At 70.5% G+C, this 56,439-nt stretch carries 52 protein-coding genes and 2 tRNA genes (1 of these 54 only partly in view); 11 read left to right on the top strand and 43 right to left on the bottom strand.

Annotated features, from left to right (window positions below; translation table 11 throughout):
- Both D3272_RS07325 and D3272_RS07320 read right to left on the bottom strand, forming a co-directional pair.
- A protein-coding gene (locus D3272_RS07325; RefSeq protein ID WP_129218508.1) for a carnitine 3-dehydrogenase crosses the window boundary here: on the bottom strand, window positions 1-903 show its 5' portion. The gene continues 618 nt to the left of window position 1, outside the view; the window shows 903 of its 1,521 coding nt (coding positions 1-903); its start codon is at window positions 901-903; the stop codon falls past the left edge of the window.
- Window positions 900-1,793 carry a beta-keto acid cleavage family enzyme gene (locus D3272_RS07320; protein WP_129218507.1) on the bottom strand — a complete coding sequence of 298 codons (894 nt, stop codon included), beginning with the start codon at window positions 1,791-1,793 and terminating at the stop codon, window positions 900-902. Before D3272_RS07320 ends, D3272_RS07325 begins: the two co-directional genes overlap by 4 nt.
- Window positions 1,794-1,993: 200 nt before the next feature.
- Here D3272_RS07320 and D3272_RS07315 point away from each other — a divergent pair, with 200 nt between their 5' ends.
- Together D3272_RS07315 and D3272_RS07310 are read left to right on the top strand one after the other, a co-directional pair.
- The gene (locus D3272_RS07315; RefSeq protein ID WP_245496432.1) at window positions 1,994-4,003 is read left to right on the top strand and encodes a CocE/NonD family hydrolase; all 2,010 of its coding nucleotides are present in this window, start codon (window positions 1,994-1,996) and stop codon (window positions 4,001-4,003) included.
- 145 nt (window positions 4,004-4,148) lie between these two features.
- Window positions 4,149-5,012: a DMT family transporter gene (locus D3272_RS07310; RefSeq protein WP_165361265.1), complete on the top strand. Its 864-nt coding sequence runs from the start codon at window positions 4,149-4,151 to the stop codon at window positions 5,010-5,012.
- Window positions 5,013-5,018: 6 nt separating this feature from the next.
- Here the strand turns inward: D3272_RS07310 and D3272_RS27210 are convergent, their stop codons facing one another.
- Window positions 5,019-5,168 carry a hypothetical protein gene (locus D3272_RS27210; RefSeq protein WP_165361264.1) on the bottom strand — a complete coding sequence of 50 codons (150 nt, stop codon included), beginning with the start codon at window positions 5,166-5,168 and terminating at the stop codon, window positions 5,019-5,021.
- Between the two features lie 32 nt (window positions 5,169-5,200).
- On the bottom strand, window positions 5,201-6,046 hold the full coding sequence (locus D3272_RS07305; RefSeq protein ID WP_129218654.1) for a helix-turn-helix transcriptional regulator: 846 nt from the start codon (window positions 6,044-6,046) through the stop codon (window positions 5,201-5,203).
- Window positions 6,047-6,144: 98 nt separating this feature from the next.
- Here D3272_RS07305 and D3272_RS07300 point away from each other — a divergent pair, with 98 nt between their 5' ends.
- Window positions 6,145-7,044: an SDR family oxidoreductase gene (locus D3272_RS07300; RefSeq protein WP_129218504.1), complete on the top strand. Its 900-nt coding sequence runs from the start codon at window positions 6,145-6,147 to the stop codon at window positions 7,042-7,044.
- A gap of 9 nt (window positions 7,045-7,053) precedes the next feature.
- Here D3272_RS07300 and D3272_RS07295 read toward each other — a convergent pair whose 3' ends face one another.
- The 9 genes from D3272_RS07295 to D3272_RS07255 form a co-directional block, all read right to left on the bottom strand.
- Window positions 7,054-7,710, bottom strand: a complete 657-nt coding sequence (locus tag D3272_RS07295) for a peroxiredoxin (protein WP_129218503.1) — start codon at window positions 7,708-7,710, stop codon at window positions 7,054-7,056.
- Window positions 7,711-7,822: 112 nt separating this feature from the next.
- Window positions 7,823-10,378: a type IA DNA topoisomerase gene (locus D3272_RS07290; protein WP_207210156.1), complete on the bottom strand. Its 2,556-nt coding sequence runs from the start codon at window positions 10,376-10,378 to the stop codon at window positions 7,823-7,825.
- 307 nt (window positions 10,379-10,685) lie between these two features.
- A complete protein-coding gene (locus D3272_RS07285; RefSeq protein ID WP_129218502.1) occupies window positions 10,686-11,237 on the bottom strand; it encodes a hypothetical protein in 552 nt (183 codons plus the stop codon).
- A 450-nt stretch (window positions 11,238-11,687) separates the two neighbouring features.
- On the bottom strand, window positions 11,688-13,514 hold the full coding sequence (locus D3272_RS07280) for an ABC transporter ATP-binding protein (RefSeq protein WP_129218501.1): 1,827 nt from the start codon (window positions 13,512-13,514) through the stop codon (window positions 11,688-11,690).
- 10 nt (window positions 13,515-13,524) lie between these two features.
- Window positions 13,525-14,358 (bottom strand): ABC transporter permease, encoded by an 834-nt coding sequence (locus D3272_RS07275; RefSeq protein WP_129218500.1) that lies wholly within the window; start codon window positions 14,356-14,358, stop codon window positions 13,525-13,527.
- Between the two features lie 10 nt (window positions 14,359-14,368).
- Window positions 14,369-15,316 carry an ABC transporter permease gene (locus D3272_RS07270; protein WP_129218499.1) on the bottom strand — a complete coding sequence of 316 codons (948 nt, stop codon included), beginning with the start codon at window positions 15,314-15,316 and terminating at the stop codon, window positions 14,369-14,371.
- A gap of 160 nt (window positions 15,317-15,476) precedes the next feature.
- Complete coding sequence (locus D3272_RS27875; RefSeq protein ID WP_129218498.1) at window positions 15,477-17,045, bottom strand: ABC transporter substrate-binding protein; 1,569 nt, start codon at window positions 17,043-17,045, stop codon at window positions 15,477-15,479.
- Between the two features lie 331 nt (window positions 17,046-17,376).
- Window positions 17,377-18,615, bottom strand: coding sequence for a peptidase T (gene pepT / locus D3272_RS07260; RefSeq protein ID WP_129218497.1), 1,239 nt, complete (start codon window positions 18,613-18,615; stop codon window positions 17,377-17,379).
- A gap of 67 nt (window positions 18,616-18,682) precedes the next feature.
- Window positions 18,683-19,312, bottom strand: a complete 630-nt coding sequence (locus D3272_RS07255) for a flavodoxin family protein (protein WP_129218496.1) — start codon at window positions 19,310-19,312, stop codon at window positions 18,683-18,685.
- A 171-nt stretch (window positions 19,313-19,483) separates the two neighbouring features.
- Here D3272_RS07255 and D3272_RS07250 point away from each other — a divergent pair, with 171 nt between their 5' ends.
- Both D3272_RS07250 and D3272_RS07245 read left to right on the top strand, forming a co-directional pair.
- Window positions 19,484-20,419, top strand: a complete 936-nt coding sequence (locus D3272_RS07250) for a LysR family transcriptional regulator (protein WP_129218495.1) — start codon at window positions 19,484-19,486, stop codon at window positions 20,417-20,419.
- Between the two features lie 114 nt (window positions 20,420-20,533).
- A complete protein-coding gene (locus tag D3272_RS07245; RefSeq protein WP_129218494.1) occupies window positions 20,534-21,457 on the top strand; it encodes a manganese catalase family protein in 924 nt (307 codons plus the stop codon).
- 146 nt (window positions 21,458-21,603) lie between these two features.
- Here the strand turns inward: D3272_RS07245 and yghU are convergent, their stop codons facing one another.
- On the bottom strand, window positions 21,604-22,485 hold the full coding sequence (yghU, locus tag D3272_RS07240) for a glutathione-dependent disulfide-bond oxidoreductase (protein ID WP_129218493.1): 882 nt from the start codon (window positions 22,483-22,485) through the stop codon (window positions 21,604-21,606).
- A 70-nt stretch (window positions 22,486-22,555) separates the two neighbouring features.
- On the bottom strand, window positions 22,556-24,403 hold the full coding sequence (locus tag D3272_RS07235; protein WP_129218492.1) for an ABC transporter ATP-binding protein: 1,848 nt from the start codon (window positions 24,401-24,403) through the stop codon (window positions 22,556-22,558).
- A 142-nt stretch (window positions 24,404-24,545) separates the two neighbouring features.
- Here D3272_RS07235 and D3272_RS07230 point away from each other — a divergent pair, with 142 nt between their 5' ends.
- A complete protein-coding gene (locus tag D3272_RS07230; protein ID WP_129218491.1) occupies window positions 24,546-24,791 on the top strand; it encodes a DUF2188 domain-containing protein in 246 nt (81 codons plus the stop codon).
- A gap of 264 nt (window positions 24,792-25,055) precedes the next feature.
- Here the strand turns inward: D3272_RS07230 and D3272_RS07225 are convergent, their stop codons facing one another.
- Window positions 25,056-25,400 carry a hypothetical protein gene (locus D3272_RS07225; RefSeq protein ID WP_129218490.1) on the bottom strand — a complete coding sequence of 115 codons (345 nt, stop codon included), beginning with the start codon at window positions 25,398-25,400 and terminating at the stop codon, window positions 25,056-25,058.
- A gap of 86 nt (window positions 25,401-25,486) precedes the next feature.
- On the opposite strand from D3272_RS07225, the gene D3272_RS07220 reads away from it, so the two are divergent.
- Window positions 25,487-25,840 (top strand): helix-turn-helix domain-containing protein, encoded by a 354-nt coding sequence (locus D3272_RS07220; RefSeq protein ID WP_129218489.1) that lies wholly within the window; start codon window positions 25,487-25,489, stop codon window positions 25,838-25,840.
- A 180-nt stretch (window positions 25,841-26,020) separates the two neighbouring features.
- Here D3272_RS07220 and D3272_RS07215 read toward each other — a convergent pair.
- From D3272_RS07215 to D3272_RS07205, 3 genes are all read right to left on the bottom strand, one after another.
- Window positions 26,021-26,096, bottom strand: a tRNA-Ala gene (locus tag D3272_RS07215).
- Between the two features lie 121 nt (window positions 26,097-26,217).
- Window positions 26,218-26,293 (bottom strand) — tRNA-Ala (locus D3272_RS07210).
- 204 nt (window positions 26,294-26,497) lie between these two features.
- Entirely contained in the window at window positions 26,498-26,881 is a 384-nt protein-coding gene (locus D3272_RS07205) for a TIGR02300 family protein (RefSeq protein ID WP_129218488.1), read from the bottom strand.
- Between the two features lie 260 nt (window positions 26,882-27,141).
- On the opposite strand from D3272_RS07205, the gene cmk reads away from it, so the two are divergent.
- A complete protein-coding gene (gene cmk / locus D3272_RS07200) occupies window positions 27,142-27,759 on the top strand; it encodes a (d)CMP kinase (RefSeq protein ID WP_165361263.1) in 618 nt (205 codons plus the stop codon).
- Between the two features lie 61 nt (window positions 27,760-27,820).
- Here the strand turns inward: cmk and D3272_RS07195 are convergent, their stop codons facing one another.
- Entirely contained in the window at window positions 27,821-29,086 is a 1,266-nt protein-coding gene (locus D3272_RS07195; RefSeq protein WP_129218486.1) for a GGDEF domain-containing protein, read from the bottom strand.
- 152 nt (window positions 29,087-29,238) lie between these two features.
- Entirely contained in the window at window positions 29,239-30,357 is a 1,119-nt protein-coding gene (gene dnaN, locus D3272_RS07190) for a DNA polymerase III subunit beta (RefSeq protein ID WP_129218485.1), read from the bottom strand.
- A 205-nt stretch (window positions 30,358-30,562) separates the two neighbouring features.
- Between dnaN and D3272_RS07185 the strand changes: the two genes are divergently transcribed.
- Window positions 30,563-31,150 carry a tyrosine phosphatase family protein gene (locus tag D3272_RS07185; protein ID WP_129218484.1) on the top strand — a complete coding sequence of 196 codons (588 nt, stop codon included), beginning with the start codon at window positions 30,563-30,565 and terminating at the stop codon, window positions 31,148-31,150.
- Window positions 31,151-31,161: 11 nt separating this feature from the next.
- Window positions 31,162-31,383, top strand: a complete 222-nt coding sequence (locus tag D3272_RS07180) for a hypothetical protein (protein ID WP_129218483.1) — start codon at window positions 31,162-31,164, stop codon at window positions 31,381-31,383.
- Window positions 31,384-31,485: 102 nt separating this feature from the next.
- Here the strand turns inward: D3272_RS07180 and D3272_RS07175 are convergent, their stop codons facing one another.
- The 5 genes from D3272_RS07175 to ubiE form a co-directional block, all read right to left on the bottom strand.
- Complete coding sequence (locus tag D3272_RS07175; RefSeq protein WP_129218482.1) at window positions 31,486-32,508, bottom strand: sugar-binding transcriptional regulator; 1,023 nt, start codon at window positions 32,506-32,508, stop codon at window positions 31,486-31,488.
- 45 nt (window positions 32,509-32,553) lie between these two features.
- Complete coding sequence (locus tag D3272_RS07170) at window positions 32,554-32,754, bottom strand: hypothetical protein (protein WP_129218481.1); 201 nt, start codon at window positions 32,752-32,754, stop codon at window positions 32,554-32,556.
- Between the two features lie 127 nt (window positions 32,755-32,881).
- A complete protein-coding gene (locus D3272_RS07165) occupies window positions 32,882-33,319 on the bottom strand; it encodes a helix-turn-helix domain-containing protein (RefSeq protein WP_129218480.1) in 438 nt (145 codons plus the stop codon).
- A gap of 159 nt (window positions 33,320-33,478) precedes the next feature.
- Window positions 33,479-35,047, bottom strand: a complete 1,569-nt coding sequence (ubiB, locus tag D3272_RS07160) for a 2-polyprenylphenol 6-hydroxylase (RefSeq protein WP_129218479.1) — start codon at window positions 35,045-35,047, stop codon at window positions 33,479-33,481.
- Window positions 35,048-35,054: 7 nt separating this feature from the next.
- Entirely contained in the window at window positions 35,055-35,843 is a 789-nt protein-coding gene (ubiE, locus tag D3272_RS07155) for a bifunctional demethylmenaquinone methyltransferase/2-methoxy-6-polyprenyl-1,4-benzoquinol methylase UbiE (RefSeq protein WP_129218478.1), read from the bottom strand.
- A gap of 87 nt (window positions 35,844-35,930) precedes the next feature.
- Here ubiE and mutM point away from each other — a divergent pair, with 87 nt between their 5' ends.
- Entirely contained in the window at window positions 35,931-36,848 is a 918-nt protein-coding gene (gene mutM, locus D3272_RS07150; RefSeq protein ID WP_129218477.1) for a bifunctional DNA-formamidopyrimidine glycosylase/DNA-(apurinic or apyrimidinic site) lyase, read from the top strand.
- 54 nt (window positions 36,849-36,902) lie between these two features.
- On the opposite strand, the gene fliQ is transcribed toward mutM, so the two are convergent.
- From fliQ to D3272_RS07065, 17 genes are all read right to left on the bottom strand, one after another.
- Window positions 36,903-37,169, bottom strand: a complete 267-nt coding sequence (gene fliQ, locus D3272_RS07145; protein ID WP_129218476.1) for a flagellar biosynthesis protein FliQ — start codon at window positions 37,167-37,169, stop codon at window positions 36,903-36,905.
- Window positions 37,166-37,615: a flagellar hook assembly protein FlgD gene (gene flgD, locus D3272_RS07140; RefSeq protein ID WP_129218475.1), complete on the bottom strand. Its 450-nt coding sequence runs from the start codon at window positions 37,613-37,615 to the stop codon at window positions 37,166-37,168. Before flgD ends, fliQ begins: the two co-directional genes overlap by 4 nt.
- Window positions 37,616-37,808: 193 nt before the next feature.
- The gene (gene flbT, locus D3272_RS07135; protein ID WP_129218474.1) at window positions 37,809-38,255 is read right to left on the bottom strand and encodes a flagellar biosynthesis repressor FlbT; all 447 of its coding nucleotides are present in this window, start codon (window positions 38,253-38,255) and stop codon (window positions 37,809-37,811) included.
- Window positions 38,256-38,265: 10 nt separating this feature from the next.
- On the bottom strand, window positions 38,266-38,616 hold the full coding sequence (gene flaF, locus D3272_RS07130; protein ID WP_129218473.1) for a flagellar biosynthesis regulator FlaF: 351 nt from the start codon (window positions 38,614-38,616) through the stop codon (window positions 38,266-38,268).
- 111 nt (window positions 38,617-38,727) lie between these two features.
- Window positions 38,728-39,777, bottom strand: a complete 1,050-nt coding sequence (locus D3272_RS07125) for a flagellar hook-associated family protein (RefSeq protein WP_129218472.1) — start codon at window positions 39,775-39,777, stop codon at window positions 38,728-38,730.
- Between the two features lie 28 nt (window positions 39,778-39,805).
- Window positions 39,806-41,284 (bottom strand): flagellar hook-associated protein FlgK, encoded by a 1,479-nt coding sequence (gene flgK, locus D3272_RS07120; protein ID WP_129218471.1) that lies wholly within the window; start codon window positions 41,282-41,284, stop codon window positions 39,806-39,808.
- 37 nt (window positions 41,285-41,321) lie between these two features.
- Window positions 41,322-42,692 (bottom strand): flagellar hook protein FlgE, encoded by a 1,371-nt coding sequence (locus D3272_RS07115; protein WP_129218470.1) that lies wholly within the window; start codon window positions 42,690-42,692, stop codon window positions 41,322-41,324.
- A gap of 164 nt (window positions 42,693-42,856) precedes the next feature.
- Entirely contained in the window at window positions 42,857-43,666 is an 810-nt protein-coding gene (locus tag D3272_RS07110; RefSeq protein WP_129218469.1) for a transglycosylase SLT domain-containing protein, read from the bottom strand.
- Window positions 43,659-45,386: a flagellar hook-length control protein FliK gene (locus D3272_RS07105; RefSeq protein ID WP_129218468.1), complete on the bottom strand. Its 1,728-nt coding sequence runs from the start codon at window positions 45,384-45,386 to the stop codon at window positions 43,659-43,661. The genes D3272_RS07110 and D3272_RS07105 overlap by 8 nt, the downstream gene beginning before the upstream one ends.
- Window positions 45,383-46,714, bottom strand: coding sequence for a chemotaxis protein MotC (locus tag D3272_RS07100; protein WP_129218467.1), 1,332 nt, complete (start codon window positions 46,712-46,714; stop codon window positions 45,383-45,385). The genes D3272_RS07105 and D3272_RS07100 overlap by 4 nt, the downstream gene beginning before the upstream one ends.
- Entirely contained in the window at window positions 46,711-47,940 is a 1,230-nt protein-coding gene (locus tag D3272_RS07095; protein ID WP_129218466.1) for a flagellar motor protein MotB, read from the bottom strand. Before D3272_RS07095 ends, D3272_RS07100 begins: the two co-directional genes overlap by 4 nt.
- On the bottom strand, window positions 47,940-48,608 hold the full coding sequence (locus D3272_RS07090; protein WP_129218465.1) for a hypothetical protein: 669 nt from the start codon (window positions 48,606-48,608) through the stop codon (window positions 47,940-47,942). The genes D3272_RS07095 and D3272_RS07090 overlap by 1 nt, the downstream gene beginning before the upstream one ends.
- Window positions 48,608-50,323: a flagellar basal-body MS-ring/collar protein FliF gene (fliF, locus tag D3272_RS07085; RefSeq protein ID WP_129218464.1), complete on the bottom strand. Its 1,716-nt coding sequence runs from the start codon at window positions 50,321-50,323 to the stop codon at window positions 48,608-48,610. Before fliF ends, D3272_RS07090 begins: the two co-directional genes overlap by 1 nt.
- Window positions 50,324-50,959: 636 nt before the next feature.
- Window positions 50,960-52,042 carry a glycosyltransferase family 2 protein gene (locus D3272_RS07080; protein ID WP_129218463.1) on the bottom strand — a complete coding sequence of 361 codons (1,083 nt, stop codon included), beginning with the start codon at window positions 52,040-52,042 and terminating at the stop codon, window positions 50,960-50,962.
- A gap of 69 nt (window positions 52,043-52,111) precedes the next feature.
- Window positions 52,112-53,323 carry a glycosyltransferase gene (locus D3272_RS07075; protein WP_129218462.1) on the bottom strand — a complete coding sequence of 404 codons (1,212 nt, stop codon included), beginning with the start codon at window positions 53,321-53,323 and terminating at the stop codon, window positions 52,112-52,114.
- Between the two features lie 91 nt (window positions 53,324-53,414).
- The gene (locus D3272_RS07070; RefSeq protein WP_129218461.1) at window positions 53,415-56,000 is read right to left on the bottom strand and encodes a tetratricopeptide repeat protein; all 2,586 of its coding nucleotides are present in this window, start codon (window positions 55,998-56,000) and stop codon (window positions 53,415-53,417) included.
- A 33-nt stretch (window positions 56,001-56,033) separates the two neighbouring features.
- Window positions 56,034-56,439 (bottom strand): flagellin (locus D3272_RS07065; RefSeq protein ID WP_281010663.1); only part of this gene is annotated, 406 nt, incomplete at its 5' end.

Genomic DNA, 56,439 nt, shown 5'->3' with positions numbered 1-56,439 from the left:
GTCGCGCCTGCGCTCGAGGTCGCGGATCGCGGCGCCGGCCGCCTGCGCGTCGGATTGTTCGGAGACGCGATCCACCAGCGCATCCGTCAGCTCGGGCGCCACCAGCCTGGTCCAGGGCAGTTTCAGCGCGGGGCCGAACTGCGCCAGGAAGTGGCGCATCCCCGCCTCGCCCCCCGCCAGCCGGTAGATCAGGAAGGTTCCCATGAAGCTCCAGCGCAGGCCGGCGCCGTAGCGGATGGCGTCGTCGATCTCCTCCGTCGTGGCGACCCCGTCGGCGACCAGCCACAGCGCCTCGCGCCACAGGGCCTCGAGCAGCCGGTCGGCCACGAAGCCGTCGACCTCCTTGCGCACCCGCAGCACCCGCATGCCGATCCGCCCGTAGAGGGCGGCGGCGCGGTCCAGCGCGGCGGGGTCGGTCCGCGCGCCGCCGCAGACCTCGACCAGCGGCAACAGGTAGACGGGGTTGAACGGGTGGCCGACGACGAGGCGCTCCGGATGCGCCATGCCGGCGGCGAGGCGGCTCGGCAGCAGGCCCGACGTCGAGGTGGCGACGACCGCCTCGGGCCGGGCGGCGCGGTCGATCTCGCCGAGCACCCGCACCTTCAGCGCTTCGACCTCGGGCAGGCTTTCGACGATGAAGTCGGCGTCCGCCACGGCCTCGGCCAGCGTGGCGGCGATCCGCAGCCGTCCTTCCGGCACCGCCACCCCCGGCATGAGCTTCGCCTGCGCCCGGCGGGCATGGTCCAGAACGGCCTCGAGCTTGCGGGCGAGGTCGGGATCGGGGTCGAAGACCGCGCAATCATGGCCGTTCAGCAGGAACCGCGCCGCCCAGCCGGCGCCGATGACGCCGCCGCCGACGAGGCCGACGGTTTCGCGCGGGCCCATGGTGTCGTCGGCCATCATGCCGGGCTCCGCAGCTTCAGGAGGTCGCGCGTCGCGGCCGGGCCCATGACGGAGGCGCCCATGGCGGTGAGGATCGTGGCGGCGCGCTCGACCAGCGCGCCGTTGCTGGCGAGCACGCCGCGGTCGAGCCACAGGTTGTCCTCGAGCCCGACCCGGACGTTGCCGCCGGCCAGCGCCGCCATGGCGACGAAGGGCAGCTGGCGCCGGCCGATGGAAAAGGCGCTGAACACGGCGCCGGCCGGCAGGCGGTGGGTGAGCGCCATCAGCGTCAGCGGGTCGTCGGGCGCGCCGTAGGGGATGCCGAGGCAGAGCTGGATCATCGCCGGGCCGTCGATCAGCCCCTCCTTCACCAGATCGTTCACGAAGACCAGGTGGCCGGCGTCGAAGACTTCGAGTTCCGGCCGGACGCCGAGCGCCTGCACCTGCCGCGCCATGGCGCGCAGCGTCGCGGGCGTGTTGGTCATGACGTAGTCGCCGAGCGCGAAGTTCATCGTGCCGCAGTCGAGCGTGCAGATCTCGGGCAGGAGTTCCGCCACATGGGCGAGGCGCTCGGTCGGCCCCACCATGTCGGTGCCGGCGGGGTCGAGCGGCAGGGGCTGCTCGCCGGAGCCGAAGACGATGTCGCCGCCCATGCCGGCGGTGAGGTTGAGGATGATGTCGGTGCCGGAGTCCCGCACCCGCTGCACCACCTCGCGATAGAGGGGCAGCGCGCGCGACGCCCGGCCGGTCTCGGGGTCGCGGACGTGGATGTGGGCGATGGCGGCACCGGCCTTCGCGGCCTCGACCGCTGCCTCGGCGATCTGCTTGGGCGTCACCGGCACGTGCGGGCTGCGCCCCGCCGTGTCGCCGGCCCCCGTGACCGCGCAGGTGATGAAGACATTGGGGTTCATGCGGCGGCTCCCGGGTCCCGATGCTGCGAGGATCGCGCGGGAGCGGCAGGCCGGCTCGACGGGCCGCGACGCTTCGCTGGCCGGTTTGCGACGTTCCCGGCCGATCTTCGCGCGCGCCTCGCCCCGGCACGCCGTCCCCCCCTTGCCACCACACCCGGAACGCCGCGATCCTGGCGGCGGGACAGCGGGGGAGAAGCGACGTGGAGCAAGCCGAAGGCCACGAGGTCGACGTGACCGAGCACCTGTGGATCCCGCTCGCCGACGGCACGCGGCTCGCCGCCCGGATGTGGCGGCCCCGGGTCGCCGGCCCGGTGCCGGCCGTGCTCGAATACATCCCCTACCGCAAGCGCGACGGCACGCGCGGGCGCGACGAACCCATGCACGGCGCCTTCGCCGCCGCCGGTTTCGCGGCGCTGCGCGTCGACATGCGCGGCTCGGGCGAGTCCGACGGGCTGCTCGACGACGAATACCTCGCGCAGGAGCAGGAGGACGCGCTCGCCGTCATCGCCTGGATCGCCGCCCAGCCCTGGTGCTCGGGACGCGTCGGCATGATGGGCAAGAGCTGGGGCGGCTTCAACGCCCTGCAGGTGGCGGCCCGGCGCCCGCCGGCGCTGAAGGCCATCGTCACGGTCTGCTCCACCGACGACCGCTTCGGCGACGACATCCACTACAAGGGTGGCTGCCTGCTCAACGACAACCTGTGGTGGGGCGCCATCATGCTGGCCTACCAGGGCAGGCCGCCCGACCCCGCCCTGCGCCCCGACTGGCGCGAGCGCTGGCTGGAGCGTCTCGACGCCATGCCGTTCTGGCCGGCCCTGTGGCTCGCCCACCCGACGCGCGACGGCTATTGGCGCCACGGCTCGGTCTGCGAGGACTGGGACGCCATCGCGGTCCCGGTGCTGGCCGTCGGCGGCTACGGCGACGCCTACACGGATGCGGTGCCGCGCCTCGTCGCCAACCTCCGGGTGCCGCGCCTCGGCCTCGTCGGACCCTGGGCCCACATCTACCCGCAGGACGGAAGCCCCGGCCCGGCCGTCGACTTCCTGGGGGAATGCATCCGCTGGTGGGACCAGTGGCTCAAGGGACAGGACACCGGCGTCCTGCAGGAGCCCGCCATGCGGGCCTTCGTCGAGGACTGGCAGGCGCCCTCGGCGACGCGCGCGGTGTCGGCGGGCCGCTTCGTCGGCGAGGCGGCATGGCCGAGCCCGGCGATCCGGCCCCGCGACTTCCACCTCGCGCCGGGGCGCCTCGCCGAGGGCGCGTCGGAGCCCGGCGCGCTGTCGTTCCGCTCGCCGCCCTGGACGGGGACGGGCGGCGGCGAATGGATGGGCACCGGCGTTCCCGGCGAACGGCCGACCGACCAGCGCCTCGACGACGGGCTGTCGCTCTGCTTCGACACCGACATCCTGGACGCGCCCATCGAGATCCTCGGCAACCCGAGCGTCGACCTGCGGCTGTCGTCCGACACCCCGCAGGCCCAGCTCGCCGTGCGGCTCTGCGACGTCGCGCCGGACGGGTCCTCGCTCCGGGTCTCCTACGCGGTGCTGAACCTGTCGCACCGGGACGGCTCGGAGGCGCCGCGCCCGCTCGTGCCCGGCGAGGCCGTGCGGGTGAGGCTCACGCTCAAGATGTGCGGCCACCGCGTGCCGGCCGGCCACCGGCTGCGGCTCGCGCTGTCCACCGCCTATTGGCCGCTCGTGTGGCCGGCGCGCGACGCCGCGACCCTGACGGTCGAGACCGGGCCGAGCCTGTTGTCGCTGCCGCTTCGGTCCCCCGGCGCGGATGGGCCCGCCGTCGCCTTGGCGCCGCCCCGCCAGGGCCCGGCGACGCCGGCGACCCGGCTCGCCGAAGGCCGGGCCGCGCGACGCGTGAGCTTCGACCTCCTCGCCGACACCGCCACCGTGGTGACGGAGGGCGAGGGCGGGCTGTTCGGCGAGGGCGTGATGCGGTGGGACGCCATCGGCACCGAGCTGTCGCACGACCTCACCCGCACTCTCACGCTCGGCCGCGACCCACTTTCGGCCGAGACCCGCATCGTCCAGCGCTACGCCATGGGCCGGGAGGGCTGGCGCATCCGCATCGAGACCGAGACGGCGATGGCCTGCGATGCCGCGTGCTTCACCATCACGGGCGAGCTGCGCGCCTTCGAGAACGACACGCTCGTCCGCACCCGGACATGGCGCGAGCGCGTGCCGCGCCGCGACGTGTGAGCCGGGCCGGCGCGGGTGCCGGCGTCACACCTGCCCGCAGGCCGCACCGCTGCGGTGCGGCAGCGATCGGCGTTGCCCGATAGCCGGGAAACGCGCGACATTGGAGGCGACGGTCCCGACATCCGCACAGGACAGGGCGAATCCCATGAAAGACCAGCGGGCGGCCGGCATCGTGATGGTGCTGGCGGCGGGGTTCATCTACAGCACGGCGGGGTTGTTCACCCATGCGCTGCCGCTCGAGGCCTGGACCATCCTGGCCTGGCGGGCCGTCTTCGGCACGGGCTTCATGATGGCCTGGATGGCGGCCGAGAATCCGCGCGGGCTCGGGCGCGCGCTCGCCATCGGCTGGGGCGGGCTGGCGCTGGCGCTGCCGACGGCGCTGTGCGGCGCCTGCTACATCTTCGCCCTGAAGTTGACCACAGTGGCGGACGTGACGGTCGTCTACGCGACGCTGCCCTTCGTCACCGCCGCCGTCTCCTGGGCCTGGACCGGCGACGTGCCCGAGCGCCGCCTCGTGGTGGCGAGCCTCGCGGCCCTCTGCGGCGTCGGCACCATGGTGGCGGGGGGGCTCGGGGACGGCACGCGCCTCGCCGGCATGGCGCTGGCGCTGGCCATGAACGCCGGCATGGCGGTGATCCTGGTGAACGCCCGCCGCAACGCCCGAACCAGCAACGCCGTCTACACGCTCGGCACGGCGCTCAGCGGCGTCGTCGGCTTCGCCATGGCGCGCGATCCGGGCGTGACCGGGGCCCAGCTCGCGCTTCTCGTGCCCTTCGGCTTCCTCACCATCGGCTTGGCCATGGCGCTCTACATGGCGGGTGCGCGGCGCATCCCGCCCGCCGAGGTGGGGCTGATCAGCATGCTCGACGTCGCGTCCGGCCCCGCCCTGGTCTGGCTCGCCTTCGGGGAACGCCCCGGCGGGCCGACGCTGGTCGGCGGCGCCCTGGTGGTCGCCGCCCTGCTGTGGCACCTCGGCCCGGACCTGAAGCTCCTGGCCCGGCCCGCGTGAGGCGCGTCAGAGCCGCGTCCAGGCGCTCCCCTCCGCCGCGGAGCGGACCGCGGCCTCGATGAAGGCGACGCCGTCGGCGACGGAAGGGTCCCCGCCCCCGCCCACCATGCCGAGGCGGATGCGCCGCCCTGGCGCCGTCGTCGTGCCGTCGTCCACGGCATTCCCTCGATCCCCGGGCCCATCCGGTCTCAGGCCGCGGGGGGCTCGACCGGTGGCGCGGCGTCGAGCAGCGCGCGGATGCGGTCGGCGACGGAGGGCTCCACCGGATTGTAGACGATCATGCCGAGGTCGGGCCGCCCGTCGACGGAGAAGGCGGGATATTCCATGGCGATGCGGCCGAGGACCGGGTGGCGCAGCCGCTTGATGCCGCCCCCGTGGGAATGAACGTCGTTGGCCCGCCACAGGGCCGCGAACTCGGGGCTCAGGGCGCAGAGTTCGTCGACGAGTTGGCCGACCTCCGAGACGGCGCCGGCGCGCGCCGCATCCGCCCGGAAGGCGCCGACCACGAAGCGGGCCACGCTGTCCCAATCCTCCTGGGCGGCGCGGACCCGGGGCCTCCCGAAGACGAGGCGCAGGATGTTGCGCTCCCGCGGCGGCAGGGCGCCGTAGTCGGTCATCACCAGCGCCGCCGCGCGGTTCCAGGCGACGACGTCCCAGGTGGCGGTCTTGATCAGGGCGGGGCTGGAGCCGAACGTGTCCAGCACCCGCTGCAGGCGCGGCGTCACGTCGGCGACGGGCTGGTAGCGCACCGCGGGCGGCCGGCCGAGCCCCAGGATGAACAGGTGCTCGCGCTCGGGCTCGGTCAGCATCAGCCCGCCGGCGATGCGGTTCAGCACGTCCGCCGAGGGCGCGCCGCCGCGCCCCTGTTCGAGCCAGGTGTACCAGGTGGGGCTGATGTTGGCGCGCTGGGCGACCTCTTCCCGGCGCAGGCCCGGCGTGCGCCGACGCCCCGAGAAGCCGAAGGCGGCCGGGTCGAGCCGGCCGCGCCTGTCCTTGAGATAGGCGCCGAGGAGATTGTCGGCTTCACCCCGCATCGCCATCCTGTCAGTCCCTATACCATGATGATGTCACGGCTTTAACGGTATCGGAGGCTAGATCAGGATGGGTCTCCCAACAAGACAGGAGACAGGGCATGCGGATCTTCTTGACGGGCGCCACCGGCTTCATCGGTTCGGCGCTCGTGCCGGACCTCCTCGCGGCGGGCCACAGCGTGCTCGGGCTGGCGCGCTCGGAGGCGGGCGCCCGCGCCCTCGCCGCGGCCGGCGCCGAGGTGCATCGGGGCGACATCGAGGACCTCGACAGCCTGCGGCGCGGGGCCGAAGGGGCCGAGGGCGTGATCCACACCGCCTTCGACCACGACTTCGCGCATTTCGTCGCGAACTGCGCCAAGGACGGGCGCGTCATCGCGGCGCTCGGCGCGGTGCTCGAGGGCTCCGACCGCCCCCTGCTCATCACCTCCGGCACCGGCATGGGCGAGGCCGGGCCGGGGCGGCCCGCCACCGAGGACGTGTTCAACACCGCCCATGCCAACCCCCGCATCGCCTCGGAACTGGCAGGCGCGGCGCTGCTGGAGGCCGGCGTCAACGTTTCGGTCATGCGCCTGCCCCAGGTGCACGACACGGTGAAGCAGGGCCTCATCACCCCGCTGGTGGCGGTGGCGCGCGACAAGGGCGTGTCGGCCTATGTGGGCGATGGCGACAACCGCTGGCCCGCCGCGCATGTGTCGGACGTGGCCCGCCTGTACCGGCTGGCGCTGGAAGCGCGCGAGCCGGGGGCGCGCTACAACGCGGTCGCCGAGGCGGGCGTGCCGGTCCGCGCCATCGCCGAGGCCGTCGGCCGGGGCCTGTCGATCCCGGTCGTGTCCCTGCCGGTCGCGGCGGCGGCGGACCATTTCGGCTGGATGGCGATGTTCGCCGGGATGGACCTGCTGGCGTCGGGCGCCTGGACGCAGGCGCGGCTCGGCTGGCAGCCGACCGGCCCGGGCCTCCTCGACGACCTCGCCCGCATGGACTACGGCGCGGTCCCGCGCTGACGGGCCGCCTCAGCGCGGCTGCGGCACGATCCTGAGATAGGGGGCGGGGGCCTTCCAGCCGTCCGGATAGGCCTGGCGGGCCTGTTCGTCGCTGACCGAGCCCGCGATGATGACGTCCTCGCCCGGCTTCCAGTCGGCCGGGGTGGCGACCTTGTGGCGGGCCGTCAGTTGGAGCGAGTCGAGCGCCCGCAGGATCTCGTCGAAGTTGCGGCCCGTCGTCATGGGATAGGCCAGCGCCAGCTTGATCTGCTTGTCGGGGCCGATGACGAAGACGGTGCGGACGGTGGCGTTGGCGGCCGCCGTCCGCCCCTCGGCCGTGCCGGGCGTCTCGGCGGGCAGCATGCCGTAGAGCTTGGACACCGCGAGGTCGACATCGCCGATCATCGGATAGGTGACGGCGTGGCCCTGGGTGCGCTCGATGTCGGCCGACCAGCCCACATGCGACTCCACCGGGTCCACCGACAGGCCGATCACCTTGGTGCCGCGCCGGTGGAACTCCGGCAGCAGGCGGGCCACGGCGCCGAGCTCCGTCGTGCACACGGGCGTGAAGCTCTTGGGGTGCGAGAACAGCACGGCCCAGGCGTCCCCGAGCCAGTCGTGGAACCGGATCGGGCCTTCCGTGGTCTCGGCCGTGAAATCCGGCGCGACGCTTCCGATGCTCAGCACGTCATCTCTCCCCGAGGCAGGCCGCGTGGGTCGGCGGGCCGCATCGCCGGACCCTAGATCAGGATCGGCCCGGTTGGAACGGCCGGATCGCGCGAAGGGGGCGTGGCGGCCGTCAGGCGGGAGGCGCGGACGAGCCGGCTCCGCGGCCCCGCGCCGCCGCCGCGCCGGGGCGCCGGGCCGGGGCCGCGCGGCGTTTCGGCTTCGCCGCCGGCCCGCCCGCCGGTCCCTCGGCGCCCTGCGGGAGCGCCTGCGCGGTGCTGGCCGTCGGGGCGCGAACCGCGTGGGCATCAAGGAAGCGGCGGCAGGCCGCGAAATCCTCGGCGACCTCCGGCGGGCACGCCACGCCGAGCTGCCGCACCAAGCTGTCGGCGTAGCGCAGCATCGCGGCGCTCGGGGCGCGCGGGCCGCCCCCTTCGGCCGATTTCGCCGATGCCGGCCCCCGGGGCCCGGCATGTTCGGAAAGGAAAGCGCGGCACAGCGCGCCGTCGGCCTTGAGGCCGCGCGGCAGCTTCAGCCCCTTGCGTTCGGCGAGCGCGGTCGCATAGGCCAGCATGGCGGCGGTGGGGGCCCGCCGCCGGCGGCCCTCGCCGCCGTCATCAACACGGCCCTCGCCGCCATCCTCCACCCGGCCCTCGCCGGCATCCTCTCCGCCCCGGCTCCCACCTTTGCCCCTGCCCTTGCCGCCCCTGCCCGTGCCGCCCCTGCCCGTGCCGCCGGGCCCCGCCGCCGGCCGCGGCGCCGGCGCGACGTCCAGCACCGTCGCGCCCGAGATGGCGGCGATGAGGTCCTCGACGCGGCGGCGCGTGCGCTGGCGGAAGGCTTCGGCGCGCCGCAACGCCTCGTCCCGCGTCGCGGCACGCCCGATCTCGCCGAGTTCCGCCTCGAAGACGGCGCGGCCGACGGGGTCGCCATAGGCCGGGAACACCCGCCGCACCGCGGCCAGGAAGGCCAGCCCGACCTCCGTCACGGCGATGGCGGGGTCCTTGCCGGGTTGGAGCGCGATGTAGTGGCTCTTCAGCAGCTTCGGCAGCATTGTGTCGCGGGTGGCGGCCGTGCCGAGGCCCTTCGGCTCGTTCGGGTTGACGGGGTTCTCGAGGGCGCGCTTGACCTCCGGGTCCTCCACCTGGTCGATCAAACGCCCCATCACCACCGGCAACTCGCCCCGCGTGATGCGGCGGGGCGGCTCGGTGACGGCCGTGGCCACCTCGGCACCCCTGGCCCGGGCCTCCTCGCCGTGGCGGACGGCCGGCAGGCGCGCCACCGTCACGTCGTCGTCGCGCTTCGCCCGGCCGGGCACGACCTCGGCGTCGGCCTCCGCCTCCGTCCCGTAGACCGCGCGCCAGCCGGGCTCCCGCACGACGCTGCCACCGACGGTGAAGCGCCGGGGCCCGAGCGGCGTCGCGACCTCGGCCGACACGCTCGTGCGCGCGTCGATCCCGTCCGGCATGTGGGCGGCCAGGAAGGCCCGGGCGACGAGGTCCCACAGGCGGAACAGGTCCGGCGCGAGGCCGGCACCGGCCGGCACCTTGCGCAGCGGCACGATGGCGTGGTGCTCGCCGGGGTCCTTGACGTAATGCCCCCGGGCGCCGCGGCGGACCACCAGCGCGTCGGCGGCCGGCACGAGGGCCACGCAATCGGCCAGGACCGTGACGACGGCCGCCACCACGGCGGCGGCGTCGGCCGCCTGGCTCTCGGGCAGGTATTCGGATTCGGTGCGCGGATAGGTCAGGTAGCCCCGGTCGTAGAGGTCCTGGGCCAGCTTGGCTGTGTGCTGCGGGTCCCAGCCGAAGCGCTTGGCGCAGCGCCGTGCCAGCGTGTCCTTCGAGAAGAGCCGGGGCGGCGGGCGCCGCACGTCCTTCTGCTCCACGGCGAGCCGGCCCGACCAGCCGGCCGCCGCGGCTCGGACGGTTTCGGCGACGTCGGGATCGAAGATGCGCTCCTTCGGGGCGTGCCAGAGCGTCAGCTCGGCCCCGCCGCGGGTGACGACGGGCAGCGCGACCTTGAAGAAGTCCCGCGGCACGAAGGCCCGGATGCGCCCTTCGAGGTCGGCCAGGATGGCGAGCGTCGGCGTCTGCACGCCGCCGAAGCGCCAGGGCTCGCGGAAGGCGGGCGGGCGCAGGCGCAGCGAGATGGCGCGCGTGCCGTTGAGGCCGAGGTGGTAGTCCTCGTATTGGCGGCAGAGCGCCTCGAGGTAGGCGGCATAGTCGCGCTCGCCCGAATCCGGCTCCCGCGCCATGGCGGCGAAGGCGCGCCGGATCGACCGGTCGTCGAGGGCGCCGAGCTTCAGCCGGTCGATGCGGCCCCGCCATCCGAGGTGCTCCAGGATCTCCCAGGCGATCATCGACCCCTCGCGCCCCGGGTCGGTCGCGATAATGACGCGGGCGACGCCGCGCAGCGCCGCCCGGATGGCGTCGAGCTTCGGCCTGTGCGACTGGCCCGAGCGGTTGCGGCCGGCCCGCACCGGGATGGCGTCGAGCACGATGGGCAGCGCCTCGAACCGCCACGGCTTCCAATCCGGCCGGATGTCGCCGGGCTCCTCGGCGCCGAGCAGATGCCCCTCGGCCGCCACGCAGACCGTGTCGGGCGAGGTGAAGAAGCGCTGCAGCTGTCGCATCGCCGAGGGTTTCTCGAACAGGAACAGCGTGCGCCCGGCAGCCGGCGTCGACATGGTCCGCGTCACCCTGGCGGGCGCCGGGCCCGCGCCGCGTTCACGCCCTGTTCCGTTATGGGGGCAGGCGGGGCGGCGTGGCAAGGGGGGTGGCGCGTGGGACGCCCGGACGGCTGTCTCACCCCACCGCCGGCGACCGAAGGCCGTCTGGCCGGCAACGATATTGCGCCGACACCGCTCTCACCCGCCTTGCCCCCGAGGCTGCCGGTCGATCGCCGTCGCCGCTGTGTCTCGCGGCGTTTCGACCCTGGAAATCCTGTCAGCCTGTCGAGCCCAAATCGTTCACCGGCCCCGATCGAGGGTGTCCTCATCTCTCCCTTGAATAGTCGAGCAGACACTGGCGCGCAAAATCGGCCGCTTCGACAGTCTCGGGATCTTCTGCGTCCATCAACGTTTCGAGGCGATCGATGGACGACTTCAGGTACGACGGATCGACGCGATCGAAACGACCTTCCTCAAGGAAGAACATCGCCTGGTTTCTAGACTCGAACGAGCCCTCCACGACCACCTGCATGAGAACACTGAGGGGTAGAGATGCCTGTATTTCGTTCAAGGCAAAAAGCAGTGTTCCGGACGATTTGGCAAAGCCTGGTCGCCGCAGGACATCGACGATCTTCATGACACTCTGTCTGACACCGAGATCGACCAAGGCTATAGCGGCGGCATCCCTGATCCGCGCGGATTGCGTCTCCTGAAGGATGTCGAGGACATCCATGGACAGCAATTCTTTGTCCTGCCGTGACGCCTCGTTCCGCAGGTTCTTCAAAGCGCCTACGACCAAGCTCTCATCGCCCTGCACCCAGGCTTGGACGAGGGGTTTTTCGATGATCGGATTGACCGTCATGAGCCTGAAAATCATGAGCTAACCCTCCGGTCGACAACTCTTCTTCCACAGATCGTGCAGAGCTTCTGCCTGTTGTTTATCAAGGTTCTCGATGCCGTACTTGTCTTTTTCCTGCCTGTGCCACCAACGCCAAACATCCTATCATCGATACCGTAATGCCTATCGCGAGCATAGCGTTTGCCGCCTCTGAAGCGGTCTTCTTGGTCTTCAGCCATGAGGTCAGCGATCCAGTGGCCTTTCCACTCGCGCCCGACAGCGGCAACGATGTCGATCGACCATAGACTACGAGACGAGCGCGTGAAGCCTGGTTCGACTCATCTCTGCCCGACAGGCCTGTCTCGACACGCGGCGGGACAAGGCCGCATGCCCGGCCGAGACGAGCCCGCCGAGGACGGGGAATGCGACGGCGACCCGATGAAGGGCTCTCGCCGGCTTCTGGCCGGGCCGCCGCCGGTGCTCCCGGCGTCAGATCTCCAGCATCCCCTTGAGGTTGCGGACTTCTACCTGCAGGTCGTCGAGGGCGGTCGCGCCCCGGCCTTCGGCCAGCAATTGCTCGGCGGCGAGCCGTTCCGCCTCGGCGACGGCGGCGGGGTCGGCGGCGGCGAGGTGGGCGGCGGTGGCGGGGTCGGCCGGGCGGTCTGCGGCGCCCGCCACCAGCCCGGCCGTGCCGCCGCGCCGCGCCAGCACCTCGTCGAGCCAGGTCGTGTGCATCTCGGGCACGGAGCTGATGAGCTTCTCGGTATAGGGATGGAACGGGGGCGCGAAGATCTCGGCCGTCGGGCCCTGGGCGATGATCTCGCCCTTCAGCATCACGGCCGTGCGGTGGGCGATGCGGCGCACCGTGCCGAGGTCGTGGGTGATGAACACGTAGGCGAGGCCGAGCCGGTCCTGCAGGCCCTTCAGCAGCTTCAGCACTTCCTCGGCCACCAGCGGGTCCAGCGCCGAGGTCGGCTCGTCGCAGATGATGACCTCGGGCTCGGCGGCGAGCGCCCGGGCGATGCAGACGCGCTGCTTCTGGCCGCCCGACAGCTGCCCGGGCCGCCGGTCCGCGAAGTCCTCCGGCAGGCCGACGAGCTTCAGAAGTTCCAGCACCCGCACCCGAACCTCGGCGCGCGACTTGCCGAAGAACAGCGCCACCGGCCGGCCGATGATCTCGGCCAGCGACTGGCGCGGGTTCAGCGCCGTGTCGGGCATCTGGTGCACCATCTGCAGCCGGCGCAGCACCTCCTTGGGGCGCTGCGCCAGGGCGGGCGGCAGGGCCTTGCCGTCGAGCTCGATCGTGCCGCTCCAGCGCGGCAGCAGCCCCGTCACGATCCGCGCCATCGTGCTCTTGCCCGAGCCCGATTCGCCGACGATCGCCAGCGTCTCGCCGCGGGCGAGGTCGAAGGAGGCGCCCTTGACGACCGCGATGGCGCCCTTGGCGGTGGCGCCCGCGCCATAGCCCGCCGTGACGCCCGTCACGCGCAGCACGGGCTGCGCCACCTTGTCGGGCACCGACAGGACGAGGTGCTCGGCTTCGCGGCGCTCATTGACCAGAGCGCGGCAATATTCGGTGCGCGGCGCTTCCAGGATCTGCCGGGTTTCGCCGCATTCGACGAGCTTGCCGTGGCGCAGCACCATGATGCGGTGGGCGATCTGCGCCACCACGGCGAGGTCGTGGGTGATGTAGAGCCCGGCCGTGCCGAACTCGGCGATGAGGTCGCGCAGCAGCGCCAGCACCTCGATCTGCGTCGTCACGTCGAGCGCCGTCGTCGGCTCGTCGAGCACGATCACGTCCGGCCGGCAGCTCATCGCCATGGCGGCCATGACGCGCTGGAGCTGGCCGCCCGACACCTGGTGCGGGTAGCGCGCCCCGATCGTGTCGGGGCTGGGCAGCTGCAGGGTGCGGAACAGCTTGCGGGCATAGACCTCGGCCTCGGCCCGGCCCATGACGCCGTGGGTCACCGGCGCCTCGCACACCTGGTCCATCAGCGTCATGCCGGGGTTGAAGGAGGCGGCGGCGCTCTGCGCGATATAGGCGATGCTCTTGCCGCGGCTGTTGCGGCGGTAGAGCGCCGTCGAGGCGCGCAGTTCCGTGCCGGCCAACGTGATGGTGCCGCCGGTGATCCGCATCCCGGCCCGGGCATAGGCCATGGAGGCGAGGCCGATGGTGGACTTGCCGGCGCCGGACTCGCCGATGAGCCCGAGGATCTCGCCGCGCTTCAGCGTCACGTCGACGTCGTCGACGAGCACCCGCCCCGTGATGGTCTCGACGCGGAGTTTCTCGAGGCGGAGGATCTGGTCGTCGGCCATGGTGGGACCCTCACATCTCGGCCTGGGCGCCGGACGGGCGCGCGTCGATCGACAGGAACCAGTCGACCACGAGGTTGATGCCCACTGTGAGCAGCGCGATGGCGGCGGCCGGGTAGAGGGCGGCGGGCAGGCCGAAGGAGATGCCGCCCACATTGTCCTTCACCATGCCGCCCCAATCCGCGTAGGGCAGCGGCACGCCGAGGCCGAGGAAGCTCAGCGCCGCGATGAACAGGAAGTTGAAGCAGAAGCGCAGCCCGAACTCGCTCATCAGCGGGGCGGCGGCGTTGGGCAGGATCTCGCGCCGCATCACCCACCCCAGGCCCTCGCCGCGCATGCGGGCCACCTCGACGAAGTCGAGCGACACGAGGCCGATGCCGAGCGCCCGCGCCAGGCGGAACACGCGGGTGGAATCGAGGCAGCCGATGGTCAGCACCAGGGAGAACAGCGACTGCCCCAGCACGTTGAGGATCATCAGGGCCCAGATGAGCAGCGGGATCGACAGCACCACGTCCACGGCGCGCGACAGCAGCGTGTCGACCCAGCGCCCCGTCACGGCGGCCAGCAGCCCCGTCGAGATGCCGATGGCGAAGGACAGGATGGTGGTGACGAAGGCGATGCCGATCGTCATGCGGGCGCCGTAGATGAGGCGCGTGAACATGTCCCGCCCGATCTGGTCGGTGCCGAACCAGGTGGCGGCCGAGGCCGGGTCCCAGCCCCCGCCCACCACCTGGGTTTCGCCGTAGGGGGCGAGGTAGGGGCCGGCCACCGCCACGGCGATGTTGAGCACGATGATGAAGAGGCCCAGGAGGGCGGTGACGGGCAGCTTGTGGCCGAAGAGCGTCATGCGGGGGTCCTCACCGGGGGTGGCGCAGGCGCGGGTTGAGGACGATGGCGGTGACGTCGGCCAGGGTGTTCAGCGTGATGAAGACGGCGGCGAAGACGATGCCGCAGGCCTCGATCACCGGCACGTCGCGCTTGGTCACGGCGTCGATCATGTATTGGCCCACGCCCGGATAGGTGAAGACGTTCTCCACCACCACGACGCCGACCACGAGATAGGCGAGGTTCAGGGCGATCACCGAGATGATGGGGGCGGCGGCGTTGGGCAGGGCGTGTCGCGTCACCACGCGGGCGCGGCTGAGGCCCTTGAGGAAGGCCATCTCGACATAGGCGGTCGACATGGTGGAGAGCACCGAATTGCGCGTCATGCGCAGCATGTGGGCGGTGACCAGGAAAGTGAGGGTCACGGCCGGCAGCGTCACGGCCCAGACGCGCTCGCCGAAGGGCGTGTCGGCCCCGACGGTGGCGAGGGACGGGAACCATTCGTGGTTCACCGACAGGTTCAGGATCAAGAGGTAGCCGACGAAGAACTCCGGCATCGAGATGGCGAGCAGCGCCACGATGTTGGCGAGCCGGTCCGTGAGCCGCCCTTCGCGGATGGCCGACAGGATGCCGAAGCCCACCGCGAGGGGCAGCGCCAACAGGGCGGCATAGCCGGCGAGGAACAGGGTGTTGCGCAGGCGCGGCCACAGCACCTCGATGATGTTCTGCCCGTTGGTGAGCGCCGTGCCGAAGTCGCCGTGCAGCACGCCGGCCAGCCACACGAAGTAGCGGACCACCGCCGGGCGGTCGAGGCCGAGCTCATGCCGGTAGGCCGCCAGTGTTTCGGGCGTGGCCGACTGGCCCAGCACCGAGGATGCGACGTCGCCCGGCAGGATCTGGGTCAGGACGAAGATCACCACCGAGACGGCGAGGAGGGTCAGGAGCCCGAGACCGATGCGCGACAGGATCAAGCGGATCACGAAGGGTCCTTTCGGGACGCGGCGGGGCCGTGCCGACCGCGCCGGGGAGGATCCCGGCGGGAGCCTCCGCCGGGCTGGTCGACCGTGGCGGCGGAGGGTCCCGCAGGGCTCTCCCACGGCGCGGGGCGGGGCACCCCGCTCCCGTCGGGCGGCTGGCCCGTCAGGCGAACCAGGTCTTCTCGGCCACGCGCTGGTCGCACAGGTCGTAGCGCGGGTGGGGCTTGGCGCCCCTGATCTTCTTGGCGTAGCCGTCGAGGTAGTCGCCCACCGCGAAGCAGACCATGCCGGCATTGTCGGCGATGAGGTGCTGGGCCTCGGCGTACATCTGCTTGCGCTTGGCGTCGTCGAGCTCGACGCGGGCTTCCGTGACGATCTTGTCGAAGGCCGGGTCGCGCCAGTGGGTGTCGTTCCAGTTGGCGGTCGAGATGAAGGTCTGCGACAGCTGCAGGTCGACCGTCGGCCGCCCGCCCCAGTAGACGGCGCAGAAGGGCGCCTTCAGCCACACGTTGCTCCAATAGCCGTCGCCCGACACCCGCACGACTTCGAGGTCGATGCCGGCCTTCTTCAGGGCCTCCTGGTAGAGCACGCCGGCGTCGGTGGCGCCCGAGAAGGCGCCTTCGGACACCTGCAGCCTGAACTTGGGGCTGCCGGCCTTCTTGTAGAGCGAGGCCGCCCGGTCCGGATCGTAGGTGTGCGGCGGGGTGTTCTGGGCGAAATAGGGGCTCGCCGGGCTGATCGTCGTGTCGTTGCCGACCTGCGCGAAGCCCTTGTACACGGTGTCGATGATCTTCTGCCGGTCGATGCCGTATTTCAGCGCCATGCGGGCGTCGTTGGACGTGTAGCTCGGGTCGTCGCAGAGCGCCACGAAGGCGAAGCGGTTGCCCGTTCCCTTGGTCTGCACCACGCTGACCTTCGGGGACTTCATCAGGAAGCCGACCGTCTTGGGGTCGAGGCGGTTCACGGCATCGACCTGGCCGGAGATCAGCGCCTGGCTGCGGGCGGCGGCGTCGGGGATGTAGCGCAGCTCGACGCTGTCGTACCAGGCGCGGTTCGGCTTCCAGTAATGGCCGGTGTTCTTGGTCAGGACGCGCACGCCGGGCTCGAAGCTTTCGAGCGCATAGGCGCCGGTGCCGTCGGGCTTGGCCCAGTTGGTGAAGCCGTTCGGCACCACCAGGACGTGATAGTCGGACAGGTTGTAGGGCAGGTCGGCGTTGCCGGTGGACAGGGTGATGCCGATCTGGTTCGGCCCCAGCTTCTTCACGTCCGAGATGGCGCTGAGCAGGTCCTTGGCGGCCGACTTGGTGTCGCCGCGGTGCAGGTTCAGCGAATAGACGATGTCGTCGGCGTCGAGCGTCTTGCCCGAATGGAAGGTGATGCCCTTGCGGACGTTGAACACCCACTCGGTGGCGCCGGGCTTGGTTTCCCAGGATTCCAGCAGTTCGCCGACCGCTTCGCCGTTGTCGCCGATCTCCACCATGCCGTTGAAGATCTGGTAGCCGTAGTCGATCGGGACGGAATCGGCGTAGGTGCGGGGGTCGAGGCTGTCGGAGGCGCTGCCGCCCTCCATGCCGAGCCGCAGCGTGCCGCCCTTCTTGGGCGCGTCCTCGGCCAGGGCGGGACCGCCCAGCGCGCCGAAGGCGAGACCGAGCGCGGCCGCGCTGGTCATGAGGTCCCGGCGGTCCAGGACGAGGCCTGTACGCGCCGACAGGTGCGAGCGATCTTCAGTCATGACCGGTACGTTTCCTCGTCCTCGGCTGTCCACAGCCCTGACCTCAACCATCACAGTGCGCCGGTCTTTTTGCAAGCATCATGCCGTCATCGGGGGTTCTGCACAGGAATGCTTGAAATCCTGGACGCCGGACCAGCAATGGAAGACGATTTTCTCCTAGCTGATGTCGGATGGAGAATAGTATCTCGGCTCGACAGCTCTGCCGCGATGCAGCATCGGCGCTTTGCGATAGAGGCGCGCCGGGACGGCACGGGGGCGGGCCGCGGCGCGCCTCCGTGCCGACGGTGCCGACGATTCGGGCGACGGCCCCGTCGCCGCCCGACTTGCAGGCTCAGCGGAGGTCGGCGGCGAGGCGGCACAGCGTCTCGGTCACGCGGAACGAATCCACGAAGGCCGACACCGGCAGGAACTCGAAGCGGGAGTGGAAGTTGAGGGCGCCGGTGAAATAGTTGGGCGTGGGGATGCCGCGCGCCGACAGCGCCGATCCATCCGTGCCGCCCCGCATGGCGACGACCTTCGGGGCGATGCCGAGCGCGTCGAAGGCCCGGTCCAGCAGGTCCAGGCAGCGCCGGTCCTCGCCGAGCGACCCCCCGATATTGGCGTAGCTGTCGGCGATCCGCAGGTCCACCCGCGCCGCGGGATGCCGGGCCCGGACCGTGTCGACCGCCTCCACCAACTCCCGCTTGCGCGCCGCGAAGCCGGCCGCGTCGAAGTCGCGGATCGCCACGTCGAGCCGCGCCCGGCTCTGGTCGCCCCGGATGCCGTTGAACCACCAATAGCCCTCGCGCCCCGCGGTGTGTTCCGGCGTCTGGCGCGGGTCGAAGAGGCCGATCAGCTCGGTGGCGACGAGGATCGGGTTCACCAGCACGCCCTTGGCGGCCATGGGGTGGGCCGTGACGCCCGTGATCTCGATGGTGGCGCCGGCGGCATTGAAGGTTTCGGCGACGAGTTCGCCCCGCTCGCAGGCGTCGATCGTGTAGGCGAAGGCGGCGGGGAAACGCGCGAGGTCGAGCGCCTTGGCGCCCCGCAGCCCGATCTCCTCGTCGGGCACGAAGGCCACGGCGATGTCGCCGTGCGGCGTCGCCTCGCGCGCCAGCATCTCCAGCACCGTCATCACCACGGCGATGGCGGCCTTGTTGTCGGCGCCGAGCACGCTCGTGCCGTCGCCGAAGAGGATCTCCTCGCCAGCATAGGGCAGGATCTCCGGGTGGTCGGCGACGCGCAGCCAGGTGTCGCTCGCGGCGTCGAGCAGCAGGTCTTCCCCGGCGAAACGGCGGCGCTGGGGCCGGATGTCGGGCGACAGGCCCACATCCACCGTGTCGAGATGCGCCACGAAGCCGATGCAGGGCGCCTGCGGCACGCGCCCGGGCAGGCGCGCCGTGAGGATGCTGCCGGCGTCGAGATGGATGTCGGCGGCGCCGAGTTCGGCGAGTTCCCCCGCCAGCATCTCGGCCAGCCGGCGCTGCCCCGGCGTGCTCGGCAGGCCCGTCGCCGCAGCGTCGCTCTGGCTCGTGACCGACAGGTAGCGGAAGAAGCGCCCGATCAGGCGCTCGGCGATGGGGTCGGTCATGGGTCGCCTCCTGGTCCGGACGGAACGCCGTGCAGGATAGCGCGGGGCGTGCCGCGCGGGGACGACCTCAGGCTTCGGGGGATCCGGCACCTGCCGGCGACGGCCCGAGCGAACCCGCGCGGCGGCCGGGGCCCGCCGAGAAGCGGCCGGCGATCTCGGCGACGCGGACCCCGTAGAGCCGGGCGGTCTCGAGGTCGCCTGCGGACATCTCGTCCGGCGCCGCATCCGCGTCCGACTGCGCCATCGGCGCGAGATAGGCGCCCATCCGGTTGGGATCGTCGCGCCGCGAGGCTTTGACGTTCGCCGGTTTGAGACCCAGGCTCACCCACAGGCCGCCGTGCTGGCCCGCCAGCAGAACGAAGTATTGCAGCGTGTTGAGCTTGTCGCCATTGATGCTGGCGCTGTTGGTGAACCCGCCGAACACCTTGTCCTTCCACCTTTCCGCGAACCAGGGCTTCGACGACGCATCGGCGAACTTTTTAAACTGCCAGCTCGGGGCGCCCATGTAGGTGGGCGAGCCGAAGACGATGGCGTCGGCAGCGTCGAGCGTCGCCCATGCGGCCTCGGGGATGTCGCCCTCGGCATCGATCGCGATCAGCGAGGCGGCGGCGCCGCCTGCGACGGCGTCCGCCAGGCGCTTCGTGTGCCCGAAGCCCGAGTGGTAGACGACGGCGGTCGTGGTGCTGGGTCGGGTCATGCCTGTCTCCTGGGCGCTCGATGGTCCGCGGCGGGGCCGATGCGGCCCGCCGGGCCTCGCCCTTCGGAATATTGTGCTCTCCTGACGCGATAAAGCGTGCAAGAACGAACAGGTCGTTCCACCGGCGGAAACAATCCGGCTTCGCGGCCGGGCACGACGAGGGGCACCGCCATGCAGGATCTCGCGCCCGTCCTGATCTTCGTCAGGGTCGCCGACATGGGGAGCTTCACCCGCGCCGCCGACAGCCTGGGCATCCAGAAAGGCCGGGCCTCGACGGCGGTGCGGAAGCTGGAGGACGCCATCGGGACGAGGCTGCTGCACCGGACGACGCGCAGCGTGCAGCTGACGGAGGACGGACGGGCCTTCCGGGCGCGCGCCCGCGACCTGCTGGCCGCGGTCGACGACCTCCATGCCATGTTCGCGGAAGAGCGCGTCGGGCTCCGCGGGCGCCTTCGGGTCGACCTCCCGACCGAATTGGCGCGCACCACGATCGTGCCGGCACTGCCGGACTTCATGGACGCCCATCCCGCCTTGGCCTTGGAGGTGTCCAGCACGGATCGGCAGGTCGACCTCGTCCAGGAGGGGTTCGATTGCGTGCTGCGGATCGGGCCGATCGGCGACGAGACGCTGGTCGCCCGCCCGCTGGGCCGGCTGCGCATGGTGAATGCCGCCAGTCCCGCCTATCTGGCGCGCCACGGCATCCCCCGATCGCTGGACGACCTGCGCCTCCAGGACCATCGGACGATCCATTACAGCAGGACCCTCGGCGCGAAGCCCTCGGGTTGGGAGTATCCGGACCGTGAGGGCGGCACCTATGCGACGCTCGCGCTGCCGGGCGCGCTGCACGTCAACGGCGTGCAGACCTACGAGGCGGCCGGCCTCGCCGGCCTGGGCCTGATCCAGGCCGCGCTGTCGGGCATCGGCCGGCACCTCGACAGCGGGGCGCTGGTCGAAGTGCTGCCGGACCTCCGCCCCGAACCGCTGGACGTGGCCCTCGTGGTCGCCCACCGGACCAACCTGTCGCGCCGGGTTCGCGCGTTCATGCGGTGGATCGAAGGGGTGCTGACCCCCTTCCTCGAGCCGCCTTTCCCGTCGTCGGTCCGGTGACGTAGCGGAGGGTCGTCGGCCGAGGCCGCGGACGAGCGGCCGGGACCGCGGCCAGGATGCCGCGGGACCCATCTCCCGCGGCCCCCGTTGGCGTGACGCAACGGAGACATCCCCATGTTCATGCGCGTCGACAAGCTTCAGGCCGAACTGCCCGCCCCCAAGAAGGCCGATCCCAACGCCGCCGCTGCCCTGCAGGAACTGCTGGGCGGCAAATACGGTGAAATGTCCACCCTCAACAACTACATGTTCCAGAGCTTCAACTTCCGCAGCAAGTCCAAGCTGAAGCCGTTCTACAACCTCGTCGCCAGCATCACGGCCGAGGAACTCGGCCACGTCGAGCTGGTGTCCAACGGCATCGTCATGCTGGCCAACGGGCCGGACAAGCCCGCCAACGAAAAGGGCGGCGCCGACCTGTCGGGTGCGCCCTTCGCCGACATGCAGGACACCCGCCTCGCCGGGTCGTTCTTGTCGAACCTCGGCGGCGCCATGCCGATGAACAGCAACGGCGCGTCCTGGAATATGGATTTCGTCACCACGACAGGCAACGTCGTGTTCGACCTGCTGCACAACTTCCACCTCGAATGCGGCGCCCGCCTGCACAAGCTGCGCGTCTACGAGACCATGAAGGAGGCGACCGGGCGCGAAGTCTGCGGCTACCTGCTCGTCCGCGGCTCGGTGCACGCCCACGCCTATGCGCTGGCGCTCAAGAAGATCACCGGCGTCGAGGTCGAGAAGATGCTGCCGACGCCCAACATCGACCTGTCCAAGATCCCGGAATGCCAGAAGTACCTGGACGAAGGCTCGCACCGCCGGCTCTACACCTGGAGCCCTTCCGACTACAAGGAGATGGCGGGCATCTGGGGCAACGGCGAGCAGGCGCTGCCGGGCGACCCGGCCGGCGAACTCGTGGTGGTCGAGGGCATGCCGGAGGGCGGCAAGATCCACGAACTGACCGGCATGGCCTCGGCCTTCGGCACCGACTACGCCCCCGAGGAGATGTTCGACATCTCGAAGAAGCTGTACCAGGCCTCGCGCTGAGGCACGGACGGCGATCGGGCGGAACTGTCCCGATCGCGTGACGGGCCTGTCGACGGAGCGGCGACGGCCGGCGATGGCCGCCTCGCCTTCCGCCGCTCGCCCGCAGCAATCCCGCGCCGGTCCCGGCCGCTCGGGCCGGGCCGGTCTCACGCCGAGGGCGCGTCGCCGATCTTGTCCTGGGTCTTCGTGTCGAAGTCCGCCGCGTCGTGGCGCTCGCGCAGCTGGCTCGCGGGGTCGCCGGTCATGCGGTTGACCATGCGGCCGCGCCCCACGGCCGGGCGCGCCGCGATGGCGTCGGTCCAACGCTTCAGGTTCTTGTAGTCGTCGACCGCCAGGAACGTCGCCGCCTCGTAGATGAGCCCCTGCTGGAGCTGGCCGTACCAGGGCCAGACCGCCATGTCGGCGATCGTGTAGTCGGGGCCGCCGAGGTACTCGCTTTCGGCGAGCCGCCGGTCGAGCACGTCGAGCTGGCGCTTGGCCTCCATGGCGAAACGGTCGATGGCATATTCGATCTTGACCGGCGCATAGGCGTAGAAATGGCCGAAGCCGCCGCCGAGATAGGGGGCGCTGCCCATCTGCCAGAAGAGCCACGACAGGCATTCGGCCCGGGCCGCCGGCTCGGTCGGCAGGAAGGCGCCGAACTTCTCGGCGAGATGGACCAGGATGGCGCCGGATTCGAACACCCGCACCGGCTTCGGCCCGCTGCGGTCGAGCAGCGCCGGGATCTTGGAATTGGGGTTCACGCCGACGAAGCCGCTGCCGAACTGGTCGCCGTCGCCGATCTTGATCAGCCAGGCGTCGTATTCGGCGCCGGCGTGACCGAGCGCCAGCAACTCTTCCAGCATCACCGTCACCTTCACGCCGTTGGGCGTCGCCAGCGAATAAAGCTGCAGCGGGTGGCGCCCGACCGGGAGTTCCTTCTCATGCGTCGGCCCCGCGACGGGGCGGTTGATGTTGGCGAAGCGGCCGCCGTGGCCCTGTTTCCAGGTCCAGACGTCGGGCGGGGTGTAGTCGGGCAGATCGGCCATGGCGGCGCCTCCGGTGACGGGTAGCCGCCAGCCTACAGCCTTTTGGGGGGCTTGTGGGAGGCGGCGCGCATCAGGCCGCCTCGTCGATGAAGCCGCCCGACTGCCGGTGCCACAGGTCCGCGTAGAGGCCGCCGCGGGCCAGCAGCTCGCCGTGCGTCCCGGTCTCGACGACGCGGCCGCGGTCCATCACGATCAGCCGGTCCATGCGGGCGATGGTGGACAGCCGGTGCGCGATGGCGATCACGGTCTTGTGGGCCATCAGCGCCGTGAGGCTCTCCTGGATGGCGGCCTCGACCTCGCTGTCGAGCGCGCTGGTCGCCTCGTCGAGCACCAGGATCGGTGCGTCCTTCAGGATGACGCGGGCGATGGCGATGCGCTGGCGCTGGCCGCCCGACAGCTTCACGCCGCGCTCGCCCACCTGGGCGTCGTAGCCGCGCCGGCCCTGCCAGTCCTGCAGGCCGAGCACGAAGTCGTGGGCATGGGCGCGCTCCGCCGCCGCCACGATCTCGGCCTCGGAGGCTTCGGGCCGGCCGAAGGCGATGTTGTCGCGGATCGAGCGGTGGAGCAGCGACGTGTCCTGCGTCACCACCGAGACGGCCCCGCGCAGGCTTTCCTGCGTCACCCCGGCGATGTCCTGCCCGTCGACGAGGATGCGCCCGCCCTCGAGCTCGTGGAAGCGCAGCAGCAGGTTGACCAGCGTGGTCTTGCCGGCGCCGGAGCGGCCCACGAGGCCGACCTTCTCGCCGGCGCGGATGTGCAGCGACAGGCCCTCGATCAGCCCGGCCTCGCGCCCGTAGCCGAAGCGGATGGCGTCGAAGCGGATCTCGCCGCGGCCGACGGCGAGTTCAGCCGCATCCTCGCGGTCGGTCAGGGCGATGGGCCGCGCGATCGTCATCATGCCCTCCTGGATGGTGCCGAGGTTCTCGAAGATGTCGGTGACCTGCACGGCGACCCAGCCGGCCGCCGAAGCGATCTGCCAGGTCAGCGGGATCGCCATGGCGACGGTGCCGACGTCCACCCGGCCGCTCTGCCAGGCCATCACGGCCAGCGTCGTCTCGCCGACCAGCATCAGGGCGTTCATGGCCTGGAGCGACATGAACAGCGTCGCCATGAGGCGCATCTGGCTGCGGTAGGCCCGCGTGTGCTGGTCGAAGACGTCGCGCACGTGCCGGTCCTCGTGGGCGAGGCGGGCGAAGAGCTTCACGGTCAGGATGTTGGTGTAGCCGTCGACGACGCGGCCCACGACCAGCGACTTCATCTCCGACGTGCGCTTCGAGCGGTCGCGCAGGCGGGGCACGATGAAGCGGAGCAGCACCGCATAGGAGCAGAACCAGGCCAGGATGGGGATCATCAACACGGCGTCGACGCGGCCCAGCACCGTCAGCGCCGTCACGCCGTAGACCACGATGCCCCAGATGGCCGTGACGGACGCGATGGCGCTCTGACGGACGGCCGGCCCCGTGTCCATGACGCGCGACGCGATGCGGCCGGCGAAGTCGTTCTGGAAGAAGGGCCAGCTCTGCCGCACCACGTGGCGGTGGCTCTGCCACCGGATCATGTTGGTGACGTTGGCCATGATGGCGACGTGGGAGATCATGTTCTGCGACGCGATGGCGGCCGGGCGCACGAGCAGCACCACCGCCACCATGGCGACGAGCAGCAGGTGGTTCTCGGCGAAGAACAGGTCCCGCGGCGTCGACGTGATGGCGCGCACCAGCCGGCCGATGAACCACGGCACGGAGGCGTCGAGGATCGACACGCCGAAGCCCGCCACGAACAGGGCGGCGAAGAGCGGCTTCGCCTGGGAGATGAAGTGCCAGTAGAACGGCAGCAGCCCCTCGGGCGGCTGCACGGGCCGCGCCGCGACGGCCTGCGGCGCGCCGGTCGGCGACAGAAACGATTCGAAGAAGCGGAACATGGGGCGTCCGGCGGGCCGGAGCCCTGTCTCGATGGGAGCGGCCGCGATCGTTAACGCCCAACCGCGGCAACGGTGGGGCCGCCGGAACATCGCGCGGGCCGGCTAGTTTCCCAGCCGAAGTGCAGGACAAGGAAAACGGCTGATGAGCGACATCCACTACGAGGTCGTGGAGCACGACGGCGGCTGGGCCTACCGGCTGGACGGCGCCTACTCGGAAACCTTCCGGAGCAAGGCCGCGGCCCACCAGGCGGCAGAAGCCGCGGCGGCCGAACAGGCGACGCCCGGCGACAGCGAGGTCATCTCCTACCAGGACGGCAAGGGCGAGTGGCACGAGGAGCTCACCAAGGGCGAGGACCGGCCGAGCGCCGACGTGACCGACGTGGGGTGATGGAGACGAGGGGGGGCGGTCTCCGGGCCGGACCTCCCGAAGGCGGACCATCCCGGGACGCCAGCGGCCGGGCCGCCGCTTGGCATGCGGCCCGGCGAGGGACCCGGGAGGGCGGCACGATCGGTCGGCCGCCTCGCCGTGCCGCACACGCCGGCCCCCACAAGCGTGGGAACGAGCGTTGACGCCATCAGCGCCGCCGATCCGGCAGGATGTGCGGTACCCGGCTCGACACACAGGTGGAACCGATCGGGTGGTCTGGAACCCTCATCGGTCCACGGCCGAGGCACAGGTCGAGCGGGCCTCGGCTCGCTTCCGAGCCACGAGCGTCTCCGACACGGCTATCAGGAACCTGTACCGGTCCACCGTCCCGGCATGCCGAGCGGCCGCCATCGCGTCGCCGTTGATGCGGAAGGCCTCGTGGCCGTGTCGCGCGACGAGACCGTCGGCATAGGCCCGCACCTCACCCGACCTTGGTCTCGTTCGGTGAAGCCGCCATTCGTCATGGAACAGGACGAGCCCGCCCGCCGCAAGGCCGATGCCGAACCAGAGCATCCAAGCCCCGATCAACAGATCGCCGGCCCGGCCGACCGCATACGACAGAGCCCCCATGTTCCCGCTCGCAGGTACGTTCCGTACGCGAAGACAAGCACATAACGTTCCTGGAGTACAGGGGTGTCTCGGAACAGTCTGTTCCGATGATGGTCTTCGCCAACCGACTCAGGGAGAGAGCCGCCGAACTCGGCATCGCCCACGCCGAGGCGGCTCGACGTGCCGGGCTCAGCGAGCGTCGTTTCGGTCACTACGTCACCGGCCTTCGAGAGCCGAACCTCGTCACGCTGGTGCGCATCGCCGAAGCGCTCCAGACCAGGCCGGACGACCTGCTGGGCTTCGGCGAGCCTGCGGAGACGTCGGCGCGCTCCAAGCTCGTCGACCGGCTGATTTCGGCGGCCCGACTTCTTTCCGACGACGTTTTGGAGGTGGTGGCCGTCCAGACCGAGGCCCTCGCAGCGAGCCGCCGCATGACGACGACCGCGGCGGAGACCCAGTGAAGGAGAACGGACGCTCGCCCTGGATCTCGGTGCTGTCGCCCGTCATGGCCGTCCAGGGCCTGCTAGGCTGTCGTTGAAACGGGACCGAACCGCAAGCCGGCCACCGCGGGTTGGTCGATCTGCAGCGAGGTCGTGGCATCGCCGCTGGCGCGGCCGTTACGGTCAGGGGAAGGAGCGATGTGGTGGAGCCAGACGGAATCGAACCGACGACCTCTTCAATGCCATTGAAGCGCTCTCCCAACTGAGCTATGGCCCCGCACCTTCATCGTCATCCGCTTGGGCGCGGCGACGTCGTTCCCTTCCCGGGCCGAATAGGCGACCCGGTCTTCTGTTCTCACCGGCCTCGACGGGCCCGCAGGCCGTGGTGGTCAGTGTCGTGGTGGAGCCAGACGGAATCGAACCGACGACCTCTTCAATGCCATTGAAGCGCTCTCCCAACTGAGCTATGGCCCCACTTGACGACGCAAGATACCGATTGGGGCGGTACCGTCCTGATCTTGCAAGATCGCCGAAGCTCGGCTGCTTGATCTGGCGCCGCTCGGTGAGCGGCGGCGAGGTCGGTTCTATATCGTCGCATTCTGCGCCGCACAAGCCCGAAAATCTCGGGCGGCGCCGAATTCCGCCGAGGGCCCGAGGCGATTCCGGACCGGCGCGGGGTCAGGCTTCCTCGTCGTCCTCGATGTCGCCGTCGATGAGGTCGGCGACGTCGTCGTCGCCCTCCTCCTCCTCTTCGAGGAACGTGTTGTCGTCGGCCGGCGTGTCCTCGATCTCGACGTCCACGTCGTCGTCCGCCGCGGGCTCGGGCTTCTCGCCCGCCTCCGCCTCGTCGAGCGACACGATCTCGACGCCCGTCGCCTCGGGCTCGACCTCACCCTCGTCGCGCACCACCGCCGCAGAGGCGCGGGTCGGCGTGCGGGCGACCGGCAGCGGCACGAAGACTGCGCCGCATTTGGGGCACAGGATCGGGTCGCGGTTGAGGTCGAAGAATTTCGTCGCGCAGTTCTGGCACTGGTGTTTCGCGCCAAGTTCCGGTTTTGCCACAGTCTTCCCTCACGGCACCGCGCGCGCGGCGCCGCTGCCCTACGTCATCGATACGGAGGCAAGGGGTTAAGGTGCGGGGGGCCGCGGCGTCAATCGGAAAGTGCCGGGCCGGTGCCGGCATAATGACAGCCCCGGCGGAGCATGGTACGAGCGCGCCGTCCCGACCACCCGGCCCGGAGCCCCGTCTTGCCCATGCCGCCGCGCCACCCGGGCGCCGATCACCACCGCCCCGGCCGCGCCCGCCCGGCGGAGCACCGCGCGTGATCATCGCCATCGACGGCCCCGCCGCCTCCGGCAAAGGCACGCTGGCGAAGAAGCTGGCGGCGCATTTCGGGCTGCCCCACCTCGACACGGGGCTGCTGTACCGCGCCACCGCCCGTGCCCTGCTCGACACCGGCGAGCGGCTCGACCACGTCGAGGCCGCGGTGGCGGCCGCCCGGGGCCTCGCCCTCACGGATTTCGACGAGGCGCGGCTGCGCGGTCGCGCCATGGGCGAGGCCGCCTCCGTCGTGGCCGCCATCCCGGCGGTGCGCACCACGCTCGCCAAGGCTCAGCGCGGCTTCGCGCTCCGGCCGGAAGGCGCCGTGCTCGACGGGCGGGACATCGGCACCGTCATCTGTCCCGAGGCCGACGTGAAGATCTTCGTCACCGCCAGCCCGCAGACCCGGGCGCAGCGCCGGGCGCTGGAGCTGGTGGGCCGCGGCGAGCCCGCCGATTATGCCGCCATCCTGGAGGACATCCGGATCCGCGACGAGCGCGACAGCAACCGTGCCGTGGCGCCGCTGCGCGCCGCGCCCGACGCGCACCCGCTCGACACGACGGCGCTCGACGCCGACGCGACCTTCGCGGCCGCCCTGCGCTTCGTGCCGACGGCCTGACCCCCGGCGACAGCCCCCACCCTGCCGCGCCGGCGCCCCGCGCCCCGGGGCGCGAGGACCCTCAGGCCGGCAGGCCCGCCACCTGCCAGGCGCCGCGGCCGGCGCGCTTCACGGCGAAGAGCAGGTCGTCGGCGCGGGCCGTGAGGGCCGCGAGGTCACGGTCCCCATCCCACCACAGCGCCGCGCCGACGCTGGCGCCGATCTCGATCCCGCCCGCCGCCGTGACGATCGGCCGGGCCATGGCCTGGACCAGGCGCCGCGACAGGCCCGCCAGGACATCCTCGGTGGCCTCCGTCACCAAGATGGCGAATTCGTCGCCGCCCAGCCGCGCGGCGGCGTCGCCGGGCCGGGTGTGGCGCCGCAGCCGGGCCGCCACCTCGCACAGCACGGCGTCGCCCATCGGGTGGCCGTGGGTGTCGTTGACGGGCTTGAAGCGGTCGAGGTCCATCAGCACCAGGCCGAAGCCGAGGCCCCGCGCGCGCGCATCGGCGCACAGGTGCTGCCCCAGCGCCTCGAAGCCGCGCCGGTTGAGCAGGCCGGTGAGGCTGTCGGTGGCGGCCTCCGCCGCCAGCGCCTCTTCGCGGCGCTTCTGCTCCGTGATGTCGACCACGACGCCGATGACGTTCTCGGGCCGCCCCCAGTCGTCGCGGGTCAGGCGCCGCTTGCACGACACCCAGCGCAGGTCCCCCACCGCCGTCCTGATGCGGTATTCCGCCGACAGGGTGTCGGCTTCGCCGCGCACGAGAGGACCGATGTCGAGCTTGGCCTGGTCCTCCTCCAGCACGCGGGCGGCATAGGCCTTGCCGTCGAGCGGCCCCGTCTCGACGCCGGTCACGAGGCGGCCGAGCTGCGGCGAGGTGCGGAACCGCCGCCGTGCCACGTCGTAGTGCCAGAAGCCCCCTTCGAGCAGGTCCATGGCGAGGGCGATGCGGGCGTCGACCTCCCGGCCCTGTGCCTCGTCGGCCTTGCGGGCGGTGACGTCCACGGCGATGCCGATGAGCGCCACGACCGCCCCTTCCTCGCCGTCGAACACCGGCGACACCGTGATCTGCCACCAGCGGCCGCCGGCGGGTGCCCCGTGGTGGATCTCGAACTCGACGGAGCGGCGCTCCGCCGCGCAGAGCCTGTACTGGTCGAGCATCGCGGCGGCATCGGCCGCCGGCAGCAGCGAGGCCGGCACCAGGGCAGCCGGAGAGGCCCCGACGAGGTCGGCGGGGGCGAGGCCGAGCGCTTCCGTCAGCAGGCCGTTGACGGCACTGCAGACGAAGCCATTCCCGCTCACGTCGACCAGGAAGGCCGGAGCACCGATCGACTCGATTGCGATCATCCGAAGTCCACGAGGGGCGGCGCGAGGCCGAGCAGATCCGTGACGCCGCGAGGCGCGCGGCGACGATGGAACAGCATGCCAGAACGGCGTTAAGAAAGCGACGGCGCTGCCACGCGTTATGCACCCAGGGGTGGCAGACCGGTCGCGCTGCGTCAGACCCGCATGGGCATCAGCACGTAGAGGGCAGGAGCGCCTTCCCGGTCCTGGACCAGGGTGGGCGAGCCGGGGTCGGCGAGCTTGAGGAAGGCCGTGTCGCTGTCGAGCTGGGCCGTGATGTCGAGCAGGTAGCGGGCATTGAAGCCGATATCGAGGGGGCTCGAATCGTATTCGACGTCGAGTTCCTCCGTGGCGGAGCCCGAATCGGGGTTGTTGACGCTGAGCACCAGCTTGCCGTCCGACAGGGCGAGCTTCACGGCGCGGCCGCGCTCGGCCGAGATGGTGGACACGCGGTCCACCGCCGCCGCGAAGGCGCTCTTGGGCACAACCAGCATCTTGTCGTTGCCGGCCGGGATGACGCGGCCATAATCCGGGAAGGTGCCGTCGATCAGCTTGGTGGTGAGGACGACGCTGCCCAGCGTCAGGCGGATCTTGGTGGCCGACATCTCGACCAGCACGTCGCTGGCCGGGTCCTCGATGAGCTTCTGGATCTCCGCCACGGCCTTGCGCGGCACGATCACGCCCGGGATGCCGGCCGAACCCTGGGGTGCCGGGATCTCGACCCGGGCGAGGCGGTGGCCGTCGGTGGAGACCACGCGCAGCATGGTGGCGCCGTCGTGCTCCATCGTGTGGAGGTAGACGCCGTTGAGGTAGTAGCGCGTCTCCTCGGTCGAGATCGCGAAGGAGGTCTTGTCGATGAGGTGCTTCAGCTGCCCGGCCGGGAGCGAGAAGCGATGGCTCATCTCCCCGGCGGCGAGGTCGGGGAAGTCGCTTTCCGGCAGGCACTGGAGCTGGAAGCGCGAGCGGCCCGAGCGCAGCACGAGCTGGCCCGTGTCGCCCGACATGTCGAGCGTCACCTGCGAGCCGTCGGGCAGCTTGCGCACGATGTCGTGCAGCGTGTGGGCCGGCAGCGTCGTGGCGCCCTCCTGCCCGACATCCGCCGGCAGTTCCTCGGTCACTTCGAGGTCGAGGTCCGTGGCCTTGAGGCGCAGCGCGCCCGCGGCGGCCCGCACCAGCACGTTGGACAGGATGGGGATGGTGGTGCGGCGCTCGACGACGCGCTGGACATGCCCGAGCGCCTTGAGGAGGGCCGCGCGTTCGAGGGTGACTTTCATGGCGGGGCGGCTCCTCGACGGAAAGGGCCGGGACCCGAGGCGATCAGCGGGACCCGGAGGTGCAGACCTTCGGCGGACGCCGTGAAGGGCGGAGACTTTTGCGCGGCGCGCCGATTTGCGCAAGCGGCACGATCGATTCCGGAGGGGAAAGCGTCGCCCGGCGCCGGCCGTCGTGCTAGCGAGGGCGCCTGACGCGCGAGACCCCATGACGCAAGCCTTCTCCCTCCTCACCGTCTGCGGCCTCGACGAACTCGAATCGCACGCGGACCGGGGCGTGACCCACGTCCTGTCGATCCTCGACCCGGCGCGGGACGACCACCCGGCCTTCGCCCGCTACGGCGACCCGCGGCGCCTCGTGATGCGCTTCCACGACGAGATCGAGCCCGGCCCGGGCGTGGTGCTGCCGGAGCGGGACGATGTCGCCGCCATCCTGGCCTGGGGCCGGGACAGCTTCGCCGGCGGGGCGGACGGGCACCTCCTGGTCCATTGCCACATGGGCATCTCGCGCTCCACCGCCGCCATGGCCATGCTGCTGGCCGAGGCCCATCCGGAACTCGCGGAGGCGGAGATCGCCGAACGGGTGCGCGCCATCCGGCCCATCGCCTGGCCGAACCTGCGCATGATGGAATTCGCCGACGCCCTGCTGCGGCGCGACGGCCGCCTCGTCGCCGCCGCCGCGATGCTCTACGCCGGCAACCTCGCCCGCCGGCCCGACCTCGCCGAGGTCATGACGCGGCTGAACCGATCGCGCGAGGTGGCGCTGGGCCTCGCCGCCGCGCCCGCCGCCGCGTGACGGGCGACGCCATGGCGATCCTGGCCGCGCTCTGCGGCGTGATGATCGTGGCCTTCGGCCTGCTCACCACGCGCCACGCCCCGACCGACGCGCAGTTCGGCGTCGAGATCACCTGCCTGGTCGGCGGGCTGGTGCTGATCTTCCTCGGCATGGTGCTGGCCCGGCTCACCCGGCTGGCGCGACGGCTCGACGCCGCGGCCGGGCCGCCCGCCCCCCGGCAGGACCGCGGCTGAGGCGGCGGCTCGGGGTCGGTGCCGAACTCGCGCGCCACCGCCCGCCGACGACACCGGACACCCCGCCGACGCCGTCGACCACGACGGCAGCCGTCCACGGGCTCAGGCGGGCTCCGCCGCCAGCGGGTCGCCGGCCGCCGCCAGCAGCCCCGCGGCCGTCACCTCGTCGGTGACGAGGATCGTGGGCCGGGCGAGGCGGATCGCCCCCAGCATGGCGTCGACCTTGCCGGGCCCGCCCGAGGTGAGCACCCGCACCGGCGCCGCCAGGATGCTGTCGCTGGGGATCGCCATCACGCGCGCGTTGACGGGGTGGTCGAGCACGGCGCCGTCGATGTCGAAGAACTGGTAGAGCAGGTCGCCCACCGCGCCCGCCGCCAGCAGCGAGCGTCGGTCGGCCTCGGAAAAATAGCCGAACCGGTAGGACGTGTTGTCGGGGCCCATGCCGCCGACGCTCATCACCACGGCATCCAGGGCGCGGCCGAGCTCGAAGATCTCGCCGAGCCCGCAGCGTTCGATGAGGGCCCGCTTGGTTTCGGGACTGTCGACCACGGCCGGCGCCGGGATCAGGAAGCAGTCCGCCTGCAGCAGCCGCGACAGCTGCCAGGCGAAATCGGCCGGGTTGTACTGCAGCACCTTGGCGATGCCGCCCAGCATGGAGACCACGGCGAGGCCCGGCAGCGGGCGCTCGTCGATGGCGTTGAGGGCCGCCACCAGCGTCTTGCCCCAGCCGACGCCGATCCTCATGCCGGGCCTCAGCAGGTCGGACAGCATCCGGCCCGTGGCGGCCCCGATCGGCAGGGTGGGGTCGGCGGTGGGCGAGGACAGCGGCGCCACCACGGCCTCGCCGAGGCCGAAGCGCCGCTCCAGGGCGCGCTCGATGCGGGTGAGGTCGGCGATGTCCCGGCTGAGCGAGATCCGCACCTCGTGCAGCGCCTGGGCGTCGGACAGCAGCCGCACCACCGTGACACGGCCCACCCCCAGCGCCTCGGCGATGGCGCCCTGGGTCATTTCCTCGACGTGGTACATCCAGGCGGCCCGCAGGCGAAGGCGCTGCGAACGTCGGCCGGCCAGCGGAGGGTCGTCAGGCATCTTGCCGGCGCGACCGCCGCTCGTGTCCTTGGCCATGCGCGACCTTTAGCTTGGCCGGCGCCCCGCCACAACGGCGCCGCGTCAGCGCTGCGAAGGCCAGAGCAGCAGCCAGCCCAACACGCCGACGACCACCAGGCTCGCCAGGAAAGCCCCGATATAGACGCCCACGATGGTCATGGCCGCCCCCTTGAACGGGCGGGCGGGACGGTGCCGGGCGGGCTGAGGGAAGGCGATCGACGGACAGCATGGCTGCGCATGGGCTTGCAGATAGCGCGCCGGCACAGCCCTGTCCTTTAAGTATGATGAGTCGCGCAGCATTTCGTCGCGCCCGGTCGCTGCGTCGCGGCCGGGTCGGGCCGCCCTCGATGTCGAGCCGCGGTGAAACCGTCGGCCGCGACAGCCTTCCCGGTCAGAGCGCGTGGCTGTCTTGCGCGAGGGTGCCGGGCTCGGCGAGGAAGCCGACGTCCTCCGTCTCGTCCGTCACCGCCAGGATGAGGCCCATGATGCGCCGCCGCACTTCCGCATCGCCGATGTTGGAGAAGGCGCGGATGAGGCGGATGTTGTCCTTGCTGAGGAGGTCCGGCCAGTCGCTGGCGTCGGCGGCCTGCCGCTCGACGGAGGTGAAGAAGCTTTGCACCGGCAGGCTGAGGGCGTCGGCGATGAGCAGCAGGGTGCTCACGGCGATGCGGTTCTTGCCCTTCTCGTATTTCTGCAGCTGCTGGAACGTGATGCCGAGTTCGCCGGCGAGCTTGGACTGGCTCAACCCCGCCTTCACGCGCGCGGCCCGCACGCAGGCGCCGACCCGCTTGTCGGCCTCGGCCGTTCGCTTCGACAGCTGTTCGTTCATGGCTCCCTCGTGTGACGATGCGCACCGTCGTCGATGCGACGAAACGGCGCAAGCCTGCCTCGGATGTCGGTGCCTGTCTATATGGCGGCGGCGCCACCGCAACCCCGCGCGTCGCGTAAAGGGGCGATCGCCGGGCGTTTCCGCGCCGCGCCCGGCCTTTCAGCGCACCAGCACGCTCCAGGCGGCGGACAGCGCCAGGATCCACAGCGCGGCGCCGAGCCAGCCGAACCGTGTCGATTCGCGGCTCGCCACGCCCTGCAGGGCCGAGGGCGACAGCGGGCCGCCGTCCTGCGTCGCCAACTCGAGGTTGAGGATGATCTTCTCGGCGCGCAGCAGCAGGTCCGGCAGGCCGAGGGCGCCGCGGGCCAGGGAGGCGATCGCGGCGGCGGCGTCCCCCACCTTGCCGGCCGGCCCGAGGTTGTCCTCGATCCAGGAGCGGACGACGGGCTCGGCCGTTTCCCACATGTCGAGCTTGGGATCGAGCGTGCGGGCCACCCCTTCCACCACCACCATGGTCTTCTGCAGCATGACGAGTTCGACGCGGGTCTTCATGTCGAAGAGCGCCGTGATCTCGAAGAGCAGGGTCAGCAGCTTGGCCATCGAGATCTCGTCGGCCCGCCGCGCATGGATGGGCTCGCCGATGGCGCGGATCGCCTGGGCGAAGTCCTCGACCCTGTGCTGGCCGGGCACGTAGCCGGCTTGGAAATGCACCTCGGCCACCCGCATGTAGTCGCGCGTGATGAAGCCGTAGAGGATCTCGGCCAGGAAGCGCCGCTCCTTGCCGCCGAGTCGCCCCATGATGCCGAAGTCGACCGCGGTGAGCCGCCCCTCGCCGTCGACGAAGAGGTTGCCCTGGTGCATGTCGGCGTGGAAGAGGCCGTCCCGCATGGCATGGCGCAGGAAGGACTGGATCACGGTTCGGCCCAGCGCCGGCAGGTCGTAGCCGCTCCGCCGCAGCGACGCGATGTCGGTCAGCGACGTGCCGTTCACCCATTCGAGCGTCAGCACGTCCTTGGCGGTCAGCGTCCAGTCGATGGCCGGGATGTGGAAATCGGGGTCGTCGCGGACGTTCTCGCCGAACTCGCTCGCCGCCGCCGCCTCGATGCGGAAGTCCATCTCCATGGTGACGGAGCGGGCGAGCGCGTCGATGACCTCGACGAACCGGAGGCGCCGGGCCTGCGGCAGCAGGCGTTCGGCGGTGCGGGCCGCGAAATACAGGTCGCCGAGGTCGCGCTTGAAGCGCCGCTCGACGCCGGGCCGCATGACCTTGACGGCGACCTCGCCGCCGCCGCGCGCCGCGGTGAGGCGCGCCCGGTGCACCTGCGCCACCGAGGCCGCCGCCACGGGCTCGCCGAACACCGCGAAGGTCTGGTCGATGGGCCGCTCGAACGCCGCCTCGATCATGGCGACGGCGACGTCGCGGGGGAAGGGCGTGACGCGGTCCTGCAGGCCCTCGAGGTCGCGCACCGCCGCCGCCCCCACGACGTCGGGCCGGGTCGCCAGGAACTGGCCGAGCTTGATGTAGGAGGGGCCGAGCTTGCCCATGGCGATGCCGAGCCGCTTGCCGGCCGAGCCGGCGGGCGGGCGCGCCAGCATGCGGGCCAGGGCGAGCGGCGCCCGGGCCGCGACCGGAACGTTCTGCGGGTCGATGCCGGACAGCACGCCCTCGCGGGCCAGCACGAAGGCGGCCCGGATCAGCCGGCCGATATGCCCGAGGGTCGCCAGCATCCGGGCCTCAGAGCTTCCAGGCGGAGTGGATGGTCACGACGCCGCCGGTCAGCCGCGTGGCGGCGACGCGGCGGAACCCGGCCTCGGCGATCATGTCCGAGAACGTGTCGACGCCCGGGAAGCGGCGGATCGACTCCACGAGGTAGCGGTAGGGTTCGGCGTCGCCGGCGATCGCCTGCCCCATGCGGGGGATGACCTTGAACGAGAAGGCCTCGTAGACCTTGTCGAGCCCCGGCACGTCGACGGCCGAGAATTCGAGGCACAGGAAGCGGCCGCCGCGCTTGAGCACCCGGTGGGCCTCGGCCAGCGCCAGCGGGATGCGCGGCACGTTGCGGATGCCGAAGGCGATCGTGTAGCAGTCGAAGCGGTTCGCCGGCAGCGGCAGGCTCTCGGCATTGCCCGCCACGTAGCGGAAGTCCCGCGCCTTCTCGGCGAGCCGGTCCCGCCCGACGCGCAGCATGTCGTGGTTGATGTCGAGCACCGTGACCTCCGTCAACGGCCCGCCCGCCCGGGCGACGCGCCGGGCGACGTCCCCGGTGCCGCCCGCCACGTCGAGGTGGCGGAACGGGGCGGTGCGCGACGGCTTCACCATGCCGACCATCACGTCCTTCCACACCCGGTGCAGGCCGCCCGACATGACGTCGTTCATGACGTCGTAGCGCTCCGCGACCTTGTGGAACACGTCGTCGACGAGGCCCTGCTTGCGCTCGAGCGCCACGTCGGCGAAGCCGAAGTGGGTGGTGCCGGCCGGGGCGGCGGAGGGCGTTGCGGGCCGGGGCTGTTTCGGGACGGTCATCGTGGCCTTCAGGACGGAGCCGCGCGAACTGGCGTCGAGGCCGGGCCGCACCCATCTCCGGGACGAGAGAGGCCTCGCTTTAGCACCATGCCCGAACTTCCCGAAGTCGAAACCGTCCGCCGCGGCCTGGCCCAGGCCATGACGGGCGCCACCTTCACGGCCGTGGACCAGCGCCGGCCCGACCTGCGCTTCCCCTTTCCCGACCGGTTCGCCGAGCGGCTCCGGGGCCGGCGGGTGCTCGCCGTCGGTCGCCGGGCCAAGTACCTCGTCGTCGACCTCGACGACGGCACGGTGCTGGCCGCCCATCTCGGCATGACGGGCTCGTTCCGCGTGGTGACGGGAGGGGCGGCGGGAGATGCGCGGCGCGAAAGCCTCCCGGGCGCCTTCTACTACGGCCGGGGCGCCGCGACGGCGCCGGGGGCGGCGAGCCCGCACGACCACGTCCGCTTCGACTTCGATACCGGCACGTCCATCACCTACAACGATCCGCGGCGCTTCGGTTTCATGGTGCTGGTGGAGCCCGGCGGCCTCGTCACCCACCCGCTGTTCCGGGGCATCGGCGTCGAGCCGCTCGGCGCGGGTTTCGACGCCGCGGTGCTGGCGCGGCTGATGGCCGGCAAGGCGGCGCCGCTCAAGGCCGCGCTGCTCGACCAGCGCCTCATCGCGGGGCTCGGCAACATCTACGTCTGCGAAGCGCTGCACCGCGCCGGCCTGTCGCCGCAGCGCGCCGCCGGCACGCTGGCCCGGGCCGACGGGGCGCCGACCGCGCGGGCGAAGCGGCTCGCCGCGGCCATCCGGGCCGTGCTCGACGAGGCGGTGGCGGCCGGGGGCTCGACCCTGAAGGACTACCGCCACACGGACGGCGAACTCGGCACGTTCCAGCACGGCTTCCGTGCCTACGACCGGGAAGACGCGCCCTGCCCCAACCCGGGCTGCCGGGGGGTCATCGGCCGCATCGTGCAGTCGGGCCGCTCGACCTTCTTCTGCGCCCTCTGCCAGACGTGACGGCCGGGCCGGGATGTCAGCGTCCGTGACGGTGGCGAACGCGGGCCCGAAATGTCAGTGACCGCGCTCGATGCGGGCGTAGACCTGTTCGGTGAACATGAAGATCTGCGAGCCGATGAAGGAGGCCGTCAGCGTCAGCACCAGCAGCATGGCGACGATCTTCGGCACGAAGGTGAGCGTCGCTTCCTGGATCTGCGTCAGGGCCTGGAACAACGCCACCGCGATGCCCACCACCATGGCGGTGGCGATGCCGGGGCCGGAGGCCAGGACGACGGTCCAGATGGTGCTCTGCAGGAGCGAGAGCGCGTCGGCCTCGTTCACGCGCTCGTTCCCGCCGCCGCCACCGTCACGGTGTTGTCGAGCGTCAAGGTCTTGCCGCCGACGAGCGTCGCCGTGACGCTGCCGTCGCTGGCGAGCTTGACGGACGTGACGGTGCCGGTCGTCGACCCATCGGCGGAGGTCACGGACTTGCCGATCGCCCCCTCGGCCTGGGTCAGCGACGATTGCGTCAGCATCGAATCGAGCTTGGTATTGGTCAGGACGCCCTGCTGCACGGCGGACATCTGCGAGATCTGCGTGAGGTACTGGCTGGGATCCGTGGGGCTGGTGGGATCCTGGTTCTTCATCTGCGCGATCATGAGCGTCAGGAACGAGTTGAAGTTCAACTGCGCGGCGGCGGCGGTGGAGGCCGTGGTGGTGGCGGCGGTGGACGACGACGATGTCGTCGTTCCCGTGCCCGTGGCCGATGGGGGTGAAACGGTCGTCATGGGTGGGTTCCCGCTGAAGTCGCCCATCGTTTAGCGGGTCCGGCCTGCGCGGGGCTTGCGCGAGCCCCGCGCGCCCTGCGCGTCCGGCGGCTGAGGGCGGATCGCGATCGGGTGGAGCCACCCGGTCGCCTGTCGATGCTTGTCGACACAGGCTGGGGCTGAAGCCGCGCGCCGAGGCGAGCGGCGAGGGCCCTCAGCAGGCCTCGGCGAGCGCCGGGCCCGGCACCGGGGTGGGCTTGATGCGCACGCCGGCCTCCTGCGGGCGGCCCGTCATGGCAGCCTCGACGGGCAGGAGCCCGCGGATCACCTTCAGGGCCTCGAAGTGCCGCGAGCGGCCCACCAGCGCCGAAACCTTGGCGACGCCCGCGATGATGGCCGCCTCGTCGTAGACTTTCGCCATGGCGGCGCAGTGGCCCGCGAACATCGTCCTGTTCTCGGGGCGCTCCCGCGCCTCCATCAGCATCAGCTGCACGATGTAGTAGAGCTGGCGCAGCGGCGTCGTGGCGTCCCGCTCCAGCATGACATGGGCTTCGAGCAGGAAGACCGCGTCGTTCATCAACTCGATGGACGTCTTGCGGTCGACCTTGAGCACGGCGCCGTTGATGAAGATCTTCTCGTTGGCACGCAGCGTGATGTGCATCGGGCCGGCCTCAGTTCAGGCCGTCGCGGATGATGCCGCAGATCTCGGCGACGGAGGCGAAGTCGCGGGACTCGCCGAGCGCGATGCGGCGACATTCGGCCATGACGCCGAGGCCGATCGACATGAGGTTGGCCCGGAGCTCGTCCGGCATGGCATTGCCGGGGTGGGCGAGGTCGCGGATGAAGAAGGCCCACAGGTCGTTGGTGAAATCGAGCGCTTTGGTCGCTTCCGGCGACCCCGCCGCGCGCTCGCCCGCATGCTGCAGCAGCGCCACGGCCTGGTCGAGCGCCTGGCGCTCGCGAGCCCGGGCGTCGTCGGCATCGTCGGCGAGGATGTCGGCATAGGAGAACTGATACATCATTGATCCTTCGGCACGCGAATCACATGTTTCCAGAGCGGGCGCCCGGGCACGGGCCCGCTCCTTCCCCCAAGTCGGGGCCCGACGGCCGAAGCCGCCCGACCCGGAAACGGATCACTTGAGGTAGTTCACCAGGCTCAGCTGCTGGAGCTGAGACGTGATTTCGTAGGAGGCCTGGATCTGCGTCTGCAGGCCCGAGATCCGGGTGGCCAGCGCCGCGGGATCGACCGCCACCATGGATTGCGCCTGGGTCGACAGGTAGTCGATCTGCGTCGACATGCGGTCGTCGGCGTCCGAGACCGCCGCCTGCGACAGGCCGATGCCGGCCTGGGCCTGCGTCAGGCCCGCGATGGCGCTCGACACGAGCTTGGTGGCCGACGCGATGACGGCCTGGCCGGCAGCGCTGCCGAAGTTGGAGCCGCCGAACTCCTTCACCGTCGCATAGGCCTGGGCGAGCTGGCGGAAGGACGTGTCGTTGGCGCTGACGGAAGTCGTCACGGTCTCGGTCGCCGAGATCTGCGCGGTCGGCACCGTGCCGGAGGCCGACGACCAGGTGCCCTGGTAGCCCGTGTCGAACAGCGTCGAGAATTGCTTGGCGAGGTAGTCCGTCATGGCTTGGCCGCTGATCGTCGCGTTCGACGCATCAGCCGGCTTGGCGCCCGAGAAGCTCGACGCGAAGCTCGCATCCACGGCGGCCTTGCTCTTCGATGGGGGCGTCCCGTCGGTGTAGGCCGTCATGGGCGCCGAGCCCGAGTCGATGCCCCCGAAGATGGCATTGCCGCCCACGGACGTGTTGAGCGTCGCGATCAGCGAATCGAGGTTCGCCCCCGCCGTCGCCACCAGCGTGCCCGACACGCTGCCGGTGCCGGACGCCTGGGTCAGGGATGCCAGAAAGCTCGTGGCCGTCGTGCGCAGCGCGTCGAGGCCCGAATAGGCGGCCGTCAGCGTGCTCGCCGTCGTGCCGTTGGAATCCTTGATCGCCTGCAGCCGGCTCTGCTGGTTGCCGAGCGACACGTAGTTGCCCGAGGAGCTGCCGAGCCCGAGACCGATGTCGGCGAACTTGCCGCTCGACAGTTCCACCTGGGCCTTGGAGAGCGCCTGCTGGGCCTGCGACACCGTCAAACGGGGCGAGGCCGCCAGGGCGTAGCTCGAAACATTGGTCATGGGGATCTCCCGCGCGCCGGACGACCGGTCAGTTGACGGCCTGCAGCAGCGAATCGAGCATCGATTTCACCGTGGTCAGCAGCTCGGCCGAGGCTTGGTAGGAGTGTTCGAGGTCCAGCATCTTGCTCAGCTGCTCATCGAGATTGACGCCCGTGGCGCTGGACAGGTTGGTGGTGGTCTGCGTCACCAGCGCCGCCTTGTCGGTGGAGGCCGTCGAGGCCGCCTGGCGGTTCGTCTCGAGCCAGCTCACCGAGGAGGCCGCATAGGCCGACAGAGTGCCGGAGGCCGCGCCGCCCGAGGTGCCGTCGAACTGCCGGACGCTGTCGAGCGTCGCCAGCATGGCGGTCAGGTGCGCTGAATAGCTGGTCGCCGTCGCATCGGTGTTGACCTTGGTGGCTGCCCCGGCGATGCCGCCGTCGCGCAGCAGCGTCACGTCGCCCTTCCTGCTCGGGTCGACGCTGGCCGCCACCGTGATGGTGCTGGCGAAGGCCGTGGTGGTGGCGTTGGAAACGGTGAACAGGCCCGGCACCGAGGTGCCGTCGGCCTGGACCTTTTCCGAGAAGGCCGAGATCAGCCCGCCGGCGATCTGGTCGAGTTGGTGGCCGTAATCGACCGCGACCGTGTCGCGCAGCTGGGCGAGGCCGGCGATGGCCCCGCTCTTGGACGCCATGGTGGCGCTGGTTCCCGTCACCGGGACGCCGTCCACCAGGACGGCGTTGCCGACCACGGCGCTGCCGTCCGGGTGCGTGCCGTAGGAGGCGGTCGGCGTGAACGAGACCTTGCGGGCCGTGCCCTGGAAGAGCGTGGCGCCCCCGTCGGTGTAGAGGGCCAGCCCGCCGTTGCCGGCATCGGCCGTGGTGATGCCGAGTTGGGAGGACAGCGACTGCAGGATCGTGTTGCGCGTGTCGAGCGCGTCGGTGCCGTCGGTGCCCGCGATGTTGGCCGAGACGACGGCCGCGTTGGCGGCACCGAACTGCTGGAGCAGCGAGTTCACGGACGCGACAGCGCTGGCCAGGTCCTTGTCGGCCTGCGCCCGGACGCTCTGCACGGTGGACGATGCCGCGTTGAGGCTCGTGGCCAGCGTCTTGGCGGCCGTGACGGCGGCTTGGCCCAGCGTCGCCTGCGTGGGAGACGCGGCGTAGCTCTGGAGCGCATTCGTCAGGTTGCCCAGCAGGGTCGCGGGGGACGAATCCGTGGAGGTGCCGTCCGCGGCCGTCGTCGAGCTCAGGCCCAGGGTCTGTTCGAGCTGGCCGAGCCCCTCCGACAGGGCCGACGCCGAAGCGGCATCGGACTTGGCCCCGAGCAGGTTGTTGAACAGCGCCGTATCGGTGGCGCTGCGGATCCCCGAGATCTCGACCCCGCCGTCCAACGTCGTGACGGCGGAGGCGTTCTTGGTCGAGTAGTTCGGGTCGTTGACGCCCGCGATGTTGCGCGACACGATGGTCGACAGCGCCGCATTGGTGCTGAGCGCGCTCTGCGCGATGCTCAGCGTCGTCGACAGGCTCATGGGGAGGTCCTCAATCCGGCGCGGGCGAAGGCGGGGATCAGCCGCTCAGCTGGTCGACGACCTTGAGCAGGTCGGAGCTGGCCTGGATGACCTTGGAGTTCGCCTCGTAGGAGCGCTGGGCCGAGATCATGTTGGTCAGTTCCGTGGCGAGGTCGACCGTCGAGTTCTCGAGTTCGTTCGACTTGATGCTGCCGAGCGACCCCGACGTGGCGGTCCCGATCGTCATGGTGCCGGAGGCGAGGTTGGGCTCGTAGACGTTGCCGCTGACGGGCGTGAGGTTGTCCTCGCTGGGCACGTCGGCCAGCGGGATGCGGTAGGTCGCCTGCTGGATGCCGTTCGTGTAGACGGACGTCACGGTCCCGTCGGTGCCGATGGTGACGTGGTCGAGCTTCGAGGGCGCGCTGCCGTTGACGGTCGCGGTGGTGACGTTGGAAGCCGAGGCGAGCTGGGTGGATCCCGAGATGTCGAGGTTCATCGTTTGGCCGCCCGGGATCGGGATGGTCAGGGCCAGCGGGCCGGCCGTCGTGGACGCTGTCTTCGTCCCCCCCACCGTCGCGCTCGTGAGCTTCCCGGTCGTGCTGCTGTAGGTCAGGTTCTGCAGGCTGAGGAGCGGGCCGTTGGGTTCGTTCGTCTTGTTGGCGGCCGTCACGGTATAGGGGAACCCCCCGCCCGTTGCGGCATCGGCCTGGTTGTAGACCGCCGCCTGCCAGACGCTGTTGCCGCTTGTGTCGGTTCCCGTCTTGGTCAGGTAGATGTCGAACGTCACGGCATTTCCGAGGTCGTCATAGGCGGCGACCGACGTCTTGAAGGTCGAGGCGGCGGACGAGGTCGTCGCTCCGGTGGTGGCAGTCGGGTCGTTGGCGGCGGGTAGTACCTCGCCCGTTGCCGCCGCTGTCGTGCCGCTGTTGAGGTTGAACACCATCGTCCCCCCCGTCGTCGGGTTGGCCGTCAGGGATTGCTTCGACAGGTTGATGACCTGCAGGCCGCCGGTGCCGTTGACCGTGGCCGAGGATCCGTCGATCAGATTGTAGCCCATCAGCGAGTAACCGGCCGTGTTGACGAGCTGCCCGGCGGAGTTCGGCACGAAAGAGCCGGCGCGGGTCAGCGCCGTGGCCCCGTTGGTACCCTGCACGACGAAGAAGCCGTTGCCCTGGATGGCGAGGTCGGTGACGGAAGTGCTCGACGTCAGCTGACCCTGGGTGCTGACGCCGTAGCGGATCTGGGTCGAGACGCTGCCCGCCGTGTAGCTGCTGGCCGACTGGTTGCCCAGCACCGTCTCGAAGTCCGTCGTGGCGCGCTTGTAGCCGGTGGTCGACGAGTTGGAGATGTTGTCGCCGATGGTGCTCAGCAGGTTGGCCTGGGCAGCCATGCCGGACACACCGGTGTTGAGGGTTCCGAAGAGACTCATGAACGAGCGGCCTTCTTGACAGCATGTCGTTGAGGAGGTCCGGAGCCCGGGGCCAGGGAAGCGTTCCCTGGCCGGCGGTGGACCTTCGTCGATGTCGCCAAGCTATCGTCGAAGGAATGATTTAAAGTTAACGACAAAATTTTCCCGCCGGATTTCCGTCGGCCTCAGACCGCCGGCTCCCCGCAGAACGCCCGAGCATTCGTCGTCCAAGAGCCGAATCCGCTGTTGACCATCTTGCGGATCACGCCGCAGACGTATTGTTTCTGCGCGGCATTGTTGTTGGGACCGGCATTGTAGCGGGCGACCGCCAGCGTCCAGGTCTTCTCGCGCGTCTTGAGCTCCCGCAGGAAGCGCGCCGCATAATCGACATTGTGGGCGGGATCGAACATCTCGGTCACGGATGCGAAGTTCTTGCCGTGCCAGCGGTAGTTGATCTGCATGCAGCCGATGTCGATCAACGATGCGCCGCGCCGATGCGCCGCCTCGAAGGTGGCGAGGGCCGCCGACAGGCTGGGGTTGGGGGCCGAGCGGCCCTCGATGTTCATCGTGTAGGGCTGAAGGCCGTTGCGGCCGCCGGTTTCGAGCAGGCCGACGGCGTAGAACACCGCAAGCGGGATATCGTATCGCTTGGCGGCGGCGGCCACCTGGGCTTCGCAGATATGCTGGCCCGCCACTGCGGGCTGGCCCGCCACTGCGGGCTGGCCCGCCACTGCGGGCTGGCCCGCCACTGCGGGCTGGCCCGCCACTGCGGGCTGACCCGCCACTGCGGGCTGGCCCGCCACTGCGGGCTGGCCCGCCACTGCGGGCTGGCCCGCCACTGCGGGCTGGCCCGCGAACGCAGGCTGGCCCGGCGCTGCCGGCTGGGCCGGAGCGGCCGGCTGGGCCGGAACGGGACCGGCCAGGGCCGGTGCCGCGCCGGCCAGCGCGAGGCCGAGCCAGGCCAGTGCGGCCCGGAAGGCAGGGCGCTCACACATAGAGGGCGCCGGTCCGGGTCGGCGGGGGCGTGGGGCTGACGTCATCGCTCGCGTCATCGCTGGAGGGGGTGGAAGGGGAGCGGGTGTCGCGGCGCCGGCCGCCGGACGGCTCGCCCGAGGCCGAGGTGCCGCGGTCCTGCGACCGGCCCGCGCCGGCATCGGTGCCGGTGCCCGACGCCGCCGGCGGCGAACCCGCATCGGGCGTGCCCTGGGACAGCTTCAACCCGTCCCCGCCGAGGCCGGCCGAGGCGACCGCGGCCGTGAGCAGGTGGCGGTCGCGGTTGAGGACCTCCAGCGTGTGGGGGTCCGACACCGTGATGCTCACGTCCACCTGGCCGCCCGTCATCCTGAGCCTGATCGAAACGCTGCCGAGATGCTCCGGGTCGAGCTTCACCACCACTTCGCGGCCGCCGTCCAACGTGGTGCGGATCGACCCCGGGGTGGGGCCGGTCCGCACATCGGCCGTCGCGGACGCGGGAGGGGCGGCCTCCGTCGTGCCGGCATCGTTCGGCGCCGACGATCCCGCCAGGGCGGCCAGGGCGGAGGCGACCTGCTGGCTCGCCGCGCCGGCCCCGAGCGCAGCGGCGTCCGGCAGGAGCGCCGCGGCCGCCGCGGTGGCGCCAGCATCGGTTCCGGCCGGCGCCGGGAGCGCTGGACTGTCGGCGTCGGCATCGCCATCGGCATCACCATCGGCCGACGTCGCCCGCCCGGCCTGCACCGGCGCGATGCCGCCCGGTGTCACGATGTCCGAGGCGGCCGGCGGCGCCGCGGCGGCATCGGCCGCACGGGCCGCGGCTCCAGCCGCCTTGCCGGCCGTCGACGGCTTGGCCGACACCGGAGCGGGTGCGGAAACGGTCGCGGCGGGAGCAGCGCCGGCAGCGGCGGGAGCCGCGGAGGCCGGGATGGCGGCGGGAGCCGCGGTCGCGGGCACGACAGGCGGACCGGCCGGTGCGGGCGCGGCCGGCGCCGCGCCTGCAGCCACCGGGGCCGTGGCCGGGGTCGCGGCGCCGGGCGCGCCGCTTCGGGAGCTGTCTCCGACGCTGTCTTGAGAGCCGCCTTCGCTGCTTCCCGGAGGGCTCCCAGGGGATCCGGCCGTCGCGGCCCCGACGATCGCCGGGGCGGCCGGAGTCGCTGCGGCAGAGGCTGCCGCGGCAGGGGCTGCTACGGCCGCAGCGGTGGCGGCGGCCGCAGCGGCGGTGGTGGCAGAGACGGCCGGGGTGGCGGCCGAAGCCGATGAGGCGGGCGTGGCCGGAGTCGGCGCCTGTTGCGGCGGTGCGGTCATCAGCACGGCCTGGGCGAGCGCCGTGAGGTCCAGGGCGGCGGCAGGGGTGGCGGATGGGGCCGCGGCGGCGTCCGCGGGCGGCGCATCGTCCGCCTCCGCCGCGCCGTCCGCGCCGGCGTCCGCATCGTCGGGGGCTGCGGCCGCGGGCGCGGCGCGGCGCGTGGCCCCGGCGGCGGCGGCGAGGTCCGCCGACAGGGCCGCGGCGGCGGCGGCGGCCGCGGCGTCCGGAGCCGCGGGCGCGGCGGCGGTGGCGGCGGGAGCCGCGACCGTCTTCGCTGCGGCCGGGGGCGCGGCCGCCCCGCCCCGCGCCATCGTGTCGAGGAGGCCACCGAAGCTGGCGGCGGCCTCGGACGGGACGGCGGCGGGGTTTCCCGGACCCTGCGGCCAGCCGCCGGCACCGGCGGCGCCCGCCGAAATAAAGGAAACCTCGGCGTTCATGGCGTTCCTCCGGCTGCCGGAACGGGGGCGCCCGGCACGGACCGGCCGGCACCGGGCGCCAGGAGGGCATCGCCGGCCGCCATGGCGCGGTGGGCGCGGTCGATCAGCAGGGCGGCGGCGCTGTCGGCCGCGGGGCCGTCGCGCCCCAGCTCCTGCCCATGGTCGCCGAGCCCGCCGTCGACGGAAGCGGCGACCACCACGGCGGCATCGCGCAGCTCGGCGTCGCGCGGCGGCAGCCGGGCGCCGTCGAGCGCCGTCAAGGTCGCGCGCGCCGCCGGGGCCGCGTCGGAGGCGGCGCCCGCCGCGGCCGCGTAGAGCCGGGCGCGTTCGGCCTCGGCCGGCCCGGGCGACAGGGCCGCGGCACGCGCCGCCGCGTAGCGGGCGGCCTCGGCCCGGCCGGCCAGCAGCGCGTCGCGCGACAGGGTGAGATAGAGGGCGCGCCGCTCGCCCTGGGGCAGTTCGGCGAAGATCGGATCCAGCGTGCCGAGCTGCGCCACGTCGCCCGCCACGGCCAGCCGAACCGCGAAGGAGGTCAGCCGCCCCTTGAAGTTGGCGGCGAAGACCGAGCCGCGGAAACGGCGGATGTATTGGCGCGACAGCGCCGTGAACTTCTCGATCGAGGCGGTTTCGGCCAGCAGGAAGATCTGCCGGCGCAGCGCCGCCTCCTCCACCAGCGTGCCCGGCACGAGCAGGCGGGCCGTGTCCAGCATGGCGCCGGCCTTGGCGGGATCCTTGTCGGCGAAGAGCGTCGCCAGGACGAGGGCGAGGTGCCCCCCGAGCCCCCGCGGCAGCGCTCGGGGATCCAGCTTGCCGAGCAGCCCGCGGGCGATCTCGTCCTGGCCCTCGGCATAGGCCAGCGCGCCCTTCACGAGCCGGTCCCCGTCGGCCGGGAACACCGCGCCCCGCGCCATCAGGTCCCGCACCGTGCCGGCGCGCCCGGCGCTGAACAGGTAGAGCGCGGCGGCGCCCGCGTTGCGCGGCTCCTTCCACACCGCGGGATCGGCCTCGGCGAAGACCGCCGCGACATGGGTCAGCATCCTGGCCTGGGCGGCTTGGGCGGCCGTGTTGCCGTGGGCCACCTGGTCCTGCAACGCCTGCAGCGACCGGACGGCCTGGTAGGGGGCGAGGCTGGCGCCGGCCGGCGGCTCGGCCGCGGCCCGCGCCGATTCCGGGGCCGCGGCCACCTTGTCCGCGTGGCCCTCGCCGGGCGTGGCCTCGGCGCCGCGCGCCGGCGTCAGCAGGGCGAGGCCCAGCATCAGCGCGCCGCCGATGGCGGCGAATTTGGAAGTCGGCGCGCCGCCGACCGCGGCGCTGGCGCGAAGCATCATGGCACGTCCCTCAGCAGGATCTCGATGCGGCGGTTCTCGGGGCTCTCGGGATCCTTGACGTTGCGGAGCTGGCGGTCGGCATAGCCCTCGATCCGCTCGAAGCGCGCATCCTCGACCCCGCCGCGCACGAGCATGTAATGCGCCATGTCGGCCCGCGCCGACGAGAGGCGCCAGTTGTCGTAGGTGTCGGAGCGGTACCGGCGGCTGTCCGTGTAGCCGCGCAGCACGATGCGGCCCTTCTGGCCCTTCAGCAGCCGCCCGATCTTCGCCATCAGCGTGACGGTGCGGGGCGAGGGCTCGGCGGAAGCGCTGGCGAACATCGAGAACCTGGCGTCGTCGGTCAGGCCGATCAGCACGCCTTCCGGCGTGGCCTTCACGTCGATCTTGGGCTGGGGCCCGCCCGAGGCGGCCGCCACCGACTTGGCCAGCGCATCGATCCGCGCCTTGAGCTCGGCCGCGCGGGCCGCGGGCTCGGCCGGCAAGGGCGCGGTCGAGAGCGCGGCCGAGGGCTCGGCCGCCGGGCGGGCGTCGGCGGCGGCCGGCGGAGCGGCGGGGCCGGCGGCCGACAGATCGGCGTCGCTGCGTCCGGAATCGGCGGCGCCGTCCACCGCGCCCTTGGGCGTCAGGGGCAGCGGGTCGAACGGATCGCGATAGGCGTCGCCGCCCTTGCCTTCCGCCGCCGCGGCCGTGCCGGCCCCGCCCTTGCTGCCGTCGTTCGGCGCCTTGGTGCCGCCGCGCGAGGGCGGCGCGTCCTTGGCGCCGATCTCGGTCAGCGCCGCATAGGGGTCCCGGAACAGGGCGGCGTCGTCCTTCTTGGCCTCCTCCTTCTTGGCCTCTTCCTTCTTGGCTTCGTCCTTCTTGGCCTTCTCGTCTTTGGGCTTCTCCTCCTTGGCGGATTCGGTGCCCTCCTTGGCCTCGGAGGCCTCCTTGTCGGGGCTGGGCTTGGAGCCGGCCTTCTTGGGGCTGGGCGTCTTCTCGGCGGGGTCGCCGAGGCCGGGCGGCTGCGGGGTCGAGTCGACGAGCTGGATCGGGTTGAAATACTTGACGATGGCGGCCTTGGTCTTCTCGTTGGCCGAGAGCAGCCACATCACGAGGAAGAACGCCATCATGGCGGTGACGAAATCCGCGTAGGCGATCTTCCACGCGCCGCCGTGGTGGCCGTCCTCGTGGCCGCCGGCATGGCGCTTGATGATGATGATCTCATGGGGGTGGGCTTCGTCGCTCATCATGGTTCCCCAAGGCGGTGTCGCAGCGCCTGGACCCAGGCGTCGAGCCGCGTCTCGATCCCGCTGTTGTCGGCCGTCACGACGACCTCGACGGCCTCGCACGGTGTGAAGTCGATGGCGGCGGTGTCGACACCGGCCGCGGCCAGCGCCGATTCGAGGGCGACGACGAGGTCGGGCGCCCCCCGCACCGCGATGCGGCCGCCCGTGCCGTTCGTCACGAGATCGGCGACGGCGCGGGACAGGTCGGCGATGGCGGCGATACGGGAGGCTTCGCCGATCAGGGGCTCCAGCGCCGCGCCGGCGGCCTCGGCCAGGGCGTCTTCCAGCGCGGCGAGGCCCTGACGGAAGCCCTCGGCCAACGGCGCCGCCTCCTCGGCGCTCCAGCGGGCACGGGCCTCCTCGAGATCGACGGCGTGGAGCGCGGCGAGCGCGGCGAGCGCGGCCGCCTTGTCGGCCTCGGCCTCGGCCAGGGCCGCCGCGACAGCTGCCGCGACGGCCTCGGCGACGCCGTCCACCTCGGGTTCGGGCGGCGACAGCGCCGGCAGGTCGTCCGCCGCGTCCTCGTCGGCGGCGGGCTCGGGGTCGCGCCCGAGCAGCGGCCAGGCGCCGCGCGGCAGGCCGGGGCGGTCGAGGTCGAACTCCACGAGGAAGCGGTGGAGCGCGCTCATCAGGCGGCTTCCTTCCTATGGATCCACTGCTTCAGCACGGCGGCGGCCTGCTGCTCGTCGAACTCGATCATCTGCTCCAGCCGCTTCTGCGGCGAGCGGCGGGGCTGGCTGGTGATGTCGTCGATGAGGCTGACGTCCTCCTCCCAGCCCGCCATCTGCAGCGCCGAGGGCCGGCCGCCGAGCGCGTCGAGCCCGACCGGCATGGCGTCCATGTCGCCGTCCATGCCGCCCATGCCGCTGGCGTCGGGCAGCATCAGGGCATCGTCCCCCGCCATGGCGAGCGCCGGCAGGCCATCGTCCCCTGCCCCGGCCGCCGGCACCGACAGGACCCGGATCAGCGGGCGCACCACGAACAGCACCACCACGCCGGTGAAGACCAGGACCAGGGCGGCGTTGATCAGCGTGCCCGACTGGCGCATCACCGCCTCCATCACGCCCGGCGAGGGGACGGGCTCGAGGTCGCGGGCATTGTCGACGAAGTCCACCGCCATGACCTTGACGCTGTCGCCGCGCGCCTTGTCGACGCCCGCCGCCGTGCCGATGAGCTGCTCGACCTCGGCGAGCTTCTTGTCGACGGCGTCGGGCGCCGCCTTGTCGCCGAGCGCCGCCGCGAAGGCGGCCCGGTTGATCACCACGGCGATCGACAGCCGGTCGATGTTGTAGCCGGCGCTCGACGTCGTCACGGTCTTGGACGAGATCTCGAAGTTGTTCAGCTCCTCGCGCTTGTCGTTCTGTTCGGAGGAGGACTTGCCGTCGCCGCCGGCGGGCTTGGGGCCGGGGATGTTCTGGCCCACGCCGGCGGGCGCGGAACTCGTGGAGTTCTGCTGGTTCTGCGTTTCCTTGACGGTGCGGGTCGAGCGCTCGACGCGCCCGTCCGGATTGTAGGTGGTCTCGGCCGTCTGGCGCGTGTCGGTGTTGAGCCGCGCCGTGACGGAGACCTGGAGGTTCTTGGCGCCGAGCGAGGGCGTGAGGGTGCGGCGGATGTTCTCCGCCACGTTGCGGTCGATGACCTTCTCGAGGTCGAGCATCTTGGTGGGGGCGGCGTTGGTGGCGTCGTCGCCCGACGCCAGCACGGTGCCGTCCGTCGACAGCACCGTCACCTCGTCGATCGTCATGCCCGGCACGGCGGCGGCGACGAGGTGGCGGATGGCGCCCGCCATGTGGCTGTCGTCGAGGGTCGAGGCCCGGATCACCACCGAAGCCGAGGGCGGCTGGCGGGCGCGCCGGAACGAGCCCTCGTCGGGCAGCACGACGTGGACGCGTGCCGCCCGGATGCCCGCCATGGACTGGATGGTGCGGGCGAGCTCGCCCTCGATGGCCCGGACGCGCGTCACGTCCTGCATGAAGGAGGTGAGGCCGAGCGAGCCCATCTTGTCGTAGAGTTCGTAGCCCGAATTGCCCGAGTGCGGCAGGCCGCGCTCGGCGAGCAGCATGCGGGCCTGGGCGGTCTGGCCGTAGCGCACCGCGACGGCGGTGCCGTCGGGGCTGACGTCGAAGGGGATGTCGGCATCGTGCAGCGCGGCGCCGATCGACGACACGTCGCCGCGGTCGAGCCCGGAATAGAGCGTCTCGGTGGCGGGGCGGCTGAGGAAATATCCCCCGACCCCGACCAGCGCGAAGACGGCGACGCCGACGGCCGCGAGGGCGCCGAGCCTGCGACCCCCGAGCTGGAGCAGGTTCGCCCACAGCCGCTGCACCTGTTCCATCGCGTTCATCGATACCCCTGACGGCTTACGGCGTCAGGAAGACTGTCGCCGGCGGAGCTTGTGCGGGGGTTGGGCAGGACGAGAACGTGGGGAGGCGAGGAGGACGGCGCCGGAGGCTGTTGGGATCACCCCCGAGGAGGGTTTGATCAGCAGCATGTCGCAGTTGCCGATGAGGAGCGGCTGGCCGGCGAGTTCAGCCTGGACAGCGCGGGCCTCGGCGAGCAATAGAAGACGAGGCCGAGACCGTCCATGGTGGGAAAACGCGGTACCGCTACTGGCCTTTTGCGATAAGCTAGTTGACTCATTGCCGACTGCATGCCGTCGCGAACCGGATCATCCATCGCATTCCCCATGGGATCATCAACCTTGATGGCTATCACGGGCTGGATTCCTGATCTGGATGTAGAGTCTGCTGGACTGAACAGCTAGGGCAGCCTCTCGACGTATCTATATCGGCAACCCGAGCGAGGGTTGGACGGTCTAGCCATGGCGACCTGTTGCTCGATGCAGTGGGGCTGATGTCGAAGGTAATGTCGATGTAGGGAGCGTGGCGAGCGAAGCGGTTTCGCCGGCCAGCCTATGAAGAATACGCGCGACGCTCGGTGCCGGATGGTTGCGCCATGTCAAGGGGGACGCCGCGCACCGTCACCGTTTGGCGGCCGCAGGGCGTAGCGATCGTGCGACAAAGGCCTCATACCGGAGTGCAATATCCGCATCGAAGCTCCGCAGGATGACGACGAAGAGAGCGATGATGCTCTCATAGTCTTCGCAAGGGGTAGCAATCAACGTCTTCAACGCAAAAAGCGCCTGCGGGATCGGATTGAATAGAGCGATCAAGGCATCGTTGTTCACCGCCACATGATTTAGGAACCAGCCATGGAATATGGTACTGTACAATATCTCGATAATACCTTGAGACTGTATGTCATCTAATGTCGAAGGTCGATAAATCGAATTGAAGTAATGCACAACGTCGACAGCCCAGCAGAGGAGATGCAACTGTTGGAATTGAGTAGAAAATCCACATTCAATCCAGTGCCTCTCATTAGAACGAGTGATGGTCTCGGCATCGACCCAATTTGTATTATTGTATAAAAATATCTGTCGCCGAGCATCGACCACGCACGTTCCTGCTGCCAGCGACGCGTACGTCATGAATTGATCAAGGTAAGGGGGCAAAAAGGGGCGCTCGCTCATATACGCCAGATAGCCGGCGACTGCCTCGCGCCGGTGAACTGCAGAAACCATAGCGTTGATTCCAGTATGGCGAGAATAGGCGGCCACCCTGTTAACCGGAGTTGCGTGGAGGTTCGACTGCGACGGCTCCACGTGCAGGGTTCCCGCCCGCCACGTCAACGCAAGGAAGCATCCGGAAGCGGCGGCACAGTCTGCATTTCGCCTCAATTCCTCCAACGCGGCGAAGAAATAGTCTGGAGTATAAATGTCATCGTCAGCGACATAGCATAGAAACTCGCTCTCACTCTGCTGCCAAAGAAAGTTCCAGTTCCCGTAAGGTCCGATGTTGGACGAGTGGCAGTGGACGTAGCAGAAGGGCGACCGATCCGCCAATCCTCTCAGATACGCCCACTTGTTGGGATCGCAGCTATTATCTCCGATATGGACCGACACGTCTCTGCTCGCCATGGCTGCGACTGTCTCGATCGCATTACGCGCCGTCGCATCGAACCGAAAGGTCGGCAGTAAAATGCTGAGCTTGTTATTTTTCATGTCAATGCATCCACCGGAACGTCATTAGGAGTTGATCTCTCGTTTGCGCGGAAAAGTCAGCCCGTCTCATCATGCCGCCCCGAACTGGGCCAGATAGTCCTGAAGATCAAACACAGCGTCGTGGTCGCGGAGTTTTTCGGGGAAGGCCGGGTTCAAGCGAAGATAAGCGCGCGGCTCGCCGCCAGCGTCCTCACCGGCCGGAGGGCGAACCAAACGGGCGCGGTGCTCTGTTTTTAACAACGCCACGATGTCGTCAGAGATCGCGGGGTCTACGATCACCGGACCGAAGCCGAACGCGATCGCTTCCCGTGTCGCGACGTCGATGCCGGCCATCTGAGATACCTGCTTGAACTGTTCAAATGACAAGGGCGGGGCTTCATAGGCACTGATGCGACGATATAGAATACAACACTCGGCCCAGTAGCCCGCGTCAATCAGCAGCTTGAGGGCCACCTTCTGCCGGATCATCATAAATCTGTTAATTTTATCGGTTGTACTCGTTCGCCGTTCAAGAGGCACATCCGGATTTTGGAACAGCGAAACTAAATATTCAACGCCACCACGGTAATCGTCCCACTTGAACATCGTTTCCCGGTTACCCTGCTGGAAGCGAGAATCTGCCGAGATGGCGGTCACCCGGGCGAAGGGTTGCGGCATATAGACGATGTCAGCCCTGGCCAGGGATCGAGCCGTGAACAGGAAAGCCCAGAAGATGAAGGGGCACGATCCCGAGACAGAACTCCGCACCACGTCCGACCGGACAATCATGAACTCCGGAAAGACATGAAAATCGAAGATGAACTGGGTCATGGAGGCGAAGTCGCCGCGAGTGAACCGGGTCTCGCTGGGGATGTGGTAGAATGGGCCCATCTCGACCCCGCCGCGCGCCTCGTCGATCAGAAGCCAGGGAGCCTGGATCATGCCGATGTTGCGGTCATGGTCGAGGACCGACAGGCAATGCAGGACGCGATCGGGAATGAGCAGATCATCATCACCGAGAAATACTGCATAGCGCCCCCTTGCTCGACGCATGGCGAATGCGTAATTGCTAAGGAACCCAGAGTTCTTTGTGCGTTGGAAAGGTGAAATTTCGGACACGCCGGAGAGAGATACGATATACTCGGCTGTCCCGTCAGTAGAGCCATCGTCGACAACGACGATCTCGAAACTAAGTGATCGCTTACGGAATTCATGTAGATGAAAATCGATGTTACGCCGCAACATGTCCAGGCGGTTATAGGTTGGAACACATATAGAGAGCAGAGTTTCCTGATCGCACATTGCAGTTTAGCCTTTTATCGCCGCGAACAACAATCAATTGTCTTGCGTTCGTTGATGTGGCCCTGGACCACAGAGTTCTGGAACGAAGACGTCAGAGCGTGAGGTCGGAAACGGCAAAGGTTGCCGGAGGGTGTCCCGCCTCCCGCATCGCGACCATCCGCTCCAAGGCGGCCTCGTACCCCCTCACATACCGGGGCGTGTCGAACAGCGGCGCCGTCGACCGGTTCTCCGCGAGCCTCGACCGCAGCGCCCCGAGCCGCGCCGGGTCACGGGCCAGCGCCAGCGCCTCGCGCTCGTAGTCGGCGAGGCTCGTCGTCACCAACTCCGGCAGGCCGATCGCCTTGAGCAGGCTTCCGGCGACCCGTCCGACGAAATGCGGCCCGAGACAGGTGAGCACGGGCAGTCCGGCCCAGAGGGCCTCGCTGGCGGTGGTATGGGCGTTGACCGGCAGGGTGTCGAGGAAGAGATCCGCCAGTGCCATCCGGCCGATGTGGGCCTCGAAGGCCACGCGGGGCGCGAACACGAGGCGCGCGGGGTCGATGCCGCGGCTTGCCGCCTCCTTCCGGAGATTGTCCTCGATCTGTCCATTGACGGCCAGAAGCCAGATCACGGCGCCCGGCACGTCCCGGAGCGCCCGCATCCAGATATCGAAGACCACGGGCGTGATTTTGTAGCTGCTGTTGAAGCAGCAGAACACGAAGGCACCGTCCGGCAACCCGTGATCGCCTCGCTTGGTGCAGGGATCGGCCGACGCCCTGTGCCGGTCGTTGGGTTGGTAGGAGTGCGGCAGGTGGACGACGGCCTCGTCGTAGAACCGTCGATGCTCGTCGGGGATCACGACGGCGTCGGCGACGATGTAGTCGATCACCGGCGTGCCCATCGACCCCGGGTATCCGAGGTAGTTTACCTGGATCGGCGCCGGCCTATAGCCCAAGATGCCGCAGCGGTTGTCCTTCGTATAGCCCTTCAGGTCGATCAAGATGTCGATCCCGTCCTGGGCGATGCGTTTGGCGGCGTCCCCGTCCTTCAGGGCGAACAGATCCACGAAGTGGTCGAGCGAACGGATCGCGCGACGACACGATGCGCTCTCGTCGAGGGCGCCGATGTTGTAGCCGAACGTTTCGAAGCGCGTCCGGTCGTGCATCTCGAACATCTCCGTGACGAGCAACATCGTCGCGTGATCCTTGTAGTCGGCCGACAGGTAGCCGACCCTGATCCTCTCGCGTTCGTCGGGACGGGGAGCGTAGCGCGCCAAAGGCGTCCGGGCCGGACCGATCTTCAATTCGGCCCAGGCCCGGGTCCAGAGCGCGAGCGCGTCGCCGGCGAGGCCGAAGGCGAAGAGCGTAAAGGGCGGGAAGCTCTGACCGGCCGAGACGTGGCGTTCCAGAGCCTCTTTGAACTCCTGCTCCAGACCTGCCCAGTCGCAGGCGAAAAGGCGGCCCCAACAAAGATCCGCCGCCAGATGGCAGCGATCCGGTGCGAGCATCATGGCATGGCGGAGAAGCGCGATGTTGCTCGCGACATCGCCGGCCACGAGTCTCACGGCCGCGAGACTGACATAGGCCTCGGCGAAGTCCGGCCGACGTTCGATCGCTTCGAGGTAGAATGGAGCGGCGGCGTCCGCCTGATCGAAACATTCGAAGAACCGGCCGACGCTGAACAGCACGTCCGGATTCGCCGGGTCGAGCGACAGGGCGTGCTTGAGGTCGGCCAGGGCGTCATTCATCCGCCCGAGTCCATGGAGCAGCGATGCACGCAGCACGCGGACATCGGCGATGTCGGGCCGTTCGGCCACGACGACGTCTAGCAGGGCCACGGCATCCCCTGCCCGATCCTTCCCGGACCAGCCCACACTCAGATCGCGCAGCCCAGGCTGATCCGCCGCCGCCAGGTCGGCGAATGCGGCCCGCGCTTTCGTCCTCAGTTCGGATGTCCCTTCCAGTCCCAGCAGGCGTTCGGCGTGGGACGCCAAATCGCGCGGCGCGAGCGCAAGACAGCGCTCCCAGGCCGCGACGCTCTCGGCTGGCCGGCCCAACCGGCGCAGAATATCGGCCAGTCGAGCGATAACGGAGGTGGCACCCCCGTCCAGGTCGAGCGAGCGCCGGTAGGCGGCCTCGGCGGCGGCGAGATCGCCGCGCAGCGCGAGGGCATGACCCATCGCGGCCTGGGCGGCACCGGCGCGGGGCGCGACCTCGACGGCGCGGGTCGCCGCCGTCACGGCGGCGTCTGCGTCTTCGAGTTCACAGTGGGCGAGAGATAGATTCATCCAGGCACCGGCGTGGCGCGGCTGGCGAGCCAGGACCTGCTCGAACTGCTCCACGGCAGCGACGGGCGCGCCGCAGCGAAGCATCACGACGGCCAGGTCATGTCGGCTTTCGACGTGGGACGGATCGATCGCCAGGCAACCTTCGTAGTGTCGCCTCGCTTCGGCGAGATCACCCCGGGACGCGGCAAAGCTCCCAGCTCGATAGGCGCCGTCGGCGACAGGCGACGGTCCTAGGGACGTCCGATGGGGACGGGCCTCTCGTCTCCGGTCCGCTCGGTTCATCGCGTCTTCGCCTTCGACGTCGCTTCGATCTCCAGGAATTCTGCCGAAACGGTCTTGCCCAAGGCTGGCGTCCTCGCGCTTCGGGCCGGAAAACGGAAACGCCGGCCCTCGCGGGCCGGCGTCCAACATCCTCTGGATCGCGACGGGCGCGAGCCCGAAAGATTACTGGAACAGCTTGAGGATGAGCTGGCTGTTCTGGTTGGCGATGGACAGCGCCTGGATGCCGAGCTGCTGCTGCGTCTGCAGGGCCTGGAGGCGCGTCGAGGCGACGTTCATGTCGGCATCCACCAGCGAGCCCACGCCCGACGTGAGCGCGTCCGAGAGCGACGAGGTGAAAGCGGTCTGGTTGGCCACCGTGGTGGTGTACTGGCCCAGGGTCGCCGCGCCGGTGGTGACGCTGCTGATCGCGCTGTCGAGGGCCGCGCCGAGCTTGACGAGGTCGGTGCTGTTGGACGCCAGCGAGCTGATGCTGAAGCCCAGGATGCTGTCGTTGGCGTAGTTGCCGGTGTAGCTCGTCGTCGTGGTCGTGCCGACCGTCGTCGACACCGAGCCGGACGCGCCGGCCGAA

Source organism: Lichenibacterium ramalinae, from assembly GCF_004137085.1.
GTDB lineage: Bacteria > Pseudomonadota > Alphaproteobacteria > Rhizobiales > Beijerinckiaceae > Lichenihabitans > Lichenihabitans ramalinae.
This window is presented reverse-complemented; position numbering and strand designations above follow the sequence as displayed.

Coding starts and splice junctions, on each gene's coding strand:
- D3272_RS07195 (WP_129218486.1), bottom strand. CDS start 29,086: ATGATCGCAATCGAGTCGATCGGTGCTCCGGCCTTCCTGGTCGACGTG.
- D3272_RS07075 (WP_129218462.1), bottom strand. CDS start 53,323: ATGTGCGATCAGGAAACTCTGCTCTCTATATGTGTTCCAACCTATAAC.
- D3272_RS07105 (WP_129218468.1), bottom strand. CDS start 45,386: ATGAACGCCGAGGTTTCCTTTATTTCGGCGGGCGCCGCCGGTGCCGGC.
- D3272_RS07185 (WP_129218484.1), top strand. CDS start 30,563: ATGACGCAAGCCTTCTCCCTCCTCACCGTCTGCGGCCTCGACGAACTC.
- D3272_RS07250 (WP_129218495.1), top strand. CDS start 19,484: ATGCAGGATCTCGCGCCCGTCCTGATCTTCGTCAGGGTCGCCGACATG.
- D3272_RS07245 (WP_129218494.1), top strand. CDS start 20,534: ATGTTCATGCGCGTCGACAAGCTTCAGGCCGAACTGCCCGCCCCCAAG.
- D3272_RS07080 (WP_129218463.1), bottom strand. CDS start 52,042: ATGAAAAATAACAAGCTCAGCATTTTACTGCCGACCTTTCGGTTCGAT.
- D3272_RS07180 (WP_129218483.1), top strand. CDS start 31,162: ATGGCGATCCTGGCCGCGCTCTGCGGCGTGATGATCGTGGCCTTCGGC.
- D3272_RS07230 (WP_129218491.1), top strand. CDS start 24,546: ATGAGCGACATCCACTACGAGGTCGTGGAGCACGACGGCGGCTGGGCC.
- flaF (WP_129218473.1), bottom strand. CDS start 38,616: ATGATGTATCAGTTCTCCTATGCCGACATCCTCGCCGACGATGCCGAC.
- D3272_RS07285 (WP_129218502.1), bottom strand. CDS start 11,237: ATGATTTTCAGGCTCATGACGGTCAATCCGATCATCGAAAAACCCCTC.
- D3272_RS07095 (WP_129218466.1), bottom strand. CDS start 47,940: ATGAGCGACGAAGCCCACCCCCATGAGATCATCATCATCAAGCGCCAT.
- pepT (WP_129218497.1), bottom strand. CDS start 18,615: ATGACCGACCCCATCGCCGAGCGCCTGATCGGGCGCTTCTTCCGCTAC.
- D3272_RS07225 (WP_129218490.1), bottom strand. CDS start 25,400: ATGGGGGCTCTGTCGTATGCGGTCGGCCGGGCCGGCGATCTGTTGATC.
- D3272_RS07290 (WP_207210156.1), bottom strand. CDS start 10,378: ATGTCGACGCCGGCTGCCGGGCGCACGCTGTTCCTGTTCGAGAAACCC.
- D3272_RS07165 (WP_129218480.1), bottom strand. CDS start 33,319: ATGAACGAACAGCTGTCGAAGCGAACGGCCGAGGCCGACAAGCGGGTC.
- D3272_RS07310 (WP_165361265.1), top strand. CDS start 4,149: ATGAAAGACCAGCGGGCGGCCGGCATCGTGATGGTGCTGGCGGCGGGG.
- D3272_RS07255 (WP_129218496.1), bottom strand. CDS start 19,312: ATGACCCGACCCAGCACCACGACCGCCGTCGTCTACCACTCGGGCTTC.
- ubiE (WP_129218478.1), bottom strand. CDS start 35,843: ATGACCGTCCCGAAACAGCCCCGGCCCGCAACGCCCTCCGCCGCCCCG.
- D3272_RS07235 (WP_129218492.1), bottom strand. CDS start 24,403: ATGTTCCGCTTCTTCGAATCGTTTCTGTCGCCGACCGGCGCGCCGCAG.
- D3272_RS07100 (WP_129218467.1), bottom strand. CDS start 46,714: ATGATGCTTCGCGCCAGCGCCGCGGTCGGCGGCGCGCCGACTTCCAAA.
- D3272_RS07090 (WP_129218465.1), bottom strand. CDS start 48,608: ATGAGCGCGCTCCACCGCTTCCTCGTGGAGTTCGACCTCGACCGCCCC.
- D3272_RS07070 (WP_129218461.1), bottom strand. CDS start 56,000: ATGTTGGACGCCGGCCCGCGAGGGCCGGCGTTTCCGTTTTCCGGCCCG.
- D3272_RS27875 (WP_129218498.1), bottom strand. CDS start 17,045: ATGACTGAAGATCGCTCGCACCTGTCGGCGCGTACAGGCCTCGTCCTG.
- ubiB (WP_129218479.1), bottom strand. CDS start 35,047: ATGCTGGCGACCCTCGGGCATATCGGCCGGCTGATCCGGGCCGCCTTC.
- D3272_RS07125 (WP_129218472.1), bottom strand. CDS start 39,777: ATGACCAATGTTTCGAGCTACGCCCTGGCGGCCTCGCCCCGTTTGACG.
- D3272_RS07175 (WP_129218482.1), bottom strand. CDS start 32,508: ATGGCCAAGGACACGAGCGGCGGTCGCGCCGGCAAGATGCCTGACGAC.
- flgD (WP_129218475.1), bottom strand. CDS start 37,615: ATGACGACCGTTTCACCCCCATCGGCCACGGGCACGGGAACGACGACA.
- mutM (WP_129218477.1), top strand. CDS start 35,931: ATGCCCGAACTTCCCGAAGTCGAAACCGTCCGCCGCGGCCTGGCCCAG.
- D3272_RS07110 (WP_129218469.1), bottom strand. CDS start 43,666: ATGTGTGAGCGCCCTGCCTTCCGGGCCGCACTGGCCTGGCTCGGCCTC.
- D3272_RS07115 (WP_129218470.1), bottom strand. CDS start 42,692: ATGAGTCTCTTCGGAACCCTCAACACCGGTGTGTCCGGCATGGCTGCC.
- D3272_RS07320 (WP_129218507.1), bottom strand. CDS start 1,793: ATGAACCCCAATGTCTTCATCACCTGCGCGGTCACGGGGGCCGGCGAC.
- D3272_RS07300 (WP_129218504.1), top strand. CDS start 6,145: ATGCGGATCTTCTTGACGGGCGCCACCGGCTTCATCGGTTCGGCGCTC.
- D3272_RS07220 (WP_129218489.1), top strand. CDS start 25,487: ATGATGGTCTTCGCCAACCGACTCAGGGAGAGAGCCGCCGAACTCGGC.
- flbT (WP_129218474.1), bottom strand. CDS start 38,255: ATGCACATCACGCTGCGTGCCAACGAGAAGATCTTCATCAACGGCGCC.
- D3272_RS07275 (WP_129218500.1), bottom strand. CDS start 14,358: ATGACGCTCTTCGGCCACAAGCTGCCCGTCACCGCCCTCCTGGGCCTC.
- flgK (WP_129218471.1), bottom strand. CDS start 41,284: ATGAGCCTGTCGACGACGCTGAGCATCGCGCAGAGCGCGCTCAGCACC.
- D3272_RS07305 (WP_129218654.1), bottom strand. CDS start 6,046: ATGCGGGGTGAAGCCGACAATCTCCTCGGCGCCTATCTCAAGGACAGG.
- D3272_RS07280 (WP_129218501.1), bottom strand. CDS start 13,514: ATGGCCGACGACCAGATCCTCCGCCTCGAGAAACTCCGCGTCGAGACC.
- yghU (WP_129218493.1), bottom strand. CDS start 22,485: ATGGCCGATCTGCCCGACTACACCCCGCCCGACGTCTGGACCTGGAAA.
- dnaN (WP_129218485.1), bottom strand. CDS start 30,357: ATGAAAGTCACCCTCGAACGCGCGGCCCTCCTCAAGGCGCTCGGGCAT.
- fliF (WP_129218464.1), bottom strand. CDS start 50,323: ATGAACGCGATGGAACAGGTGCAGCGGCTGTGGGCGAACCTGCTCCAG.